This window comes from Streptomyces sp. NPDC050617, assembly GCF_040654795.1.
GTDB lineage: Bacteria > Actinomycetota > Actinomycetes > Streptomycetales > Streptomycetaceae > Streptomyces.
This window is the reverse complement of the sequence record NZ_JBFAIS010000043.1, coordinates 1-51,678: the sequence shown is the minus strand read 5'-3', so window position 1 is coordinate 51,678 and position 51,678 is coordinate 1. Positions and strand designations below refer to the sequence as shown.

Here is a 51,678-nt window from a genome sequence, read left to right as displayed (position 1 = left end):
GGGCCCCGCCGGACGCATCCGGCGGGGCCCGGCCCGTCATCGCGTGCGGTCACGGACGTACGGGCTCGCTGAGCGGCCCGTACGCAGGCGGAGGCTCGTACGGGCATATAGGCGGGCGTACGGGGCGGCCCGTACGGGCGTAAAGGCGGGTGTACGGGGCGGCTCGTACGGGCGTAAAGGCGGGTGTACGGGCGTACGGAGCGGGCCGACGGCGGCCCGGTGGTGTCAGCTGGGGCGCTCGAAGTCGACCTGGCTGTACGCGCGCAGCTTGGAGAGCCGGTGCGTGGAGTCGATCTGCCGGATCGTGCCCGACTTGGACCGCATCACCAGCGACTGGGTGGTCGCCGTCTCCGCGCGGTACCGCACACCGCGCAGCAGGTCGCCGTCGGTGATCCCGGTGGCGACGAAGAACACGTTCTCGCCGCTGACCAGGTCCTCCGTCTGGAGCACCCGGTCCAGGTCGTGGCCCGCGGCGACGGCGCGCTCCCGCTCCGCGTCGTCCTTCGGCCACAGCTTCGCCTGGATCGTGCCGCCGAGGCACTTGATGGCGCAGGCCGTGATGATGCCCTCGGGCGTGCCGCCGACGCCGAGCAGCAGGTCCACGCCGGTGCCCTCGCGCACGGCCATGATCGCTCCGGCCACGTCGCCGTCCGCGATGAACTTGATACGGGCGCCGGCCTCGCGGATCTCCTTGACGATGCCCTCGTGGCGCGGCCGGTCCAGCACCACGACCGTGACGTCCTCGGGCGAGGACCGCTTGGCCTTCGCGATCCGGCGGATGTTGACGCCGACCGGCGCGTTGATGTCGACGAAGTCGGCGGCGTCGGGGCCGGTGACGAGCTTGTCCATGTAGAAGACCGCGGACGGGTCGAACATGGTGCCGCGCTCGGCCACGGCCAGCACGGACACGGCGTTGGCCATGCCCTTGGCGGTCAGCGTCGTGCCGTCCACGGGGTCCACGGCCACGTCGCACTCGGGGCCGGTGAGGTCGCCGACGCGCTCGCCGTTGTAGAGCATGGGCGCGTTGTCCTTCTCGCCCTCTCCGATGACGACGACGCCGTTCATGGAGACGGTGCCGATGAGCGCGCGCATGGCCTTGACGGCGGCGCCGTCGGCGCCGTTCTTGTCGCCGCGGCCGACCCAGCGGCCCGAGGCCATGGCGCCCGCCTCGGTGACCCGGACGAGTTCCAGCGCGAGGTTGCGGTCCGGGGCCTCGGGGCTGACCTCAAGGGGAGACGGCAAGTGGTGTTCGGTCAACGGAGCGCACCTTTCTGTACGGCGACGGCCGTTAAGTGAGGGTGCTGATGACTTTATCGGTTGATTGCCAAAGTGAGCAGAGCACCCTGCGTATGAGCGCCACGGCGAGTGGCGTACGCGCCCGCGGCCGTGGCGCGTGTACGGACCGGCGCCCGGCCCGCGATCGGGCCCGCCTTCGGGGTGATGGTCCGCGCCGATGGTCCGGGCCGGTGTCCCGGCCGGAAGGGGTATGGGGGACGATGGGCGGGTGGCAGGAAGAAGCGCTAAGAAGCAGACGGTGCGGAACATGATTCTGTCGCTGGCGGTGATCATTCCCGTCGCGGTGGTCAGTTACGTGTTCATCCCGCACGACGAGGGCAACGACCCAGTCAAGACGGTCAGCTACCGCGTGGAACTGGACACGGCGCGGCGCGCGGCCCCCTATCCGGTGGCGGCCCCGGTCGGCCTCCCGGAGGGCTGGCGGGCCACCTCGGTCTCGTACGACGGGGGCGGCAAGGAAGGCGCGGCGTGGCACCTGGGCTTCCTCGACCCGAAGAAGCAGTACGTGGCGGTCGAGCAGAGCAACGGCCCGGCGGCCGCGTTCATCGACGACGTCACCCAGCAGGCCGCGAAGACCGGCAAGACCGAGCGCGTCGACGGCGCGACGTGGGACCGCTACGAGGGTGAGAAGTACGACGCGCTGGTGCGCAGGGAGAACGGCGTGACCACGGTGGTCACCGGTACCGCGCCGCACGAGCAGCTCACGCGGATGGCCGCCGCGCTCAAGGCCGAGAAGACGAAGCCGGACACGAATCCGGACGCGCGCAACTCGGCCTGAACACGACGGCCATCGGACTGCCGCTGGGGGGAGCGGCAGGTCTGAGGGGGGTGCCGCCCGACCGGGGCCGGGCGACCTCAGACGTCTTCCACGGACACCTCGGACGGCGTTCCGTCCTGGTGCCGCCTCTGTCGGTCCTTCTCAGACGGTCTTGACGACCTGGTCGTACTCCAGGCGCGGCGACCGCGGGAACCAGGCGTCCTCGCCCGGCTTGCCGATGTTGACGATCATCAGCGGGGTGTGGTCGTCGTCCAGGAACTCCTTCTGGACGCCCGCGAAGTCGAAGCCCGTCATCGGGCCGGCCGCGAGACCGGCGGCGCGGACGCCGAGGATGAAGTACGCGGCCTGAAGCGAGGCGTTCAGCGCGGCGGCGGACTCGCGGGAGGAGCGCTCCGCGAAGAACACGTCCTTGGCCTGCGGGAAGTGCGGGAAGAGCGCCGGCAGCTCCTCGTGGAACTCGTTGTCGGCGGCGAGGATCGCGACCAGCGGGGCCTTGCGGGTCTTGGGCTGGTTGCCCTCCGCCATGTGCGCCACGAGGCGCTCGCGGGCCTCCTCGGAGCGGACCAGCACGATGCGCAGCGGCGACTGGTTGAACGCGGTCGGCGCGTACTTGAACAGGTCGTAGACGGCCTGCATCTGCTCGTCGGTCACCGGCTCGTCGGTGAAGGTGTTGGCGGTACGTGCCTCACGGAAGAGCAGGTCCTGGGCGGCGGCGTCGAGGGCGAGAGTCATGCGGTGAACACCTTCTATTGCGTCAACGGTTCGAGCTGGCAGTCACCACTGTACCCGCATTAGATTAATGTTCAACTAAAAGGGGGTGGGTGTGCCCCGGCTCACATGGATCAGGGCACGGCGGGGTACGGGCGAGACACCCGTGACGCCCGTACCGACGCGGCCGTGCGGGCCCGCTCAGCCCTCGGAAGCGGCCGCTTCCCCGTCGTCGCCCGCGGCCCGCGACCCGTCGCCGTCGTCGTCGCCCTCATCGGACTCCTGCGCCAGGGCGGCGTCCAGCCGGGCCCGCGCCCCATCGAGCCAGCGGCGGCAGACCTTCGCCAGCTCCTCGCCGCGCTCCCACAGGGCGAGCGACTCCTCCAGCGTCGTGCCGCCCGCCTCCAGGCGCCGCACCACATCGATCAACTCGTCCCGTGCCTGCTCGTAACCGAGGGTGGAGTCGTCGGTCTTCTCGCGCGTCGTCGCCATGGGAACCAGCCTAAGCGGGGGATGTGACAACGGCCCGTACCGCGAACTCGCCATCAGCGACCCGCGCCCGCAGCTCCTCGTCCCGCGCCACGTCCTCGGGGGAGCGCACCACCGAACCGTCCGCGTGCTGGAGCACCGCGTAGCCGCGCTTGAGCGTCGCCGCGGGGGAGAGGGCCACGACCCGCGCCAGGGTGTGCGTCAGCTCGGAGTCGGCGCGGTCCAGGAGGTGCGCCATCGTGCGGCGCCCACGCTCCAGCACCGCCGCGACCTGCTCCTCGCGCTCGTCGACCATGCGGTGCGGGCGCTGTATCGCGGGCCGCGCCAGCGCCGAGGCCAGGCCGCGCTCCTCGCGGTCCAGCAGCCCGCCGACGCTGCGCAGCGCGCGCTCGCGCAACTGCTGGATACGGGCCTGCTCCTCGCCCACGTCCGGCACGACCTTCTTCGCCGCGTCGGTGGGCGTGGAGGCGCGCAGATCGGCGACCAGGTCGAGCAGCGGGGAGTCGGGCTCGTGCCCGATGGCCGACACCACGGGCGTACGGCACGCGGCCACCGCCCGTACCAGCTGCTCGTCGGAGAACGGCAGCAGGTCCTCCACGCTGCCGCCGCCGCGCGCCACGACGATCACGTCGACCTCCGGCAGCGCGTCCAGCTCCTTGACCGCCGCCATGACCTGCGGGACGGCGTGCACGCCCTGTACGGGCACATTGCGGACCTCGAAGCGCACGGCGGGCCAGCGCAGCCGGGCGTTCTCCAGCACGTCGCGCTCGGCGGCGGAGGCGCGGCCGCAGACCAGCCCTATGAGCTGCGGCAGGAACGGCAGCGGCCGCTTCCGGTCGGCCGCGAACAGCCCCTCGGCGGCCAGCGACTTCTTCAGCTGCTCCAGCCGCGCGAGCAGCTCGCCCACCCCGACCGGCTTGATCTCGGCGGCCCGCAGCGAGAGCTGGCCGCGCGGCGCGTACCACTCCGGCTTGGCGTGCACGACGACGCGCGCGCCCTCCGAGACGATGTCGGCCACCCTGTCGAAGACGGCGCGGTAGCACGTGACGGTCAGCGAGATGTCGTACGACGGGTCGCGCAGCGTCAGGAACACCACCCCGGCCCCCGGCCGCCGCGACAACTGCGTGATCTGCCCCTCGACCCATACGGCCCCGAGCCGGTCGATCCATCCGCCGATCAGCCGGGACACCTCGCCGACGGGGATCGGCGCGTCCGCGGACGTGTTGACAGCCATGCGCCAAGGCTATCGGCGCCCACTGACAATGAAAGGCTGCCGTCGGGACGCGGGAGCGGTCGCGGCCGGCGGGACCGACAGCGGAACCCTCCCCGCCCCGAATCAGCACCTATCAGCGGACGCCGATCCCTTAAACCTGCCGTCCCTGTCGTCCCTGCTGCCCCTGTCGCCGTCCTCGGTACTGGAGCGCCAGGATCACCAGCCCCACCGCCAGCCAGACGGCCCCCACCACCTGGGCCGTGGCCGACGCCTCGACGATCACCGCGACCACCACCGCGAGCCCGAGCAGCGGTACGAGCACATGGCCGACGAGGCTCGGGCGCTCCGCCCGCTTGCGGATCCAGAACCAGCCGATCACCGAGGCGTGCAGCAGACCGAAAGCGGTCAGCGCCCCGACGTTCACGATCGACGACAGGTGGTCCAGGCCGTCGTCTCGGCGGGCCGCCCACACCGCCGCGATCAGCGTCACGACGGCCGCGCCGAGCAGCGCCCGCCGCGGCACGCCGCTGCCCGCGTCCACCTTCGACATCGCGCCCGGCAGCCGTCGGTCGCGGGCCATCGCGAACAGCAGCCGCCCGGCCGCCGCCTGCCCGGCGAGCGCCGCGAAGGCCGCGCCGATCGCCTTGCTGGCCGCGACCAGGTCGTGCAGCCAGCCGCCGACCGACGCGTCGACCGTGGCGTAGAACGCGTCCCCCTGCTCGGCCGGCTTCGCCGCCAGCTCGGCCGCCGTCATGGGGGCCAGCAGACCCGCCAGATACGTCTGCACGGCGAACAGGACACCCGCGATGACCAGGCAGGTGATCACGGCCTTCGCGACCCGCGCGGAGCCGCCCGCTGCCTCCTCCGCGAACGAGGCGATCGCGTCGAAGCCCAGGTACGAGAGGACCGCGACCGAGACGGCCGCGAGGACCGCGGTCATCGAGAAGGAGCCCTCACCAGTGAGCGGCACCGCCCAGCCGCGCTGGGCGCCGTGCGCGATCAGCTCGTACAGCGCCGCGACGACGAAGACCACCAGCACCACGATCTCCAGGGCCAGCACCGCCGCGCCGACGACGGCCGCGGCCCGTACGCCCCACAGGTTCAGCAGCGTCGTGACGACCACCGCGATGGCCGTCCACACCCACTGGTGCACGGACGGCACCAGGGCGTGCATCGCGATCCCGGAGAAGAGGTAGGCGACGGCCGGGATCAGCAGGTAGTCGAGCATCGCCATCCACCCGGCGACGAAGCCGGCGCCCTCGCCGAGCCCCACGCGCGCGTACGTGAAGACGGAGCCGGCCTGCGGCGCCACGCGCACCATCTGCGCGTAGGAGTACGCGGTGAAGGCCATCGCGATCGTCGCGACGATGTAGACGGTGGCGATCGCCCCGTGCGACTTCGCCTCCAGCGTCCCGAAGATGCCGACCGGGGCCATGGGGGCGATGAACAGCAGTCCGTAGACGACGAGGTCCCGGAAGGACAGCGTCCGGCGGAGCGATCCGTCCTCGCCCGCCGGCGCGGTCGAGCCTGTCGGCATGGTGGTCATGGGGTGTGCCCCCTAGCTGGTCCGGTGTTTCGTGGTGATCGGCGTTGATCGTCCCTTGTCGGTGATGATCGTGCCTCAGCTTCGGCCACGGCGGCGCGCCGGGCACCCGGGGCGCGCCGGACACCCGGGGGCCTGCCCGCGTGGGGACGCCCGTACGGGCCGCTCCGCGACCGGCTCCCGCGACCGGCCCCCGCGACCGGCCCCCGCCACAGACCCCGCCGCGGGCCCCTGCGACACGCTTCCGCGACACGCCAGGGCGGCCCGCCTCCGGGGTTGTCCACAGGGTGATCCGCGCCATCTGCCAAGGCCCGTACGATGGATGGCATGACTGCTACGACAGCTCGCAAGGTCCTGCTCGCCGCCCCTCGTGGCTACTGCGCGGGCGTGGACCGTGCCGTCATCGCCGTCGAGAAGGCGCTGGAGCAGTACGGCGCGCCGGTGTATGTGCGCAAGGAGATCGTCCACAACAAATACGTCGTGCAGACCCTGGAGAAGAAGGGCGCGATCTTCGTCGACGAGACGGAGGAAGTGCCCGAGAACGCCATCGTGATCTTCTCCGCGCACGGCGTGGCCCCGGTCGTCCACGAGGAGGCCGCGCGGCGCAATCTGGCGACCATCGACGCCACGTGCCCGCTGGTCACCAAGGTCCACAAGGAAGCCGTCCGGTTCGCCAACGACGACTACGACATCCTGCTCATCGGCCACGAGGGCCACGAGGAGGTCGTCGGCACGAGCGGCGAGGCGCCCGAGCACATCACGCTGGTCGACGGACCGGAGGACGTGAAGAACGTGCACGTCCGCGACGAGTCCCGCGTCGTGTGGCTCTCCCAGACCACGCTCTCCGTCGACGAGACCATGGAGACGGTCGACGCGCTCAAGGAGCGCTTCCCGAAGCTGATCTCCCCGCCCAGCGACGACATCTGCTACGCCACGCAGAACCGCCAGACGGCGGTCAAGCAGATGGGCGCCGACGCCGACCTGGTGATCGTCGTCGGCTCCAAGAACTCCTCGAACTCCGTGCGCCTCGTCGAGGTGGCGCTGGGCGCCGGCGCCCGCGACGCCCACCTGGTCGACTTCGCCGCCGAGATCGACGAGGCATGGCTGGAGGGCGTCTCGACGGTCGGCGTGACCTCGGGCGCGTCCGTGCCGGAGATCCTGGTGCAGGGCGTGCTGGACTGGCTCGCGGAGCGCGGTTTCGGCGACGTGGAGATCGTGACGGCCGCGGAGGAGAGCATCACCTTCTCGCTGCCCAAGGAGCTCCGCCGCGATCTGCGCGCGGAGGCCGCGTCCCTTTCCGACGGGTCCAAGGGGTGATCACGCCCGTCCGGCCCTAGCCTCGTGTCCATGAAGGTATTCGGTGTGGACATCGGCGGGTCGGGCATCAAGGGCGCCCCGGTGGATCTGGTGCGCGGGGAGCTGGCGGACGACCGCTACAAGGTGCTCACCCCGCACCCGGCCACCCCCGAGGCAGTGATCGACGGCGTCAAGGAGGTCGTGGACCACTTCGGCTGGTCGGGTCCGGTCGGCGCGACGTTCCCGGGCGTGGTGGTCGACGGGACGACGCGGTCGGCGGCCAACGTCGACAAGAGCTGGATCGGCCTCGACGCGGCGGCGGCGCTGCGCGAGCGGCTCGGCGCCCCGGTGACGCTCCTGAACGACGCGGACGCGGCGGGCCTCGCGGAGGTGCACTTCGGCGCGGGCCGCGACCATTACGGCACGGTCATCGTGCTCACCTTCGGTACGGGCATCGGCAGCGCGGTCTTCACCGACGGCAAGCTGGTCGCCAACACCGAGCTGGGCCATCTGGAGCTCAGCGGCCGCGACGCGGAGACGCACGCCTCGACGCGCGCCAAGGACGAGGAGGACCTGAGCTGGCACCACTGGGCCCACCGGGTGCAGAAGTACCTGGCCCATGTGGAGATGCTCTTCTCGCCCGAGCTGTTCGTGATCGGCGGCGGCGTCAGCCGCAAGGCGGAGAAGTTCCTGCCGCTGATCAAGGGCGTCAAGGCCGAGATCGTGCCTGCTCAGCTGCAGAACAGTGCGGGGATCGTGGGGGCTGCGATGGCTGCCGCCGCCGCTGCCGCGGCTGACCCTGGTTCCGACGGTCCTGCTGCCGGTCCCGCTGCCGCCGGCTGACCAGCGCCGCCCTGCGCACGAAGACGATCAGCACGGCCAGCACCGTGCCCGCGTAGAGCCACCCGGCGTGCACGGCGAGCGCGGTGACCACGCTCATGATCCGGCCGCCGGCGCCGCCCGAGCCGTTGCTGATCGCGACGATCCCCACGGCGAACGCGATCGGGACGCCGACCGGCGCGATCACCAGGTCGGCCGGGCGCACCCACAGCGCGCAGGCGGCGGCGGCCAGCAGGAAGAACACCCCGTACACGGCCGGTGCGCCGTCCAACAGCACGGAGTCGAGAAAGCCGACCAGCAGCATCACGAGCGCGGCGAGCAGCCCGCTGCCGAGCGCCGTGAGGCGGGGGCCGGGCAGCCGGGACAGCGCGGCGGCGATTTTGGCGACCGGCGGCGGGGGCCGCCGGGACCGCGCGCGGTAGACGGTGGCGCTCTCGCCGCTGGGCTCCTCAGCCCCCGTCGGCCCTCCCGGCCCCGGCGCCGCGGGTGCGGCGGGGCGCGGCACGGCGGACGCGCGGCGGTCGCTGCGGTGCGGGGTACGCGTGCTGGGTTGCTCCACTTCACCAACGTAGGGCGAAAAGTGGGAAGAATCCGGCGTTGGACACGCTGTTTGGGCCACCTTGGCTATCAGTTCGACCGATAACCCGCCCGGGGCGGGGCCGCGGCGCGGGCCCGTAGACTGGTTGACCGGCCCCGCGGGGCCGGTCCCCTTACACATTCTCGCTACGGGAAGTCGCCAAGTGTCGCTCACGATCGGAATCGTCGGTCTGCCGAATGTCGGCAAGTCGACCCTTTTCAACGCCCTGACCAAGAACGACGTGCTGGCGGCCAACTACCCGTTCGCCACCATCGAGCCCAACGTCGGCGTCGTCGGCGTCCCCGACCCGCGGCTCACCAAGCTCGCCGAGATCTTCAGCTCCCAGAAGATCCTCCCCGCGACGGTCGACTTCGTCGACATCGCCGGCATCGTGCGCGGCGCCTCGGAGGGCGAGGGCCTGGGCAACAAGTTCCTCGCGAACATCCGCGAGTCCGACGCGATCTGCCAGGTCATCCGCGCCTTCAAGGACGAGAACGTCGTCCACGTGGACGGCAAGGTCTCGCCGAAGGACGACATCGAGACCATCAACACCGAGCTGATCCTCGCGGACCTCCAGACGATCGAGAAGGTCCTTCCCCGCCTCCAGAAGGAGTCGCGGATCAAGAAGGACATCGCGCCGAAGGTCAAGGCGGTCGAGGAGGCCAAGGAGATCCTGGAGAAGGGCGACACCCTCTTCTCCCAGGGCATCGTCCAGGGCTCGGAGCGCACGGAGCTCCTCCACGACCTGCACCTGCTCACGACGAAGCCCTTCCTCTACGTCTTCAACGTCGACGAGGACGAGCTGACGGACGACGCCTTCAAGGCGGAGCAGCGCGCCCTGGTCGCCCCCGCCGAAGCGATCTTCCTCAACGCCAAGCTGGAGGCGGACCTCGCCGAGCTCGACGACGAGGAGGCCCTGGAGCTCCTCCAGTCCGTAGGCCAGGAAGAACCCGGCCTCGCCACCCTCGCCCACGTAGGCTTCCGCACCCTCGGCCTCCAGACCTACCTCACCGCAGGCCCCAAGGAATCCCGCGCCTGGACCATCCCCCAGGGCGCATCGGCCCCCGAAGCCGCCGGCGTCATCCACACCGACTTCCAAAAGGGCTTCATCAAGGCCGAGGTCATCTCCTTCGACGACCTGGTGGAAACGGGCTCAGTCGCCGAGGCCCGCGCGAAGGGCAAGGCGCGCATGGAGGGCAAGGAATATGTGATGCAGGACGGGGATGTGGTGGAGTTCCGGTTCAACGTGTGAGCGGATGACGTAACACCACGTCGCTGACGTGGCAAATACGCAGGTCAGAAAGGGGCCATCTTTCCGGAGGTGGGCCCCTGGCTTTTCCCGTGTTGGATGCGTGCAGGGTTAGCTGATCGGCCATCAGTCGTTTCCCCTCTCGGATGACACCAGGAGTGGTACGTTATTAGGTACCACTTGATGGGAGGGTCGGGTCATGTCCATAACCGCGAGTGAAGCCCGCAAGGAACTGTTTCCGTTGATCAAGAAGGTCAACGAGAACCATGAGGCCATCGAGATCGTCTCCAAGCACGGCAACGCCGTGCTTGTCTCGGCCGAAGACTATGCGGCGCTGCGCGAGGGCTCCTACCTGCTGCGCTCGCCGGCGAACGCCCGGCGGCTGCTCAAGGCGTACGAGAACGCCCTGTCACATATCAACTTGTCGGAGCGTGAGCTCATCGATCCCGAGTCAGCGGACGCAGATGCGGGTGCTGCGTGAGGCTTGTCTTCGAGGGCCAGGGGTGGGAGGACTACACGTCCTGGCTCAAGAACGACCGCAAGATGCTCGCCCGGATCAACAAGCTCATCGAGGACGTCAGGCGTAACCCCTTCAGCGGCATCGGCAAGCCGGAGCCGCTGAAGTATCACCTGCCTGGGGCCTGGTCGCGACGGATCGACGACGAGCACCGCCTCGTCTATCTGGTGACGGACAAGGAGATCGTCATCCTCGCCGCCCGGTATCACTACTGATCGGTGAGTGTTCGGTGTTCTGGGGTGCCTCTTCCGCTGCGATGACCTACTTGAAACCTCGGTTTTCATAGATGGGATCCCCGTGTTCGGCATTCTGCTTCACCGTGGCTGAGTTCCTCTCCAACCTCTCATGTGACGTAATAGGGAGTAACTGAATGGCTGATGTCACCTTTCTGAGTCAGGCCGAACCGGTTGATGAGTACGGTCGTGCTCTTTACGCGGTATCGCGATCAATTCTGAGGGCCCATTTCGATGAATTGTCGCAAGCGGACCTCGAAGATCTGAATTCCGATCGGGTGGAGGTCACGTTTCGACAGCTCGCTAAGCTCGCTCGCCTCCACCGCGACAAGGGATTGCGGGGAGACGGGTTTGAGTGGGCCGTTCACGAGGCGATTGTTGGCGGCGAACCACGCGTTACCGATCTGGTTAGCGAAGCACTCAGGAAGGTGAGCCCTAGGGCATTCGCTGACTTGGACAGACCGACATCCCTGATGTTCGGGCACGAGCGTGCACGCCATCTCGGATTCACTGAGGCTGTTGTCAACAACGCGAGTGGTGATGCGGTGTTGTTGCCTGACGGGTCAGGTCGACCGTTGGCTTTTGGATCTTGGGTGCCGATCGCTGCCCGTGGTATCGCCGCCGAACCTCAGCTGCGGGAACGGATCAAGAAGGTGTGGAAGACCGACCTGTTCCTGAGTAGTACAGAGAAGGCGCGGTTTGCCGCCGCGACTATCAAGAGTAATTGGCATCAACTCGAAGACGGTAACGGGCTTCGAGTGGCGATTGTTCCACAGGCCCTAGACCTTCCGGCGGGATATCAGAGGTGGAACAGTCTCCACTTGATTGCGCTGCCAGACCCGGACGGCTTCATGGGCTTGTTCAACGATGCGTACGAGGCGGTTGCTGAAGCGATTCTAACGGTTGGCAGGCATGATCGTGCGCCCTATTACTATAAGCCGAGTGCGAAGGCGCAGAAGATCCAGGCGCAACTGGAGAAGTATGGGAAGGTGAAGGTGGTCGACATACTTGATGCCCTGAATGAAGCGGCGCAGCAGAATCTAATTACTGTTGACCGAAAACTCATGTCGGTGGAAGCGCCTACATGGCTCAATATCAATGAAAAGCGCACTCCCATCATCGCACCGAGACCGGCGTTTGAGAAGCTCGACTGATCTCGGAGGTGACAAAGCTATTGTCCAGTCGATGGCCTCGAAGATAATTTCCGACCTCATCTAGTGACCTGAGTCGCTGATGCGTCGTTTGATATGTATGGGACGTCCAGGGCCGCGGCTGGCTGAGTTGGTGTTGTCGGGGCATGAGCGTGGAGTGCTCGGTGGGTGGGTGCGGGCCCAATCCACGCCGCAGGTCCTGGCGTTGAGAGCGCGGATCATGCTGTCGTGTGCCGAGATCGAGCCGGGCGGGCTGTTGCCTCGGTCGGCCAGCTCGGTGGCCCGGCAGGTCGGGGTGACCACCGAGACGGTCTCCAAGTGGCGGGGACGGTTCGTCGCCCACCGGCTGGACGGATTGGGCGATGCGCCCCGGCCCGGCCGGATGCGTACGGTCACCGACGAGCAGGTCATCGAACTGGTGCGGCTCACCCTGGAGACGAAGCCGAAGAACGCCACCCACTGGTCGACCCGCTCGATGGCCCGGCGAGCCGGGATGTCGCAGTCGACGGTGTCGCGGGTCTGGCGGGCCTTCGGCCTCAAGCCGCACCGCACCGAGTCGTTCAAGCTGTCCACCGACCCGTTCTTCGTGGACAAGGTCCACGACGTAGTCGGGCTGTACCTCGACCCGCCGGAGCGGGCCCTGGTCTTGTGCGTGGACGAGAAATCACAGATCCAGGCACTGGACCGGTCCCAGCCGGTGCTGCCGATGATGCCCGGCGTGCCCGAGCGGCGCAGCCACGACTATCTCCGGGCCGGCACCACCACCCTGTTCGCCGCGCTGGGCGCGGCGAGCGGGAAGGTCATCGGCTCCCTCCACCGCTGCCACCGGACCGCGGAGTTCAAGAAGTTCCTGTCCAAGCTTGACCGGGAGGTCTCGGCCGACCTGGACGTGCACCTGGTCGTGGACAACTACACCACCCACAAGACCGAGCCGGTCCGCAAGTGGCTGCTGGCCCATCCCCGCTTCCATCTGCACTTCACCCCAACCGGCTCGTCCTGGCTGAACCTGGTCGAACGGTGGTTCGCCGAGCTCACCTGCAAGAAGCTCCAGCGCAGCGTCCACCGCTCCGTCCCCGCCCTCGAACGCGACATCCGCGCGTGGATCAAGGACTGGAACACCAACCCCCGCCCGTACGTATGGCACAAGACCGCCGACCGGACCCTCAACAGCCTCGCCGGTTACTGCCGACGCATCAGCGACTCAGGTCACTAGCGGCGCGTCGGTCTGGCCTCTGCTCGCGAGGAGCTGAAAAACCTCCCTGTCGCGAGGGATCTCCTGCAACTGGGCCTGTGCTTACGCTTGGAAGACGGTCCGGTACTCACCCACGGCGTACTGGCGTCTCCCTCATGGTGTCCTCGATCGGGCGGCGGTGGGCAGTTCCCTCGTCGCGGTCGCGGGTGCTGGATGCGCTGGGTGAACTTGCACCGTGCTGGATCGGTGCTGGGTGAGGACTGCGGGAATCGTGTCTCCGCAGGTGGGAGCTCTGTACTGCGGGCTCCGGTTCAACGTGTAGAGGGTGACTTAGCGCTACGTCGCTGATCTGGCAAATGTGCAGGTCAGAGAGGGGTCGGCTCCTCGGGGTCGGGCCCTTTGTTTTTCCCGTGCTGGGATGGTGCTGAGATGGGATGAGGATGCCAGTGCTGGGGTTTGTGTGAGTCGGACGCTGGCCGAGTGTGAAGGTAGTGCAGGCATGGCACTTTTCCTACTCGTTTGACACAATCGGGGTATGGCTGACGCGACGTACAGCATCGGGGAAGGGCCGGCGACGCGGGTGAGCCTGTCGTTGCCGGAAGGAACGGCGGAGGCGATCCGGGCGCGGGTGGGTAAGCGGGAGTTCTCCGCGTTTATCGCCGAGGCGGTCGAGCGCGAGCTGCGTGGACAGGCCCTTGACGAGTACCTGGCGGACTACGAGGGCCGCAAGGGGCCGGTTTCCGAGCAGGCTCGTCAGCGGGCACGGCAGGTCTTCGACGAGGTGTTCGCCGAGGAGGCCGAGTGGCACGCCGCCGGCTGAGTCACGAGGGGACGCTGGTTCTCGACAGTGAGGGACTGTCGAAGCTGCTCGCCGACGACGAACAGGTGGTGGCTCTGATCGCTGAGGCGCGCTCGCGCGGCATGGAGGTCGTGATCAGCTCGCTCACCATCATCGAGGCCGTCTACGCCGGTACGAATAAGCCACGCCTGAATTGGGTGCTCTCCGGACTGCGGGTCGTCCCGGTCGGTGACGAGGAGGCGAGGACGGCCTCCGAGCTGCTGATGGGCGTCGGCTTGCACGGGCACAAGTACGCGATCGACGCGGCGGTCGCCGAGGCCGCGTTGCGGCAGCACCGCCCTGTGGTCATGTTGACCTCCGGCATCGACGACATGGTCAAACTCTGCGGTGACCGGGTGCGGCTCGTGGGGATCTGAATGCCTCTGACCCCGGTGCTGCCTTCCGGCCGAGACCCGCGAGGATGGGATTTGGACGCCGTGCCTTGGCGGGATTGCCAGTGGTGAACGCGAGTCCGGACTGGTACCACTGATCAAGGTCCGGGCAGCGCGGTTTTAGCGGGGGAACGTGGGCTGGCAGGAAGAAGTCGTCTCGGCCCTGGATGCCTGGGCGGCACACGAGGGCGTAGCTGCTCGCGAGCCGCGGTGGCGCCCCCTGGGGCGAGCGGTGCGGGGCCGGAAACCTGGGGAGTACGTAATCGACGTGCGTGGGTCCGAAACCGGGACGGACCAGCTCCAGGGGGATAGTCTGCGACTGGCCGGACCTGATGAGAGCGACATTGACGCAGGTCACTCCGTGCTCGACGTGTACAAGGACGGCACCGCGCTTCGCGTGCGTGTTCCGGAGTTCGCAGACCCTGCGGATCCCTGTCTGTGGATGAAGCCGCAGCCCACCGGTTTCCTCGTCAAGGCGCTGCGGGAGGGCATGGCCTCGCTCGCCGATGCTCCGCTGGCCCATCTCATGGCCCGAGGCGAGGCGGGCACGGGGCGGCTTGCTGCCATTGGACTGCCGCCCGGCACGCTCTTGCCTGCCCAAGATCGCGCCTATCGGGCATGCATGGGCGAGGGCCTGTGGTTGGTGTGGGGGCCGCCGGGTACTGGCAAGACCACAGTTCTCAAACGCGCCATCAGCGATCTCGTTGCCCGGGGGAAGCGGGTCCTGTTGGTCTCGGCCACCAATATCGCTGTGGACAACGCTCTGTGGGGCGTGGTGAAAGAGCGACGGCATGGTGACGGCGAGCTCGTCCGCGTGGGGCCGCCTCACCTGAGGGAGATCGCGGAAGACGCGAGTGTCTGCCTCACGCTGATGGTGCGCCACCGATTGACCGAAACCGATGAGCGCCGCCGTGCCGTCGCCGTTCAGCTGGTTGAGGCTCGGGAGCGCGCCCGGCAGTTGGAGGAGCTGGAGCGGGGCCTCACGGACTTCGACGCTGTGGCGTACGCCGCGGACCGGGTCCGACTCGACGATCCTGCCCGAGCTTCCGCGGCTTTGGAGCGGACGCGCGATCAGGCACGCCTGGATGCCAAGGACGCGGAGGACACTGCCGTACGGCTGGAGCGGTCCCACCAAGCCGCGCTCGAAGCGGTGAGGGTGACGAAGCAGGCTCAAACTGACTGGAAGTCGTACGACGAGTATCAGGAAAGCCTGGACCGACTCCGTCGGGCAGTGACCGACTTGGAGGCGAAGGCACTCGTCGCCGACAGGGAGTGTGTGGCGGCTCAGGAGCTCCTGGACGGCCTTGAACAGCTGAAGGGCTTTGCGAGGCGCCGGGCGAAGCGGGAACGGGAAACTGCGCGCATTCGACTGGAGACAGCGCGCGCTGACGCGCACCAGGCCGGTCAGAAGGCGGTGGACGCCCGGTCGGTCCTGGCCCGGCAGGAGGACGCCGTCGCGACGCAGCTGGCGGAACTCGAGGCTCGGATTCCGTTCAGCAAGCAGGAAATCGCGCTACGGCAGCGGAGTCTGCAGAAGGTGGAGAAGGCCCTGGAACAGGCTCGGCGACACTATCTGGCGGTGGGCGCCAAGCTGGCCGTTCTCGCCAGGGAATTCGGGCTGTCCCAAGCGGCTGAAACTCGTGTCGAGGAGGCCGACCGACTCGGCCACCCCCGACGCCACGCACAGGTGGCGGACCTGAAACCTCGGGTGGCGGAGGACCAAGAGTATCGGCCGGCGCTGGAACGCCGTCATCGCGAACTCCAGGAGGAGTACGACAAGCTTGCGCGTGACGCCCAGGGCGAGATTATTCGCGGTGCCAAGGTTGTTGCCACTACCCTTGCACGGTTCCGGACCACGAAAGCGGTCTTCGAGGGTGAATACGACGTTGTCCTGGTCGACGAGGCCGGGGCCGCGACCCTGCCCGAGGTCCTCCTGGCCGTAGGAAAGGCGAAGACCACTGCGGTCCTCCTTGGGGACTTCATGCAGCTCGGTCCCGTGCTGCCGCAACTCGACGGAAGCAAGCGGCCCGACGTTGCCCGCTGGATCCTGCGCGAGGTCTATGAGCACTTCGATATCGAGTCCCCTATGGCGGCGGTGAATCACCAAGGCTGCGTCGTACTGGATGTCCAACACCGGTTCGGCCACGATGTAATGCGTCTGGCGAACTCACTCGCGTATGACGGCGTGTTGAAACCCGGCCCAGGTATTGAGCAGCGCGCAGCGCGGCGCGCCTCGGACGACCCCGAGATCGTGATCATCGACACCGACGGGCTGCTCAACCTCGCCCAGGCCCACCGCACCGGCCGTCGAAAGGGATGGTGGCCGGCTGGTTCCCTGCTCGCACGAGCCCTGATCGACCTGCACAGAGAGGACGGTGAGGAGGCCGGTGTCGTGACGCCTTATCCGGTACAGGCCGAAGCCACCTTGGAGGCGCTCCGGGACAACGAGGGCACCGGCAGTCGGCTCGCCGAAGTCGGAACGGCTCATCGATTTCAGGGCCGCGAGTTCCCCGTAGTCATCTTCGACACAGTGGAGGACGACTACGGTGACGGCCTCTGGATGTCCCGGGCGTCCCGGGCTCCTGGAGCATCCGTCTGGGAGCGCAATGGGGTACGACTCTTCAACGTCGCCGTCACCCGCGTTCAGACCAGGCTCTACGTTGTCGGAAGCCGAAGGCGCATTCTTGCTGCGGGTGAGCAGACTGCCATGGGCAGGCTTGCTGCCCTCATCGGCGACCGACGTGTCCGCACGGTTCCGGCCACTCAGCTGATCGCCCCCGGCGAGCGGCCGGACATCCCTCTCGGTCCGTTCGGCACGCGTCTCGCCGGCGTCCTCTCCCGCCATGTCGAAGTCTCCGATGTCGACGACGAGATCTCGTTCTACGAGACGTTTGCCGCACGGCTGGCCGAAGCGCGCAATTCCTTGTGGATCTGGTCTCCGTGGACTGCGAAACGTCTCATCGGGCTGCTGCCGGTGCTGGACGAGGCCGTGCGCCGCGGAGTGCGTGTGACGATCTTCGTCCGTGACCCCTACGACACTGGTCAGAAGAAACAGGCCGACTTGGTCAAGCAGCTTCGGGCAGTGGTGCAGACGGTCGTCCCCGTCAACGTAATGCACCAGAAGATCGTCGTGATCGACGAGCACACGGTTCTGCTGGGCAGCCTCAACTCCCTCTCGCAGAGCCGCTCACGTGAGGTCATGCTGACCATCAAGGGTGGCCACTTCGCACGCAAGATCCTGACTCACGAGCATGCGGAGGACTTTGCCAAACCTCCTCGGTGCGATGCATGCAAGGGGGAGGAAGTGGACCTGCGCCGCCGGGCCGACGGTTCCTGGTACTGGCGATGCTTCAACCGGATATGTCCAGCGCGGCAAGGGAGTCGGGCGTGGGAGAAGGCTGTTCGGTTCAAGTCAGGGGCGCGGCGCTAGCTGGTTCAACCTCAACGAGGGCACCGGCATTATCGATGGACAGGACAGTCTCGCCTCACGGTGTGGGACGTTGGAGACGAACAGGCGGGCATTCGTGCACCGGCGCCCACGGATGTTGGATAGTGGTCCCGGTGTCGAAGCCTCTTGTACTTCGTCGAAAATCCCGTGCTGGATGGGTGCTGGATATCCTGTCGTGTGGTCAGCGGTGGTCAGGTGTCGTAAACGGTGGATTGGCACCCCACGTGAACGACCCAGACCACCAGTTCCCCGTTGCCGATCGTGTAGACGACGCGGTAGTCGCCAACCCGTAGCCGTCGACGGTCTGGCTGGGACACGAGTGCGGTGCTGTTGAAGCCGGGCGGATCGCTTTCCGGCTCGGTCAGCTTGGCCAGGATGCGCAGCGCCATCTCACGCGGGATCTTCCGAAGCTCGGCCTGCGCCTCAGGGCGGAAGACGGTTCGGTACTCACTCACTGCGCGCCAGCGTCTCCCTCATGATGTCCTCGATCGGGATGCCTGGTGCGGGGTTGGCCATGCGCTCGTCAATGATCCGATCGATCTCGCGCTTTTCCCACTTCTGGTACTTGCGTAGTACCTCGATGGAGACGGCGGCGGCGACTTCCTTGCCGCGGCACGTGATCACGGTGGGTACGTCTTTGCGGTCGGCGCGCTCCACGACCTCCGCCAAATGCGCACGCACGTCGCGGATGGACTCTACGGGCAGCGGCTGTGTCATGCGCTCAAGCGCGCCGAGTGCCCCATGTGTACACAACGGGTGCGGGGATGGGGATGGGCATCCTTCGTTGCCGCTCCGCGTGCTGGATGAACTCGCACCGTGCTGGATCGGTGCTGGATAGCTCTTCAGCTGCTGCGGGGCGGTGTGAGCTTGTCCAGATTCAGGGTGATCTCGAAGGGTACGGGGCGCTGGAGGGCGCCACGGAAGATGCCTGCGGGCGCGTACGTCCCCGTCGGTTCGTCGAGTTCGTAGACGTGTACGGCGGGGACGGTGTTCTCGTCTTCGACGCACCAGTAGTGCCGGATGCCGGCTTCGGCGTACTTGCGGAGCTTGACGTTGCGGTCGCGGTGGGCGGACCCCGGGGAGACGACCTCGATGGCGAGTTGGACGTCCTCGGGGGCGTACCAGGTGCGGTCCGCATCGTACGGGGCCGTGGTGAGCAGCAGGTCCGGTTCGGGGCGGTTGCGGGCGTCGAGGCGGATGGTCATCTCTCGCTCGACTTCGATGCCGGCGGGGGCCTGGGCCATGAGCGCCACCGTGAGGCCGGTGACCAGCCGGCCGTGCCACGATCGCCGCGGGGACATCATGAAGACGAGGGCTCCGTCGATCAGTTCCGTGTGGCGGGGCGCCTCGGGGAGGCGGTCCAGGTCCTCCGCGAACCAGCCCTCCGCCCGCGGTGGGCGCATCCAGTCGGGCAGTGCGGTCATGGGGCAACCCTAGCGATGAAGTCTCTGCCCATGTGTGGACATCGGGGGCGGCGGGCTCCGGCGGGCTCGGGTCGCGCGGAAAAATCAGGCGCTGAGCGGGAGGAAACGTGCGAGGCTCTGGGGAGCGTCTAGTTCAGGAGGAGCTCATGGCCGCAGAGGGATCTGCTCAGGACAAGCCTGAAGATGAGATGAAGCAGAAGTTCCGGGAGGCGCTGGAGCGTAAGCGGGGGGCTCGGGGGGATGGGGCCTCGGGAGGGGCGGGGGTCAGTTCCTCCAAGATTCACGGGGCTCATGGACCCGCCAGTACTCAGCGTTCTTTCCGGCGGAAGAGCGGTGGCTGAGTTTTAAGCGGTTTCGAGCGCGGCAAATAACCCCCGCCCATTTTTCGGGCGGGGGTTTCGAGTGCGCCGAATTTTATTCGGCGCACTCTTTCACGCTGTCTGTCAGACCTTCTCGAAGATCCACTTCTGGTGCTGTTCCCCGGCCCAGGAGGGGAGGGTCAGCTGGGTGCTCTGCTGACCGGTGGCGAGGTCGACGACCCCGTCCTGATACGGGAAGTGGATCCGGTACAGGCCGCCGCCCGCGGGCTCGATCGACCACAGCACGTAGGTGAACTGGACCGCGATCGACGGCGGGTACTGCCTGGTGCTGCCCAGGTTCAGGTAGATGTCGCCCAGCTTGCTCTTGATGATGTACTCGTTGGCCTGGTTGACCGACTCAAGCTCCCACTGCTGGTTCTCCCCCTTGTGGTAGGGGTAACCGATAATGGGCGTGTTGGGACGCTTGTCGCTCCCACTCACATCGATGACCCGGTCGTCGTACGCGGCATTCTTGATGGCGTACGTTCCGGGTTCAATGATCGGTGCCACTGGGCCTCCAGTCAGAGACGGGACGATGGTCTTTCCGACCCCGCTCACCGTAGGAGGAAAGCAGTCCCCGCGAAACAGGTACTTTCAGCCGAAGGGCGCCGATCGAATTACTCGGCCCGTGGGCGTGGCCGACAATCTGTTTCGAATTCCGGCCATGAGCTGAAGTGTGGTCTCTGGTATTCCGCCTGCCTTGTGATATCGCCTATGCCGTATTGTGTTTAGGGGTTCTCGTTTGTCCTCGCGGTCCCGGTGGGGGAGGTGGGGCGTTCCTCGTCGGCGCCCGTCCTCGTCGGCCGGGGCGCCGGCCCTGCCCCGCGCGCACCCCGTCCCCGCGGATTACGCCTCTCTGAGCTGCAATTCACTACATCTAGTGAATCCTTGGCCTTACGTTGCGGCTCACAACCGACGGTTGCCAAGCTGTTGCGGACTGTCAAGCTGTTGGGAGTGGACGTGGCCTTCGGTGACCAGCCCGCATACCTCCGCGTCGCCGGGGATCTTCGGCAGAAGATCGTAGGCGGGGAGTTGCCGCCGCACACCCGGCTCCCCTCGCAGGCCCGCATTCGCGAGGAGTACGGCGTCTCCGACACCGTCGCCCTCGAAGCGCGCAAGGTGCTGATGGCCGAGGGGCTCGTCGAAGGCCGCTCCGGCTCCGGTACGTACGTACGCGAGCAGCCCGTGCCGCGCCGGCTCTCGCGCGGCGGGTACCGCGCGCTCGGCGACTCCACGCCCTTCCGCCAGGAGCAGGCCGACGAGCGCGTCAAGGGCACCTGGGAGTCGCGCAGCGGGCAGGAGGCCGCCGACGCCGGCGTCGCCGGGCGGCTGCGGATCGCGCCCGGCGAGCGCGTCATGCGCACCGACTATCTCTTCCGCGCCGTCGGCGAGCCCGCCATGCTCTCCACCTCCTGGGAGCCGCTCGCCCTCACCGGCCGTACGCCCGTGATGCTGCCCGAGGAGGGGCCGCTGGCCGGGCGCGGCGTGGTCGAGCGCATGGCCGCCATCGACCTCGTCGTCGACAACGTCGTGGAAGAGGTCGGCGCCCGGCCGGGGCTCGCCGAGGAAGCTCTCGCCCTGGGCGGCGTCCCCGGGCACTCCGTGCTCGTCGTCTCCCGTACGTACTTCGCCGGCGGCTGCCCCGTCGAGACCGCCGACGTGGTCGTCCTCGCCGAGCGCTATCGCGTCTCTTACCACCTGCCGGTCAAGTAGGGCCCCGCCCCGGTCCTCTCCGCCCGACCCGCTGTCCGCTCCTGGTGCGTCGGTTATCGGCCAACCTGTTTTCCTCTTTCCCGGCTTCGGTCGGCCGTGCCTCGTCGCAGGTCAGGTGTCCCGCCGCGCATCCTCGCGCCCTGTCGTCACAGGTCTGCACCAAGCCGCTGAAGCGCACCGTTACCGCCCCTTTTGTCCCGATATCGCGGCAGCTCCCCTCGTGTTGCAAACCTCACATACGCCCAGGTCAGGGCCCTGTCGCGGATTTCCCTCCCCGTAATCGCTCGTAGGATGGCGCGGTTTGCGTCCTGCCGTGGGGGAGAACGAAGAAAAGGAGATCCGGGGCTTGAGTACCGAGCAGGGTTCCCACTCGAATTACCGCCGCACGCTCGGACCGGTGGCCCTGACGGCCGTCGGTCTCGGGTCGATCATCGGCTCCGGCTGGCTCTTCGGCGCCGAGCGGGCCGCCGCCATCGCCGGGCCCGCCGCGATCCTGGCCTGGGTCATCGGCGCCGCGGTCGCGCTGACCATCGCGCTGACCTATACCGAGCTCGGCTCGATGTTCCCGAAGGCCGGCGGCATGGTCCGATACGGGCAGTACTCGCACGGTTCGCTGGCCGGGTACCTCGCCGCCTGGGCCAACTGGATCGCGATCGTCTCCGTCATACCCGGGGAGGCGACCGCCTCCGTCCAGTACATGAGCTCCTGGGACTTCTCCTGGGCCGCCGGTCTCTACAACGGCAAGGAGCTGACCGGCAGCGGCGTCGCGCTCGCCAGCGTCCTGCTCGTCTTCTACTTCTTCCTCAACTGGTTCGCGATCACGCTGTTCGCCAAGACGAACAACGCGATCACCGTCTTCAAGGTCGTCGTCCCGATCCTGACCGCGGGCGCGCTGATGCTGGCGCACTTCGACACCAGCAACGTCAAGGACAACGGCGGCTTCACGCCGAACGGCTGGAGCGCGGTCTTCACCGCCGTCGCCGTCTCCGGCATCGTCTGGGCGTACAACGGCTTCCAGTCCCCGCTGAACATGGCGGGCGAGGCGCGCAACCCCGGCAAGTCGCTGCCCAAGGCCGTCATCGGCTCGATCGTCATCGCGCTCGTGATCTACGTGGCGCTGCAGATCGCCTTCCTGATGGCCGTTCCCGCCGCCGACCTGAGCGACGCGGGCAGCTGGGCCCACCTCTCGTACAACTCCCCGCTCGCCGACCTCTCCCTGGCCTGGGGCCTGAACTGGCTGGCGATGCTGCTGTACGCGGACGCCTTCATCTCCCCCTCCGGTACGGGCATGATCTACGCGGCCACCACCTCGCGCATGATCCACGGCGTGCAGGAGAACGGCCACCTGCCGGGCATCTTCGGCAAGGTCGACCCCAAGACCGGCGTCCCGCGCCCGGCGCTCGTGCTCAACCTCGTCGTCGCCTTCCTCTTTCTGGCCGTTTTCCGCGGCTGGGGCTCGCTGGCCGAGATCGTGTCGGTCGCGACCGTCATCTCCTACATCACCGGCCCTGTCGCCGTGATGTCGCTGCGCCGCCTCGCGCCGGGTCTCAAGCGCCCGGTCAAGCTGCGCATCATGCCGGTCCTCGCGCCCATCGCGATGGTCTTCGGCTCGCTGGTGCTCTACTGGGGCCGCTGGCCGCTCACCGGCAAGGTCATCCTGATCATGGCCGTCGGCCTGCCCGTCTGGGCCTGGTACGAGCTGCGCAAGCCGTGGGCCGAGCTGAAGCCGCACCTCAAGGCGGGCGCCTGGATGGTGGCGTACCTCGTCGTCATGGCCTGCGTCTCGTGGGCCGGCGGCACCGACTTCGGCGGCCAGGGGTATCTGGCCGAGGGCTGGGACATCGTCACCGTCGTCCTGATCGGCCTCGCCTTCTACGTGTGGGGCGTGCGCAGCGCGTGGCGCAACCCCTCCCTCGTGGCCGTTGAGCGGGAAATGGCCGAAGCGGAGGCCGCCGAGGCCGCCGCGGCCGAGCGGGACGGCCTCGAAGACGCCGCCTCCGGTGGCCGGATGAATGCCTCTTCGTGAATTTCCGTATCCGCTGAGTAAAGGTCGGGCGTAGGCTCGGGCATATGCGGATTGCGGTTTCGTCATGAGGTGTCGAGGGGCGTACGCCGGTGTGCGCCGTGGCGGAAGGGCGGGGCGATGAGTGACGGCGATCCGAACCTGCCCTGGCTGGTCGTCCGGCAGGACGACAACGGCAACCGCTACCGCGTGGGCCGTTACGCCACCAGGTCGGAGGCTGAGCAGGTCATCGACCGGCTCGGCGTGTACGGGCAGGAGAGGCTCTACATCGTCGAGCGGGTCGGCCGCGCGGTCTCCTAGTGCGCGCGGGCCGGGGCGTGCGGACCTTCGCCGCCCCGGGTTTATAGGCTCCGTCCATGACTACGGCGCGTGTGGTGGTAGGCGGAGCGGTGCTCGACCAGGGGCGGCTGCTCGCCGCCCGGCGCAGCGCCCCGCCGGAGCTGGCGGGGCGCTGGGAGCTGCCCGGCGGGAAGGTCGAGCCCGGCGAGACGCCCCAGCAGGCGCTCGTACGCGAGCTCCGCGAGGAACTGGGCGTGGAGGTCGAGCCGCTGGAGCGGATCCCCGGCGAGTGGCCGCTGCGCCCGCCGTATGTGCTCCACGTCTGGACGGCGGGGCTCCTCGCGGGTGACCCGCGCCCGCTCCAGGACCACGACGAACTCCGCTGGCTCGGCCCCGCCGAGGTCCATGACGTCCCGTGGCTCGACCAGGACCGGCCCGCCGTCGCGGAGGCCCTCCGGCGGCTCGAAGAGCAACAGCGATAGGGGCTCGGGCGATACGCCGTCAGGTGCTTTCGCCGGATGCCCTGTCCGGGCCCCGTCGCACGGCGCCTCGCCTCACCTCGCCCCGCGATACGCCAATCGTGCCACCGAGTTCCGGCACTTCCGGTGCAGAAGGTAGCAATCGCCGCATACCGGGTATGTGCTGATTAACTTCCCCGAAGTCGGGCAAACCGGCGGGGCCTGCGAGAGGTCTGGGACGTGGTCGGCGTGAGCGAGAGCGCAGTGCCCCTGGCGTGGACGCCCGGGTTCGCGGAGTGGAGCTTCCCCGCCGAGGCCGGTGCCGTGCGCACCGCGCGCACCCTGGTGCGCGACACCCTCGCCGAATGGGGGCTGGAGTCGGTCGGCGATGTCACGGTCCTGCTGGTGAGCGAGCTGGTCACCAACTCCCTGCGGCACGCCAGCGGGCCCATCGGCGTCCGCATCCACTCCCACCGCACCAGCCCGGACGACGCCATCCTCCTCGTCGAGGTCTCCGACCCGCTGCCCGATCCGCCGCGCGAGCGCATCGCCCGGCCGGAGGACGAGGGCGGACGCGGACTCCAATTGGTGGCATGTGCTTCGCGTCGCTGGGGAACCCGGCGGGGGAAGACCGGGAAAACCGTGTGGTTCGAGCTGACCTTGCCTGGTTAGGAGTCCTACGGCGCGGGTTGAGATCGTGCTGTGATCGTGAAGGCCGTGTTCCGGATGGCCGCGGTGCTGGATACTCGGCCTTCTGATGCCGGTGCGAGCACGAGAGGCCGGAGGGGACGGGCACGTGAGCGAAATGCCAGCGGGAACCACGGGTACGCCGCAGGGAACAGACGCCGCGGTGTTGTGGCAGAGCAGCCTTCCGGGCTCGCTCTACGACTACATCCGGGTCGCCTCGTTCTCGCTAGGAGCGGACGGCCGGATCGAGCAGTGGAGCGAACGGGCGGCCGAGCTGTTCGGCGTGCCGGCGCGGGACGCCGTGGGCAAGGACCCGGGGGACGTCTTCCTGCTCCGCGAGCCGGCGCCTTCCGCGGAGGCGGAGGGACCGGAAGGAGCGGAGGGGCCGGAAGGAGCGGAGGGATCGGACGGAACGGAGGGGACGGAAGAGACGGCGAGCGCCCGAGAGGCCGCCGCGGCCCCGGGCCCGGACCCGGACCCCCGCGCACAGCCCCCCTCCCCCCTCCCCGACTTCCTCGGCGAGCGCGGCCTCCACGGCCACGAGCGGATCGCCCTCGTCCCCTACCGCGCCGCCGACGGGCAGACCGGCCTCGCCGAGATCTTCCTGATGCCCACCGAGAACGCCCGCGGCGAGCGCGCCGCGCTCTGCATCGTCGTCGACGTCCGGGCCCTGCGCGGCATCGAGACCGACCTCGCCGCCTCGCAGGCCGTTTTCGGACAATCTCCCCTCGGCTTCTTCTTCTTCGGCACCGACCTGACCCTGGTGCGCGTCAACGAATCCTTCGCGCAGGCCTTCGGCCGTCCCGCCGAGTGGCACCGCGGCCGCACCCCGCACGACTTCCTGCCGCGCGCCGAGGCCGACCGGCTCACCGCCGCGCTGCGCCAAGTCCTCGACACCGGGAAGCCGGTGTCCGACCTCCAGCTCGTCGGGGCAGTGCCCGGCCGTACGGAGCGGCGCCGCTGGTCCGTATCGCTTTACCGGCTGCACAGCGGCAGCGGCCGGCCGATCGGGGTGGCGGCGCTCGCCAGCGACGTGACCGGCCGCCGCCGCGCCGAGCGCGAGGCCGCGGGCGTACGGCGCAACCTCGCGCTCCTCAACGAGGCCGGCGCGCGGATAGGCAACTCGCTCGACCTGGAGACCACCGCCCGCGAACTCCTCGACGTCGCCGTGCCGCAGTTCTGCGACCTGGCCACCGTCGACCTCTACCAGGGGCTGCTCGTCGGCGACGAGGCGCCGCCGGGGCTCGCCGACGGCAGCGCCGAACTGCGCCGCGTCGCCTTCGCCAGCGCCGTCTCCGGCGCGCCGATCGGGTCCGACGACGGCGAGACGAAGCCCATCCAGGTGGGGGAGGTGCATCGTTTCCCCTTCCACTCACCGTGCGCGGTGGCGCTGCGCACCGCGCACCCCAAGGTGGTGCCCGGCCGGGACGCCGACGAGAGCCCCGAACTGGGCGCGGTGGTCCAGTCGACGCTGGTCGTGCCGATGGTGGCGCGCGACACCGTCGTCGGGCTCGCGCAGTTCGCCCGTACGAAGGGCAGCGAGCCGTTCGGCGAGCGGGACACCGCGCTCGCCGTGGAGCTCGCGGCGCGCGCCGCCGTCTGCATGGACAACGCCCGCCTCTACCGCCGCGAGCACGAGCGCGCGCTGATCCTCCAGCGCAGCCTGCTGCCGCCCGGCGACCCGGAGGCCGCCGGCATCGAGATCGCCTGCCGCTATCTGCCGGGCAACACCGCCACCGAGGTCGGCGGCGACTGGTTCGACGTCATAGAGCTGCCCGGCCACCGGACGGCCATCGTCGTCGGCGACGTCATGGGCCGCGGCCTGCGCGCCGCCGTCGCCATGGGCGAACTGCGGACGGCCGTACGGACGCTGGCGCTGCTCGACCTGGAGCCCGCCGAGGTGCTCTCCGCGCTCGACGAGGTCGCGCACGGCCTCGGCACGCCCGGCGGCAAGCAGTCCTCGGCGCGTTCGGCGCGCGGCAGCGGCAAGGACGCCGACCTCTCCGAGGTGTACCTGGCGACCTGCGTCTACGCCGTGTACGACCCGGTGACGCGGCGGGCCACGTTCGCCAACGCCGGGCACCTGCCGCCCGTGCTCGTCGAACCCGGCGAACCGGCCCTGCTCCTGGACGTACCGCCGGGCATGCCGCTCGGCGTCGGCGGCGAGCCGTTCGAGGAGACCGAGGTCGACCTGCCGGACGGCGCGCTGCTGGCGCTGTACACCGACGGCCTGGTCGAGTCCCGCGACCAGTCGCTCGACGACGGCCTGCGCGCCTTCCGGGAGGCGCTCACGGACCCCTCGCCCGCGCTGGAGGACGTCTGCGACCACGTGCTCGGCGCGCTCGACACCCACCACGGCGAGGACGACATCGCGCTGCTCATGGCGCGGGTGCAGGGGCTGCCCACCGAGTCGGTGGGGGACTGGCACCTGCCGCCGGAGCCGCGCTCGGTGGCCCGCGCCCGCGAGCTGGCGCGCGAGAAGCTGACGGCCTGGGGCCTGGACAACCTCGTCGACACGGCGGAGCTGCTGGTCAGCGAGTTGGTGACGAACGCCCTGCGGTACGGGGAGGGCGAGATACGGCTCCGGCTGCTGCTCGACCGCACCCTGGTCTGCGAGGTCTGGGACGGCGGGCTCGTGCAGCCCCGGCGGCGGCGGGCCCGCGACACCGACGAGGGCGGGCGCGGCCTCCAGCTCGTCGGCCTGCTCAGCGCCGCCTGGGGCAGCCGCCGCACCCCGCACGGCAAGACGGTCTGGTTCGAACTCGCCCTCCCGGACGGCGACTCCGCGGGCGTGGACGCGGTGGAGGCCCTGCTCAGCCTGTACTGACGGGGCTCAGCCTGCGCTGACGGGACTGAGTCTGTACTGACGGGGCTCGGTCTGTGCTGACGGGGCTGAGCCTGTACTGACAGGGATTCACCCCGTACTGACGGAGCTCGGCCTCTGCCGACGGGCATACCGGAGCAGGTCACTCCGCGAGTCGGCCCCGCGTGCCCCCGCCGCCGAACGTGGCGGGCAGCAGGCCGCCGAGGATGATGCCGCCCAGCATCGCCCCGCCGATCGCCCCGGCGGGGTGCGGGGACTGCGGCGCGTACGGACCGGCGTGCGCGCTCTGGTCCGCGTAGCTGCGCACGTCCCGTTCGGCCAGCTCGCGCGCCTGCCGGGCCAGCGCGTCCGCCAGCCGCGCCTCCGGCAGCAGCCGGGCGTCGGCCGCGTCGTCCGTGGCGTCGGCGGCCTCCTCCGCCCGCGCCAGATGGCGCTCGGCCTCCGCCAGGCGGGTGCGGGCCCGGCTGCCGATCGCGCCCCGGTGCGTGCACACGAAGTCCCGCGCGGCGGCCACATCGCTGCGCGCCGCGAGCAGGGCGCGCGCGCCCAGCGCCCACACGCGCCGCTCGCGCGCCCCCTCTTCCTCCAGCAGCTCGTCCAGCCCGGCCCCCGCCTCCTCGACCCGCTGGAGCGCCGCGAGCGGGTCGTACCGGCCGCCCGCCATCTCCCGCGCGGCCCCCGCGAGCGCGTGCTCCGTACGGGCGATACGGGCGCACAGCTCGCTCGCCCGCTCGGCGGCGATCGACCCCGCGCGCAGGCCGCTCCGGTCGGCCAGCAGGGCGCGGGCCCGCGCCAGGGCCGCCTCGGTCTCGGGCAGGAGCGCGCGCAGCCGCTTCCCGGCGCGGAGCACGCCGTGCGCGTGGCGCAGCACGGCGGCGGTGAGCGTACGGGCCTGGGCGAGCGCGCCCTCGGCGGCGCGGATCGCGGGGGCGGCGCCGGCGGGGTCGTTCTCGGCGAGGGACCGGCGGGCCTGCGCCAGCCCCGCCGCCGCGAAGGCGAGGCGGTCGCGGGCCTCGGCCGGGTGCTGCGCGACGGGCGCCAGCGCGGACGCGGTGCACCCCCGCGCCAGTTCGGTCAGGGCGGCCTCGGCCTCGTCGATGCGCGGCGCCAGTTCCTCGGCCGTCTCCTCGGCGCGGGCGAGCAGGTGGGGAGCGTTCTCCTTGACCGCGCGGAGCCGGTCGAAGGCGTCGGACTCCGCGTCCAGCCGCCGGTTGGCGCTGGTGCAGCGGGAGAGGATCTCGTCGAGCGTGTACCGCCGGGTGTCCGCGTCCTGGTTGGGCGCGTCGTCGAGCCGCTGCCGCAGCCGGAAGGCGCGGGCGACCTCCCCGCGCGCGTAGGCCACGGCCTCCGCGAACGGCAGCGCCGCCCGCCGGCCGAACTGGTCGATGGCGAAGTCCAGTTCCTCCTCGCTCGTACGGATGGCGTCATCCGTCTCCACGAGTATCCGCGCCGCCTCGGCGTCCAGCGCGGTCAGCGGGGTGAGCGGCTGCGCCAAACGGGCGAATCCGGCGAGGGCGGGGGGCGGGGCGGCGGCGCGGCGGTCCTTGGCACGGCGGCCGCGGCGCGCCAGGAGGTAGCCGCCGAGGGCGCAGGAGCCCATCACGAGCAGGGCGGGCAGCCAGACGCCGCGCCCGCCCGGTACGAGCGCCTCCCCGCCGGGATCGTCCGCGCCGGGGGTGAGGACGGGGGTGTGTACGGGCCGCCCCTTGAGCACCGCCTGGTAGCCGGCGGCGGCGCCGATCGCCGCGTCGGCCCAGGCGTGCGCCTTGAGCGCGGGTTCGATGGCGGCGTCGGCGACCCGGGCCAGCTGACCCGGGCGGAAGCCGGAGTCGTCGGCGGCCGAGACGGCGTAGCGGCGGTCGTGGGTGGCGATGGCCAGGACCAGGTCGCGGGGGCCGAGGCCGTTGCGGTCGGCGGTGGCGTCGGCCCAGTCGTGGCCCGCGCGGCCGGAGAAGTCCCGCACATAGGTGACGAAGAGCTGCACCCGCGCCTCGCGGCGCAGCCGTTCGAGGGCCGTGGCCACCTCCTCGCGCCGGTCGCCGAGCGCCCCGACGGTGTCGGTGATCCGGCCCGTGCGCGCCAGGTCCAGCGGGCCGTCGGCGCGCGCGGGGGCCGGGAGGAGCAGGACGCACAGCGCCAGGAGGGCGCACACCGTGGCCCAGCCGGGTGCCCCCGATCCGTACCGCCTCAGAAGCCGCGTCACATTTGGGAGCGTATGACCGTTCCGCCTGCTCCGCGACCGGTCGCGGGGACCGGGTCCGGGGCTGTGGCGGCGGTTGGGGCGGTAGTCGGGGCGGCGGTCGTGGCAGGGGCCCTGGCGGCGGTCGTGGCCGGGAGTGCGGTCGCGGCGGCGGTCGTGGCCGGGAGTGCCCGCCGGATCCGGGCAGCCGGTGCGGAAGCCCGCACCGCAGCCCCCGCGGAAGCCCGCACCGCATCATGCGGTGTACGGCTCCGCGGCCCCTGTACGGCTCCGCGGCGCGGCCGGGCCGGCGGCCCGGGCCGGGCCCCGCTCACTCCGCCCGGCGCCGGATCTTGTTTCCCAGCCACACCAGCGGGTCGTACTTGCGGTCCGCCGCCCGCTCCTTCAGCGGAATCAGCGCGTTGTCGGTGATCTTTATGTGCTCCGGACAGACCTCCGTGCAGCACTTCGTGATGTTGCAGTACCCCAGGCCGTGCTCCTCCTGCGCGCTCCGCTTGCGGTCGACGCCCATCTCGTCCGCCGCGTCCAGCGGATGCATGTCCAGCTCGGCGACGCGCATCAGGAAGCGGGGGCCCGCGAAGGCGGCCTTGTTCTCCTCGTGGTCACGCACCACGTGGCAGGTGTCCTGGCACAGGAAGCACTCGATGCACTTGCGGAACTCCTGCGAGCGCCCCACGTCCTCCTGGCGCATCCGGTACTCGCCCGCCTTCAGATCCGCGGGCGGCACGAACGCCGGGACCTCGCGCGCCTTCGCGTAGTTGAAGGACACGTCCGTCACCAGGTCCCGTACGACCGGGAAGGCCCGCAGCGGCGTCACGGTCACCGTCTCGTCCTGGGTGAACACCGACATCCGCGTCATGCACAGCAGCCGCGGCCGGCCGTTGATCTCGGCGCTGCACGAGCCGCACTTGCCCGCCTTGCAGTTCCACCGGACGGCCAGGTCCGGCGCCTGGGTGGCCTGGAGGCGGTGGATGATGTCGAGGACCACCTCGCCCTCGTTGACGGGGACCTCGAAGTCCGCCAGGCCCCCGCCGACCGCATCACCCCGCCACACCTTGAAGTGGGCCTGATAGCTCACGGCGTCAGCTCCTCGTCCGTCAGGTACTTCGCCAGTTCGTCCCGCTCGAAGAGGGCGAGCAGATCGGGCCGGATGGGCGGCGACTCGCGCCGCTCCAGGGCGATCTGGCCGACCGCCGGGTCCGCTGCCGCCAGCCCGGCCGCCTCCGCGCCCTCCTGGCCGGCGGCGAACCGGCACACCAGATTGGCCCGCCGCCACCGCCGGTCCATCTCCGGATAGTCGTCGCGGGTGTGCCCGCCCCGGCTCTCCGTGCGCTCCAGCGCCGCGCGCGCCACGCACTCGCTGACCAGCAGCATGTTCCGCAGGTCGATCGACAGGTGCCAGCCCGGATTGAACTGCCGGTGCCCCTCGACGCCCGTGCGCCGCGCCCGCCCCCGCAGATCGGCGAGCCGGTGCAGCGCCTCCCGCATCTCCGGGGCCTTGCGGATGATGCCCACCAGGTCGTTCATGGCCTGCTGGAGCTCCTGGTGCAGGGTGTACGGGTTCTCGGCCGGGCCCCCCGCGCGGGGGCCCGGGACGTCCTCCGCGCTGAACGGGCGCAGCGCCTCGGCCGCCGCCGCGTCGACGTCCGCCCCGGTGAGCACGGGCCGCTCGCCGGCGGTCAGCGAGGCCGCGTACTGCGCCGCGTACAGCCCGGCGCGGCGGCCGAAGACCAGCAGGTCGGAGAGGGAGTTGCCGCCGAGCCGGTTGGAGCCGTGCATGCCGCCCGCGACCTCGCCGGCCGCGAAGAGGCCGGGCACCCCGGCCGCGGCGGCGGTGTCGGGGTCGACGTCCACGCCGCCCATCACGTAGTGGCAGGTGGGGCCGACCTCCATCGCCTCGGCGGTGATGTCGACGTCCGCCAGCTCCTTGAACTGGTGGTGCATGGACGGCAGCCGGCGCTTGATGACCTCGGCCGGCATGCGCGTGGAGACGTCCAGGAAGACCCCGCCGTGCGGGGTGCCGCGGCCCGCCTTGACCTCGGAGTTGATAGCGCGGGCCACCTCGTCGCGCGGGAGCAGCTCGGGCGGGCGGCGGTTGTGGTCGGGGTCCTCGTACCAGCGGTCCCCTTCCTCCTCCGACTGCGCGTACTTCTCCTTGAACACGTCCGGGACGTACCCGAACATGAACCGCTCTCCCTCGCTGTTGCGCAGCACCCCGCCGTCGCCGCGCACCGACTCGGTGACGAGGATGCCCTTCACGGACGGCGGCCAGATCATGCCTGTCGGGTGGAACTGCACGAACTCCATGTTGATGAGCGGCGCCCCCGCGAGCAGCGCCAGCGCGTGCCCGTCGCCTGTGTACTCCCAGGAGTTGGACGTCACCTTGAAGGACTTGCCGATGCCGCCGGTGGCCAGCACCACCGCCGGGGACTCGATGGTGAAGAAGCGGCCCGACTCGCGCTCGTACCCGAAGACGCCCGCGACCCGCTCGCCCTCCTTGAGCACGCGGGTGACCGTGCACTCCTGGAAGACCTTCAGCCGCGCCTCGTAGTCGCCGAATTCGCGGAAGTCCTCCTGCTGCAGGCTGACGATCTTCTGCTGGAGGGTGCGGATCAGCTCCAGGCCCGTACGGTCGCCGACGTGCGCGAGGCGCGGGTACTCGTGGCCGCCGAAGTTGCGCTGCGATATCCGCCCGTCGGCCGTACGGTCGAAGAGCGCGCCCCAGGTCTCCAGCTCCCACACCCGGTCGGGCGCCTCGCGCGCGTGCAGCTCCGCCATCCGCCACTGGTTGAGGAACTTCCCGCCGCGCATCGTGTCGCGGAAGTGCACCTGCCAGTTGTCGCCCTCGTTGACGTTGCCCATGCTGGCGGCGATGCCGCCCTCGGCCATCACCGTATGGGCCTTGCCGAACAGGGACTTGCAGATCACCGCGGTCCGCATGCCCTGCTCGCGCGCCTCGATCGCGGCCCGCAGCCCGGCGCCGCCCGCGCCGACCACTACCACGTCCCAGCTCTGCCGCTCCTCGTGCGTCATCAGATGCGCCCCATCAGAAGAACCTCGGATCGTCGAATGCGCCGCTCGCCACCAGGTACACATAGAGGTCGGCCGCCATCACGCTCACCAACGACGCCCAGGCCAGCAGCATGTGACGGCTATTCAGCTTCCCGGTCCAGCTCCAGAGGCGGTAGCGCACCGGATGCCTGGAGAAGTGCTTGAGCCGGCCGCCGACGATGTGCCGGCACGAGTGGCAGGAGAGCGTGTACGCCCAGATCAGGACGATGTTGGCGAGCAGCACGAGGGTGCCCAGGCCCATATGGCCCCACTCGCCCCGCTCGTCGCGGAAGCCGAGCGCGGTGTCATAGGTCAGGATCAGCGCGACGATCACCGCGAAGTAGAAGAAGTAGCGGTGGACGTTCTGGAGGATCAGCGGGAACCGGGTCTCGCCGCCGTACTTCCGGTGCGGCTCGGCCACCGCGCAGGCGGGCGGCGACGCCCAGAAGCTGCGGTAGTACGCCTTGCGGTAGTAGTAGCAGGTCAGCCGGAAGCCCAGCGGGAAGATCAGGATCAGCAGGGCGGGGGACAGGCCCCACCACGCGCCGAAGATCTCCCAGTCCGCGCCGCCCTTCATGGGCACGCAGTTCTCCGCGACGCAGGGCGAGTAGAACGGGGAGACGTAGGGCGCCGCGTAGTAGTCGTCACCGGCGAAGGCCCGCCAGGTCGAGTAGACGACGAAGACGAGCAGCCCGGCCGCGGTGACGGCGGGCGCCAGCCACCAGCGGTCGGTACGCAGATGGCGGGCCGGGATGGCGGCGCGCGACGCGTGGTGGACGCCGCGCGCGGTCATATCGCCGGGCGTGGCTTCGGGGTCGGTACCAGTGGTCAAAGGGAACTCCGGAAGGAGTGGGGTGGAAGTCGGCGTACGCGCTCGCTGCCCGCTACGGAGCCCTGCGGTCGCGTGACCCCAGGCCCTCGTCCTCGGCGTCCGCCCACAGCGAGCTGTCGTACGGCGCGTCGGGGATCGGCACCATCACGGGCCGCGGCCGCTCCGGCGGGGCGCTCTCGCGCAGCAGGGCGACGCTCTCGCGCAGATGGTCGGCGTCGGTGCGTACCCGCCGTATCTCCAGGTCGCGGCTGCCGACCCGCTGTTCCAGCCGGACCACGGACCGTACGAGATCGTCGAGGCAGCGTTGTACAGCCGTCAACTCATCGTTCAGGGACATGACTTGCTCACACCTCCGCGCTGGCGGGTGGCGACGCTCATGCGACTGCGAGTGTTGCGCGTCACACCCCTCAAGGGGAAGAGAGCGGTCCCGATCGCGGCTTCGCACCGGCGCATTCGGGACGCCGCGCGCGGCGCCGCCCGACCGGTCCGTGCCCTGGTGGCACCGCCCGCGCGGCCGCCGGACGGCCGGCCCGGCGCGCCGTCGCGAACCGACAGCGCCTCGCGCGCCCCACCGCGCGCCTCTCGACCGCGCCCCTCCGCGCCCCCGTCCGTCCCCCCGCCGCACCCCTGTGCGCGCCCGCCCTGTTCGTCCAGCCGGGTGGCTTGCCGCCCCGCCCCGCCGTGTCGGCGCGCCTTCGCCCGGACCGTCGCCTTCAGTGGCTGGCAGTACATGTGATCAGCGGCACATTAAGCCGAATGTGCCGCATACGTCCGGGGCTCCGGGCCCAGCCGGGCCCCGGACCCCGCGCCGCAGCAGCCAGCCAGTGAACGAACCAACCCGGCCGCGTCGCAGGAGGCCGGGCGGGCGAGCCCCGGAGGTACCAGCCATGTCCCACGACGGCGTCCCGAGAGGCACCGCACCCCGCACCGGACCCGCCCGCCGGGCCGGCAGGCGGCGCCGCGCCGCACTGCTGACGGCCGGCGCGCTGCTCCCGCTGCCCGCGCTGGCCGGCTGCGGCTCGGGCGGGGACGCCGCCGCCGCGCCCCCGGCCCCGGTGGACGTGGCGCGCACCGCCCGCGCCGACGTCGCCGACCGGGGCACGGTGCGCTGGGCCGTGGACGAGCTGCCCGGCACCCTCAACGCCTTCCAGGCCGACGCCGACGCCGGGACCGAGCGCGTCGCCGGGGCCGTGCTGCCCGCCCTCTTCACCCTCGACCAGCGCGGCAGGCCCCGGCGCAACCCCGACTATCTGCGAAGCGCCGAGACCGTCGAGCGCGAGCCCAAGCAGATCGTCGTCTACAAACTCAACCCGAAGGCCGTCTGGAGCGACGGCCGCGCCCTCGGCACCGCCGACTTCGCGGCCCAGTGGAAGGCGCTGAGCGGCAAGGACCACGGCTACTGGACGGCCCGCAACGCCGGCTATGACCGGATCGAGAAGATCGAGCCGGGCGCGAAGCCGCACGAGGTCAAGGTCACCTTCGCGCGCCCGTACGCCGACTGGGCCGGGCTCTTCACACCGCTCTACCCGCGGAGCGTGATGGGCTCCCCGGACGCCTTCAACGACAGCGCCCGCAAGGACCTCAAGACCGTGGCCGGGCCCTTCGAGGTCGCGGGCCGCGACACCGGCGCGGGCACCCTCACCCTCGCCCGCAACCCGAAGTGGTGGGGCGACCGCGCCAAGCTCGACAAGCTCGTGCTGCGGGCCGTGCCCCGCGAGCGCCGCGCCGCCGCCCTGACCGCGGACACGATCGACCTCGCGGCCGTCGACCCGGCCACCGCCGGGCATATCGACGCCGCCCACAAGCCGGCCGACCGGAGCCGCAAGGGCGCCGCCGGATCGCCCGCCGACGGTACGGGCGGGCGCGCGGCGGCCGCCGCGATGCGGGCCTGGGCCGAGGCGCACGGCACGCCCGAGGGGCGCGAGAAGGCCGCCGCCGAAGCGCGGGCGCGGCGCGCGGCGGACGCCCGGACCGCGGCCCGCGCGACGGCGCTGCGCGCGTACACCGTCCGTAAGTCCCTGGAGCCCGCCTACACCCAGCTGGCGCTCAACGGGGCCTCCGGACCGCTCGCCGATGAGCGGGTCCGGCGGGCCGTCGCCCGCGCGATCGACCGCAAGGGGCTCGCCACGGCGGTCCTCGGCCCGCTGGGGCTGCCCGCGAAGCCGCTCGGCAGCCACCTGCTGATGGCAGGTCAGCAGGGGTACGAGGACCACAGCGACGCGATCGGCGGGGAGGACGCGCAGGCGGCGCAGGCGCTGCTCGCCGACGCGGGCTGGCAGTCGCACGGCGGCCCGATCCCGCAGAAGGAGGCGGGCGGGGACGCCAGGGCGGACGCGGGGACCGGCACGGACACCAAGACCGGCACGGACACCAAGGCCGACGGGTCGGGCGGCGGGAAGGAACAGCCGCACGGCCGCTCGGGGCCCGAGGGCCACCAGAACGCCAAGGACCCCCAGCACCCCCGGAACCCCAAGGCCGTCGTGCCCCCGGTCCGCATGAAGAACGGCCAGAAGCTCACCCTCCGCTTCGTCCTGCCGCGCGGCGCCGCCGCCGAGCCGCTGCGCGCCGTCGGCGACCGCATCGCCCGCAGCCTGGACGCGATCGGGGTGCGCACGGAGATCACCAAGGTCGCCGACGACAGTTACTTCAAGGACCACGTCGCCTCGGGCGGCTACGACCTGGCGCTGTACTCCTGGCCCGCCACCGCCTACCCGGCGACCGACGCCCGCCCCATCTTCGCCAAGCCGCAGCCGGCCCCGGACGGCTCGCTGCTCGTGGAGCAGAACTACACCAGGGTCGGCACCGACCAGATCGACCAGCTCTTCGACCAGGCGGCGGCCGAGCTGGACGCCGGGGCCTCGCGCGATCTCGTCGAGCGCGCGGACGCCCGTATCTGGGCGGCGGCCGGCTCGATCCCGCTCTACCAGCGCCCCGAACTGATCGCCGCGAAGTCGGAGATCGCCAACGCCGGGGCCTTCGGCTTCACCACCCCCCGGTACCAGGACATCGGCTTCCGGAAGTGAGCGGCGAGGCGCGCCAAGGGTCGCGCTGAGCGGAATCACCGCAGGTCAGACGCGGTACGTACGGGCTGGGGCGGCCGGAGTCGCCACAGCCACGTACCATGGGGTGAGGCCGTGGCGTGATCTGCCCGGCAGGCACGCGTACCGGACCGTACGCGGAGCCACCCACGATTCCGGGAGAAGCGCCGCAAGTATGCCCACGCGCCACGACATTCGTAACGTAGCCATCGTCGCCCACGTCGACCACGGCAAGACGACCCTCGTCGACGCCATGCTGAAGCAGGCCGGCGCCTTCGCGGCCCATCAGCACCTCGACGAACGCATGATGGACTCGAACGACCTTGAGCGCGAGAAGGGCATCACCATTCTCGCGAAGAACACCGCCGTGAAGTACCACCCCAAGGGCGGCGGCGATGTCATCACGATCAACATCATCGACACCCCCGGCCACGCCGACTTCGGCGGCGAGGTCGAGCGCGGCCTGTCCATGGTGGACGCGGTCGTGCTGCTGGTGGACGCCTCCGAGGGCCCGCTGCCGCAGACCCGCTTCGTGCTGCGCAAGGCGCTGGACGCCAAGCTGCCGGTCATCCTGTGCATCAACAAGACGGACCGCCCGGACTCCCGGATCGACGAGGTCGTCAACGAGACGTACGACCTCTTCCTGGACCTGGACGCGGACGAGGACCAGATCGAGTTCCCGATCGTCTACGCCTGCGCGCGCGACGGCATCGCCTCGCTGACCAAGCCGGAGAACGGCACGGTCCCGGCGGACAGCGACTCCCTGGAGCCGTTCTTCTCCACCATCCTCGGCACCGCTCCGGCCCCGGAGTACGACGAGGGCGCGCCGCTCCAGGCCCACGTCACCAACCTGGACGCCGACAACTTCCTCGGCCGCATCGCGCTCTGCCGCGTCGAGCAGGGCGAGCTGCGCAAGGGCCAGCAGGTCGCGTGGATGAAGCGGGACGGCTCGATCCAGAACGTCAAGATCACCGAGCTGCTGATGACCGAAGCGCTCACCCGCAAGCCGGCCGAGGTGGCCGGGCCGGGCGACATCTGCGCCGTCGCGGGCATCCCGGACATCATGATCGGCGAGACGCTGGCCGACCCCGAGAACCCCATCGCGCTGCCGCTCATCACGGTGGACGAGCCCGCGATCTCCATGACCATCGGCACCAACACCTCGCCGCTGGTCGGCAAGGGCGGCAAGGGCCACAAGGTCACCGCCCGCATGGTCAAGGACCGCCTCGACAAGGAGCTCATCGGCAATGTGTCGCTGAAGGTCCTGGACACCGAGCGCCCCGACGCCTGGGAGGTGCAGGGCCGCGGCGAGCTGGCGCTGGCCATCCTCGTCGAGACGATGCGCCGGGAGGGCTTCGAGCTGACCGTCGGCAAGCCGCAGGTGGTCACCCGCGAGATCAACGGCAAGGTCCACGAGCCGACCGAGCGCATGACCATCGACTGCCCCGAGGAATACCTCGGCGCGATCACGCAGCTGATGGCCACCCGCAAGGGCCGCATGGAGACCATGACGAACCACGGCTCCGGCTGGGTCCGTATGGAGTTCGTCGTCCCCGCCCGCGGTCTGATCGGCTTCCGCACGGAGTTCCTCACGGACACCCGCGGCACCGGCATCGCGCACTCCATCTTCGAGGGCCACGAGCCGTGGTTCGGCGACCTGCGGACCCGTAACAACGGCTCGCTGGTGGCGGACCGCGCGGGCGTCGTGACGCCGTTCGCGATGATCAACCTCCAGGAGCGCGGCGTGATCTTCGTCGAGCCGACCACCGAGGTCTACGAGGGCATGATCATCGGTGAGAACTCGCGCTCCGACGACATGGACGTGAACATCACCAAGGAGAAGAAGCTCACCAACATGCGCGCCGCGTCCGCGGACACCACCGAGAACGTGGTGCCGCCGCGCAAGCTCTCCCTGGAGCAGTCCCTGGAGTTCTGCCGCGAGGACGAGTGCATCGAGGTGACCCCGGAGACGGTCCGTATCCGCAAGGTCGTCCTCGACCAGAAGGAGCGCGGCCGCGCCGCTTCGCGCGCCAAGCGCTGACGTCTCCCGCCCCGAGCGCCGACGTCTCCCGCGCCGACCGCTGACGCTTCGCAGCCGGTCCGCGCCGGTACGTACCGACGGCCCGGCATTCCGCATCGCGCGGGGTGCCGGGCCGTCGGCGTGGGACCGATGTGATGTCCGATCATGAGTTCGTCGCGCAAGGGAATTATGGAGGACGCCTGTTCGGATATCGGCGATCACTGTCCGAATGGAGTGCTAACAGTCCGTTTCGCGGTTGTCTGTCTGTGATGCGTTTGTCCGGATATCGGGTCTTCGCGCGTAACTGATGTGACCAAAGCGAGACCCTTTAAGTGTGGTTTACGGGCCGCCCGTACTTAATAGTTGGCTCCATTGAGCTCGGGTCAATGGGTCACGCGCTGTGGGGAGCGCCGACTCACGAGCACACTCGGGGCTCTCGTAGCGCGGCTGTCAGGGGTGTCAGCCATTGCTTTGGGAGCCCGTTTCATAACGACAGTGGACTCCTGAGGAGGCAAACCCATGCGCGGTGCAAAGAGCGCAGCCTGGGTCGCAGGTGCGATAGCCGTGGCGCTGACCGCGACGGCTTGCGGCGGCAGCAGCAAGGACAGCAACGCCGGTGGCGCGGTGGACCCGAACGGCGTCTTCAGCTACCAGAGCAACGAACCGCAGCGCCCGTTGCAGCCCGCCAACGCCAACGAGGTCGGCGGCGGCCGCATGCTGGACAACCTCTTCCGGGGTCTCACCGAGTTCGACCCGAAGACCGGCAAGCTGAAGATGGCGGTCGCCGACAAGATCGAGACCAAGGACTCCCAGCACTTCACTGTCACGCTGAAGCCCGGCTGGACGTTCCACAACGGCGAGCCGGTCACCGCGAGCTCGTTCGTCGACGCCTGGAACTGGGGCGCGAACACCAAGAACGCCCAGATCAACAGCTCCTGGTTCGAGGACATCAAGGGCTACGACGAGGTCCACCCGGCCAGCGGCGACCCGAAGTCCGACAAGATGTCGGGTCTGCAGGTGAAGGACGACAAGACCTTCACCATCGAGCTGACGCGGCCGATCTCGTACTTCCAGTACAAGCTGGGCTACGTGGCGCTCTCCCCGCTCCCCAAGGCGTTCTTCAAGGACCCGAAGGGCTTCGGCCAGAAGCCGGTCGGCAACGGCCCGTACCAGTTCGTGAGCTGGGACCACAACGTCAAGGTCACGATGAAGCGGTACGAGAACTACAAGGGCGACGACAAGGCCAAGAACGGCGGCGTCGTCTTCAAGATCTACCCGAAGTCCGAGGCCGCCTATCAGGACATCCTGTCCGGCAACCTTGACACGCTGGACCAGGTCGACCCGACCGACCTCAGCAAGTACAAGCAGGACCTCGGTGACCGCGCGGTCGACCAGCCGATAGCCGGCACCGTCAACATCGGCTTCGCGATGTACGACGACGCCTGGAAGGGCGTCGACAAGGCCAAGGTCCGCCAGGGTCTGTCGATGGCCATCGACCGCAAGAGCATCGGCGAGAAGGTCCTCCAGGGCTCCCGCGAGCCCGCGACCGGCTTCGTCGCGCCCGGCACCGTCGGCTACCAGAAGAACGACAGCGAGATCTTCAAGTTCGACCCCGCCAAGGCCAAGCAGTACATCAAGGACGGCGGCGGCGTCCCCGGCAACAAGATCTCCGTGCTGTACAACAGCGACGGCGGCCACCAGGGCTGGGTCGACGCGGTGTGCAACTCCATCACCCAGGCCACGGGCATCGCCTGCGAGGGCAACCCGAAGCCGGACTTCAAGACCGCCCGTGACCTGATCACGGACAAGAAGCTCAAGGCCGGCGACATGTACCGCACCGGCTGGCAGGCGGACTACCCGCACATCGCGAGCTTCCTCTCGGACGTCTTCCGCACCGGAGCGGCCTCCAACGACTCCGGCTACAGCAGCAAGGAGTTCGACGCCGCGGTGGAGAAGGCCGACAAGGCCGCGACGCCCGAGGAGTCGGCGAAGCTGTACGGCGACGCCGAGAAGATCCTCGAGAAGGACATGCCGCAGATCCCGCTCTGGTACTACAAGTCCAACGCCGGTTACTCGACGCATGTCAAGAACGTGACCTACGACTGGATCGGCCAGCCGGTCTGGACGCAGGTCGAGGTTCTCAAGAAGTAAGTCCGACCGGCCAACCGCGCGGCGATGCGCGAACGCCGCCGTTAGCGGTCAGACAGATCGCGCGGCTGCCGTCGACTCTCCTGAAGGACAGACAGGGGGGTCGGCGGCAGCCGCGCCGATCGCATTGGAGGAACGATGGGGCGTTATATCCTTCGACGCCTGCTCCAGATGATCCCGGTGTTCATCGGCACCACTTTGATCATCTTCTTGATGGTGTACGCGCTGCCCGGCGACCCCGTGAAGGCGCTGTTCGGCGACAAGGCCGCGGACCCCGCCACCGTCGCCCAGCTCAAGCACCAGTTCGGCTTGGACAAGTCACTGCTGGAGCAGTACTGGACGTACCTGACCAACCTGGTCCAGGGCGACCTCGGCATGAGCTTCAGCCAGCGTGACGTGACGGACATCCTGACGGACGCCATCCCCGTCACCATCCGGCTCGCGCTCGTGGCGTTCGCCATCGAGATCGTGGTCGGCATCGGCCTCGGCATGCTCGCCGGCCTCAAGCGCGGCAAGCTCATCGACCAGCTGGTCCTCGTCGTCACCCTCGTGGTGATCGCCATTCCGGTCTTCGTGCTCGGCTATGTCGCCCAGTCGGTCCTCGGCAACGAACTGCACCTGGTCGACCCGACGGTCAACGACTCGAACGACCTGAGTCAGCTGCTGCTGCCCGGCATCGTGCTCGCGTCGGTGTCCCTCGCGTACGTATCGAGACTGACCCGGACGAGCATCGCGGAGAACATCCGCGCGGACTACATCCGCACCGCCATCGCCAAGGGCATGCCCAAGCGCCGCGTGGTCGGTATCCACCTCATGCGCAACTCGCTCATCCCCGTGGTCACCTTCCTCGGCACCGACTTGGGCGCGCTCATGGGCGGCGCCATCGTGACGGAAGGCATCTTCAACGTCCAGGGCATCGGCAATACGCTCTACAGGGCAGTCCTCCAAGCCGACGGCCCGCTCGTGGTCGGCCTCGTCACGTTCCTGGTCGTCGTCTACCTCGTCGCCAGCCTGCTGGTCGACCTGCTCTACGCCGTTCTGGACCCGAGGATTCGCTATGTCTGACACCAGTGGCATCACGAGCCCCAGCCTCGGGAACTCGTCCGGGAACTACGCCAAGGCGGACGAGGCAGCGCGCCTGAAGAGCGGCGGCCCGCAGCTGCCGGAGCCCAAGAAGGACCAGGCCAAGAGCCTGTGGGCGAACGCCTGGCAGGACCTGCGGCGGCGGCCCGTCTTCATCGTCTCCGGCATCATCATCGTGCTGCTGATCGTCATCGCGATCGCGCCGTCCCTGTTCACCAGCACGAACCCCAAGCCGGGCGACCTCGCCCACTTCATGCAGAAGCCGAAGCTCGGCCACTTCTTCGAGGCCGACTGGTTCGGCTACGACGGCCAGGGCCGCAGCATCTACGCCCGCGTGATCTACGGCGCCCGCGCCTCGATGACCGTCGGCGTGTTCGCCACGCTCTTCGTGACGATCTTCGGCGGCCTGATCGGCATCATCGCCGGCTACTTCGGCGGCTGGGTCGACGCCCTGCTCTCGCGGCTGACCGACATCTTCTTCGGCATCCCGATCCTGCTCGGCTCGCTGGTCCTGCTCCAGGCGTTCGCCGGCCGTACGGCGTGGACCGTGGCGCTGGCGCTCGGCGTGCTGGGCTGGACGCAGGTCGCGCGCGTGATGCGCGGCTCGGTGATCACGGTCAAGCAGGCGGACTACGTGCAGGCGGCGCGGGCGCTCGGCGCCGGCAGCGGCCGCATCATCTTCCGGCACGTGCTGCCGAACGCCATCGCGCCCGTCATCGTCGTCGCCACCATCGCGCTCGGCATGTACATCTCGGCCGAGGCGACGCTGTCGTACATGGGCATCGGCATCCAGAACGGCATCTCGTGGGGCGCGGACATCTCCATGGCCTCCTCGCAGATCCGCAACTCCCTGCACGTACTCCTCTTCCCGGCGGGCTTCCTGACCGTGACCGTGCTGGCGTTCATCATGCTCGGCGACGCGGTCCGCGACGCCCTCGACCCCAAGCTGCGCTGAGGGAGGCGTACGTGACCACCATCGAAACACCCGCGAACGTCCCCGAGCCCGCCACCGCCGACGGCGGCGCCCTGCTCGAAGTCCGTGACCTGCACGTGGAGTTCCACACGCGGGACGGCGTCGTCAAGGCGATCAACGGCGTCAACTACTCCGTCTCCGCCGGTGAGACGCTCGCCGTCCTCGGCGAGTCGGGCTCCGGCAAGTCGGTGACCGCGCAGGCGATCATGGGCATCCTCGACATGCCGCCCGGCAAGATCCCGCAGGGCGAGATCTTCTTCCGCGGCCAGGACATGCTCCGCATGTCCGACGAGGAGCGGCGCAAGATCCGCGGCCGCAAGCTGGCGATGATCTTCCAGGACGCGCTCTCCGCGCTCAACCCGGTGCTCAGCGTCGGCTACCAGCTCGGCGAGATGTTCCGCGTCCACCAGGGCATGTCCCGCAAGGACGCCAAGGCCAAGTCCATCGAGCTGATGGACCGGGTGCGCATCCCCGCCGCCAAGGCGCGCGTGAACGACTACCCGCACCAGTTCTCCGGCGGTATGCGTCAGCGCATCATGATCGCGATGGCGCTGGCGCTCGAACCGGACCTGATCATCGCGGACGAGCCGACCACGGCCCTCGACGTGACCGTGCAGGCGCAGATCATGGACCTGCTCGCGGAGCTCCAGCGCGAGTACAACATGGGCCTGATCCTGATCACCCACGACCTGGGCGTGGTCGCGGACGTCGCCGACAAGATCGCGGTGATGTACGCGGGCCGGATCGTGGAGACCGCGCCGGTGCACGAGCTGTACAAGCGGCCCGCGCACCCGTACACCCGCGGCCTGCTCGACTCGATCCCGCGCCTGGACCAGAAGGGCCAGGAGCTGTTCGCGATCAAGGGGCTGCCGCCCAACCTGCAGCACATCCCGACCGGCTGCGCCTTCAACCCGCGCTGCACCATGGCGCAGGACGTCTGCCGCACCGACGTGCCCGTACTGCACCAGGTGACGGAGCGGGACGGCGCCGAACTGGCCGGCCGCGGCAGCGCGTGCCACTTCTGGAAGGAGACGATCCATGGCTGAGACGAAGAAGAACGACGGGGCCGTGGACGACTCGACACCGAGCGTCTCCGACGTGGTCGAGAGCGACGCGAGCACCACCACCGAGGTGGAGGCCGCCCTCGACAAGCGGGGCGAGCGCGGCGAGCCGATCCTCCAGGTGCGGAACCTGGTCAAGCACTTCCCGCTGACCCAGGGCATCCTCTTCCGGCGGCAGGTCGGCGCGGTCAAGGCCGTCGACGGGATCTCCTTCGACCTCTACCGGGGCGAGACCCTGGGCATCGTCGGCGAGTCCGGCTGCGGCAAGTCCACAGTCGCCAAGCTCCTGATGACCCTGGAGACGGCCACCGCCGGCGAGGTCTTCTACAAGGGCCAGGACATCACCAAGTTGTCCGGCCGCGCGCTGCACGCTGTACGGCGCAATATCCAGATGGTGTTCCAGGACCCGTACACCTCGCTCAACCCGCGGATGACGGTCGGCGACATCATCGGGGAGCCGTACGAGATCCACCCGGAGGTCGCGCCCAAGGGCAGCCGCCGCAAGAAGGTGCAGGACCTGCTGGACGTGGTCGGGCTCAACCCCGAGTACATCAACCGGTACCCGCACCAGTTCTCCGGCGGCCAGCGCCAGCGCATCGGCATCGCCCGCGGCCTCGCCCTCAACCCGGAGATCATCATCTGCGACGAGCCCGTCTCGGCGCTGGACGTGTCCGTCCAGGCGCAGGTCATCAACCTGATGGGGAAGCTCCAGGAAGAGTTCGACCTCTCCTACCTCTTCATCGCGCACGACCTGTCCATCGTCCGGCACATCTCCGACCGGGTCGGCGTGATGTACCTCGGCAAGATGGCCGAGATCGGCAGCGACCAGGAGATCTACGAGCACCCGACGCACCCCTACACGCAGGCGCTGCTCTCCGCCGTGCCCGTGCCGGACCCGGACGCCCGCGAGGGCCGCGAGCGCATCATCCTGACCGGCGACGTCCCGTCCCCGGCCAACCCGCCCTCCGGCTGCCGCTTCCGCACCCGCTGCTGGAAGGCGGAGGCGCGGTGCGCCGAGGAGGAGCCGCTGCTGGCGATTCCGGAGCGCTTCGCGACGACGGACACGTTGGCCGCGCACGAATCCGCGTGCCACTTCGCGGAGGAGAAGGACGTGGTGGGCGCGGCGTAACGCGTCAGATCGCATTGGTCGTCTCATAGGCCGCTCAACGCGTGTGGGGTTTCTCGGATCTACGGTCCGGGGAGCCCCACACGCGTCTGTGCGGCGCGATACCGGGAGGCTGCCCGTAGGGCCACCGCTTAGGGTGAGGGCATGACGGAGAACGCAGCCGGCGCAGACGCGATGGCCCCGGTGGAGGCGCTGATAGTGGTGGACGCCCAGGCGGCGTTCATGTCGGGCGAGGAGGCGGTGCCGGCGGCCGCGGAACTGCTCGTACAGCTCAAGAGCCTGCTCGCCAGGGCCCGCGAGGCCGGCGCGCTGATCGTCCACCTCCAGAACGACGGGGCGCCGGGGACGGCCGACGAGCCGGGAACGCCCGGCTGGGAACTGCATCTTCCGGTGGAGACCGACCGACGGGAGACGGTGATCCGCAAGGAGGAGGACGACGGCTTCGAGGGAACGCGCCTGGGTGACCTCCTGGTGGAAGAAGGGGTGCGGTCGCTCGTCGTCTGCGGCGTCATGTCGGAGATGTGCGTCCTGGCCACGGCGCGAGCCGCCCTGGAACGCGACTACCGCGTGGTGCTTCCCCACGACGCGCACGCCACGTACGACATCCCGGCGGGCCCCGGCAGCGACGCCGTCCCCGCGGCGACGGCTTCGCGGGTGGCGGAGTGGGCGCTCGGCGACGAGATCGAGATCGTGGCGAGGGCGGCATCGGTTCCTTTCACCGGGCCGTTCACGTCGCCTACGTCTACGTCTACGTCTATGTCCGGAGAATGAACCACACCGCTTTACCGGGCGAGGCGGGGTCGCCCTCGTGGCTCTGCACGCCCCAGGCGTCCGCACACGACTGTACGAGCCCCAGCCCGCGCCCATGCTCGTCCTCCCCGGCGGGCGCGTGCCGCTGCGGGAGGCCGGTGCCGGTGTCCCAGACGGCTACGTGGAGGTCATCCGGGATCCAGTCGACGCTGACGTAGGCGTCGGTCTTGCTGTACCGGTACGCGTTGGTCGCCAGCTCCGACACCAGCAACTCGGCGGTATCCACGACGCAGTGGAGTCGTGCGGCTTTGAGGATGGCTCGGATGGTCGCCCTCACGATGCCGACGGCACGAGGGTCATGCGGGATGAACAGGCCGTAGGACCAGGGCTCGTGGGGGTTGGGGGGCTCGGGGGGCTTGAGGGGCTCATTGGGCGTGCGCATGGCAGCCTCCAGTTGAGTGCAGTCTGTGACTGAAGCCACACTCAAGGTAGCTGTGTAGGTTGTGAATCCACAACTCGATCCCCGAAAGTGGGAGTTGCGCAATACTGCTCCGTGGACCGAGGGAGGGACCCGTGGGCCTGAGAGCCAACCCCACGTATCGCCAGCGGCGCTTTGGCGCGGAGGTTCGAAAACTGCGCGAACGTGCGGGCCTGAGTGTTGGCGAGAGCGCCGCCGTGATGGGCATGCATCAGTCGCATATCAGCAACGTTGAGACGGGGCGTACGAGCCTCTCGGAGGAGAGGTTGCGTAAGCTCGCACGAGCTGCGGGCCATACAAATGCGGCGTTGGTTGATGCCTTGGCGGAACTGGGGCAGAGCTCGGGCAAGGGCTGGTGGAGCCAATATCGTGAGAGGCTGCGCCCATCCCTCATGGATGTCGCTGAGCTCGAATCGAGAGCCACGGTGATCTTCAATTACGAGCCGATGTTTGTGCCGGGCCTCCTCCAGACGATCGAGTACGCAACGGCCACCTCCAGAGGGGGCTATGCCCGGGCCTCGCACCACGAGCAGGACTTGGACGTCGAGTTCCGTGTGCGACGGCAGAGTGTTCTGCAGGGTGAGGGGGCACCGCGCCTTCACGCAGTCATCCATGAAGCCGCGCTTCACGCCTCGATAGGAGACCGAGGGGTTATGCGCGGCCAACTCCTGCGGCTGGTAGAGGCGTCCAGGCTGCCTAATGTGACCATCCAAGTCTTGCCATTCGACGGCCCGGTGGCCTTCGGCACGTCCTTCACGACGGTCGAGCCGATGGTGCCGGAACTCAGCACCGTCATCGTGGCGCACGTTGAGAAGTCCCTGTACCTGGGCGATTCCGAGGCTATTGCCAGGTACACCGACTGGTTCGCTACGCTGCGGCAAGTGGCGTTGCCCTCGCTGGACGCGGCAGTCCTGCCGGAGGCGCACGTCGCGAAAGATTCGCTGGGGCTGATTCAGCGGCTCCTGTATCCCCTGCTCTAGGAAGGCGTACATGTCTCAGCTCAATTGGCAGAAGTCCAGTTTCAGCGAGCCGGGCTCCGACACGTGCGTCGAGGTTGCCACTGGCCCGACCGGCATAGCCCACCTCCGCGAGAGCGACGATCCCGGGCGAGCGCTCGCCACCACCCCCGCCGCGTTCCGCGCGCTGCTACGGGCTGTCAAAACCGGCGCTGTGGCCCGAGCTGCTGGCTGAGTGGGCGCCGGGTACCCGCGGTACCCGGCATTGGATGGGCCGGCGCCCCCCAGCCGTTGTCAGTGGGCGCGAGTATGTTCGCTCGCAGACGCATGGCGAGAGTGGTGATGGGCGTGTTTGCGGACGCGGAGGCGGAGGCGGGCAGGGGTGGTCGGCGCGAAACGCTGGGCCGGCTTGAGCGGTATTACGACGCCGTACCTCGTTTCGGCGCGCGCGCCGAGGACTTCGGGGCGCTGGCGCTGTTCGTACGGGAGGGGCAGGGCTGGCCCTACTACGCGCGCCCGACTCTGGGGCACTCAGGGCCGGTGAGCGCCGAAGGCGTAAACGGCGTACGGGCGCGACAGCGTGAACTTGGTGTGTCGGAGAGCTTCGAGTGGGTCGCCGAAACCACGCCGGAGCTAAGGGCCGCGGCCGAACAGACTGGGCTGGTGGTGCATGAGCACCCTCTGATGGTGCTCGAACTGGACGCCACGTCGGCCCCCGTCGTACCCGAAGGCGCCGATGGGGTGCGCATACGGATCGTGGAGCCGGACGACCCGGTTCTGCCGAGCGCTCTCGCTGTTCCCCACCTGGCCTTCGCGGACCCTGGTACGGCCGTGGGGGCGGCCGGCGTGGCCGAGTTGGAGGAGCTGGTGCGGAGCCAGGCCGATGACGGTTCGGTGGAACGTATAGCGAACCGTATCCGGGCCGGACTGACCCGCGTCGCCGCGGCGTCGGTCGACGGAACGGCGCTGTGCGCCGGTCAGCACCAACCGGTCGGGAAGGTCAGCGAGATCGTCGGCGTGGGGACACTGCCGTCGGCGCGCCGCCGCGGCCTGGGGCTGAAGGTCACGGAGGCGTTGGTGGCCGATGCCGGATCGAGTGGCGTCGAGACGGTGTTCCTGTCGGCGGGCGACGACGCCGTCGCCCGGATCTATTCGCGGCTCGGCTTTCGCCGCATCGGTACGGCGCTGATCGCCGAGCCCGCCGAGTAGCTCTTATTTCGGCGCTGTTCACGAGCATTGCCCGGTTCGGCCGCCGCCGTGGTTGACTTTCCGTTGCGGAAACGCGTGGCACGGTGGCCGACATCGGCCGGCCAGGATGCCGCCGGGAGAACGGGGAGCGCGCGATGCAACAGCACAGCGGCGGCGGGGGCTCGGACCAGGTAACTCCGGCTGCTGCGGAACCCGTTCGGGAACGAGCCCGGCCCGCGAACCGCGACGTCGGCATCACGCGGCGGAATGCGCAAGGACTGCGAGCACTGGCATGAATGCTGACCCGCCCCAGTCGCCGAGCCCCGCCCTCGACGAGGCGTTCCACAACACCACCAGACTGGCGATCGCGGTGTTCCTCTCCGGCTGCGCCGAGGTGGAGTTCGGGTTGGTCCGCGACCACTGCCGGGTGTCCGACTCGGTTCTGAGCAAGGCCGCGGCGACCCTGGAAACCGCCGGATACGCCGAAATCCGCAAAGGCTACGTCGGCAAACGCCCCCGAACCTGGCTCTCCCTGACCTCCAGCGGCCAACACGCCCTGTCGCGTCACGTCACGGCCCTCCAGAACATCGTCGCCGCAGCCCGAGAAGCCAGCCTGAACAACGGGGGCCGCGTGAGCTGACGCCGGCAGCTCTGCTGGCGCTGCTGCTGGGGCGGTATTCGGGGTGGGTGGGGTGCGGGTTTCGTCTCGGGCCCTGCGGGCCCAGAGCGCCAGCAGCGGCAGGGGAGGGGGCGGGGCGGGGGTCCGTTCACTGGCTACCGGGTGGGTCGTGGCCAGGGTTAGAACGGGCTCCGCTGCGCTCCGCCGCTGGCTGCTGCCGCGATGGGGTTGCTGCCGGTTGCTCTGGCGCAGCTTTCGTCTCGGACCCTGCGGGTCCACAGCGTCTGGAGTGGAGGGTGGGGCGGTGGGGACCCTGTAGGAGGCTCCGCTGCGCTCCGCCGCTGGCTGCTGGTAGGTAGGGTGCGATTGCCGCCCGACAAAAGTTCCTTTTCGGGCACCTAATCGGGCGGTAACTGCACCCTGTTGAACGGTGGACCTGGCGCATCGGACATACCGGGCGCACTCGCCGTCAGGGCGGGGTTTCCCCACCCTTGGGTCCCTCTTCTACGGGCGGAAACCGCCCCCCGGACACGTAGCGCCCTCAGGCGCAGGGCAGCGGGGCCCCGGCCGCCCGTAGCCAGTGAACCGCGCAGTCCCCAGCCCGCTCCCGCTTCGGTTGCCGTGGGCCGCAGGCCCGAGACGCGCCCGCACCCGAAGTCCGCACCATGACCACTTCGCGGCAGCAGCCAGCGGCGGAGCGCAGCGGAGCCCGTTCTAACCCCGGCCGTGAGCCGGGCCGCAGGCAGCAAACCGACCCCCGCCCCGCCCCCTCCCATGCCGCTGCTGGCGCTCTGGGCCCGCAGGGCCCGAGACGAAACCCGCACCCCACCCACCCCCAATACCGCCCCACGCGGCAGCACCCGGCAGCAGCTGGCCCGGCGCTGTGGCGCGACCCGCGATTGGCGGTCTTGCTCAATCCGACTCCAGGGCGCTGTCCGGTTTCCGGGGTGTGGCTGATGTGGCTGTGCGTCGTGGCTCGTCGGGTGTCAGGAGTGCGGCGAGGCGGAGGGTGTCCGCGAGGTAGCGGTCGTAGGGAAAGTCGGCGTTCAGGAGGGCGGCGCGGAGTTCTTCCTCCAGGGGTTTGCCCTCGGTCAGGAAGGTGTCCTGGCCCTTCGGGGTGAGGGCGACGAGGCGTCGGCGCCGGTGGGCGGGGTCGACGTTGATCGTCACGTACCCCTCCGCCTCCAGCGGGCGCAGGGCGCGGCTGATGGCGGGGTCGGACAGGGTCAGGGCCTCGGCGAGCTGGTGCTGGGTGGCGGGTTGGATCTCCTCAAGGGTGCCCAGCAGCCGCAGTTGGCTGGGGGAGAGGCGCTGGTTCGGGCCGGAGCGGCGCCGGGCTGCCTCGCCCATCAGCATGACCACGCGGTGCAGGAGCTCTGCCAGTCCTTCGTCCATGCGTCCACCCTACCGGACACTTGCATTGTTAATATTAACCATGCAACACTCAATCCATGGACAACCTCCCTTACGCCGTTCAGACCACGTTTCCGATGCTCTTCATGCTGGTGCCCGCCCTCGGGGCGCTGCTGAGCTGCCGCCGCCGCAGTAACGGCCGGCCGGCGTTGGAGATCTGGCAGCGCTGGTGGGCCATCGGCGCCCTCGGCATCGGAAGCCTGTGGATCACGATCTCGTTCCTGGCGGTGCCGGACGCCATGGCCGACGCCATCGGCTTCGCCCACTCGCCGTTCCAGTTCGAGATCGCTTTCGCCAACCTCGGCCTCGCCCTGCTGGGCTTCCGTGGCGCGTCCGCGTCGTCCCGTGAGCGCCTCACGAGCGGGATCGCGGCCGCCGCGTTCCTGTGGGGAGCCGTGATCGGCCACGTCTACCAGTGGTTCGCCCACGGCGACCACGCCGCCGGGAACACGGGCGGCATCCTGGCCAACGACATTCTCATCCCCGCCGTCATGATCTTCCTGGCCGTCCTGGACATCCGCCGGAACCGCTCCGGCCGCAGCCACGCCGCCCGCTTGGCCGCCTGATCAGGGTGGCTCACCCACCCGCAGTTGAGTCCCGGAAAGAACGGCTCGTCCCGATCGACGGCCGTTCTTTCCGGGACTCAACTGCTGCCGTCCGACAAGGCCGTCCGACAAGCCCGCAGGCCGGCCGCCCGCAGTGGGCACCGCCGGAAACCAGTCGATTCCGGCCCGGACGGGGCCTACTGTGCGAGGCATGGCCCATTCGAAGACCTCTTACGTCTGCCTGCCCTGCCGGGCCTCGTACAAGCAGCGCTACGTCGGTGACCACGAGCGGATCTGCCCGCGTTGTGCCGGGGTGTTGATCCATGTGGGGTCCGCCTTCGCGCCGCCTCGGCGGCGCGACACCGCGGGCTGGCGGACGTTGGCGGTGCTGCTGAACGCCGGTGTCCGCTTTCATAAGAGCTGCTGCGGTGGTCCGGGGTATCGCCCGCGCACGCTCAGCGAGGTGCGGGAGCGAATGGCGTACGCGCGAACGACGGGGGAGCCGTTCGCGCGTGCGTTGGTACGTCGCGAGGTGCCGTAGGCCCCCGGGCCCGCGGCACCTCGCGCTGTGTGTGGTCAGTCGTGGGAGCTGATGACGCCGCCGGTGCTGAGGACGATGTAGACGCCGTTGGCGTCGACGCCGATGTCGTGCTGGTCGGCGGTTTCGATG

The 51,678-nt window shown here is 69.5% G+C and carries 48 protein-coding genes and 1 pseudogene; 32 read left to right on the top strand and 17 right to left on the bottom strand.

All coding sequences use genetic code 11. From position 1 onward, the window contains the following. Nucleotides 1-225 precede the first annotated feature (225 nt). Nucleotides 226-1,257: a class II fructose-bisphosphatase gene (glpX, locus tag AB0I49_RS35780; RefSeq protein ID WP_363231393.1), complete on the bottom strand. Its 1,032-nt coding sequence runs from the start codon at nucleotides 1,255-1,257 to the stop codon at nucleotides 226-228. Between the two features lie 229 nt (nucleotides 1,258-1,486). Here glpX and AB0I49_RS35775 point away from each other — a divergent pair, with 229 nt between their 5' ends. Continuing rightward, nucleotides 1,487-2,074 (top strand): DUF4245 domain-containing protein, encoded by a 588-nt coding sequence (locus AB0I49_RS35775; RefSeq protein WP_363231392.1) that lies wholly within the window; start codon nucleotides 1,487-1,489, stop codon nucleotides 2,072-2,074. 141 nt (nucleotides 2,075-2,215) lie between these two features. Here AB0I49_RS35775 and AB0I49_RS35770 read toward each other — a convergent pair whose 3' ends face one another. The 4 genes from AB0I49_RS35770 to AB0I49_RS35755 form a co-directional block, all read right to left on the bottom strand. Continuing rightward, nucleotides 2,216-2,806: a malonic semialdehyde reductase gene (locus tag AB0I49_RS35770; RefSeq protein WP_363231391.1), complete on the bottom strand. Its 591-nt coding sequence runs from the start codon at nucleotides 2,804-2,806 to the stop codon at nucleotides 2,216-2,218. 177 nt (nucleotides 2,807-2,983) lie between these two features. Next, a complete protein-coding gene (locus AB0I49_RS35765; protein ID WP_363231390.1) occupies nucleotides 2,984-3,274 on the bottom strand; it encodes an exodeoxyribonuclease VII small subunit in 291 nt (96 codons plus the stop codon). 10 nt (nucleotides 3,275-3,284) lie between these two features. Next, entirely contained in the window at nucleotides 3,285-4,505 is a 1,221-nt protein-coding gene (gene xseA, locus AB0I49_RS35760) for an exodeoxyribonuclease VII large subunit (protein WP_363231389.1), read from the bottom strand. Between the two features lie 130 nt (nucleotides 4,506-4,635). Continuing rightward, a complete protein-coding gene (locus AB0I49_RS35755; protein WP_363231388.1) occupies nucleotides 4,636-6,030 on the bottom strand; it encodes an APC family permease in 1,395 nt (464 codons plus the stop codon). Between the two features lie 324 nt (nucleotides 6,031-6,354). On the opposite strand from AB0I49_RS35755, the gene AB0I49_RS35750 reads away from it, so the two are divergent. Continuing rightward, nucleotides 6,355-7,344, top strand: coding sequence for a 4-hydroxy-3-methylbut-2-enyl diphosphate reductase (locus tag AB0I49_RS35750; RefSeq protein ID WP_363231387.1), 990 nt, complete (start codon nucleotides 6,355-6,357; stop codon nucleotides 7,342-7,344). A gap of 30 nt (nucleotides 7,345-7,374) precedes the next feature. Further along, complete coding sequence (ppgK, locus tag AB0I49_RS35745; RefSeq protein ID WP_363231386.1) at nucleotides 7,375-8,166, top strand: polyphosphate--glucose phosphotransferase; 792 nt, start codon at nucleotides 7,375-7,377, stop codon at nucleotides 8,164-8,166. Here the strand turns inward: ppgK and AB0I49_RS35740 are convergent. Next, nucleotides 8,150-8,542 (bottom strand): annotated as a pseudogene (locus tag AB0I49_RS35740) (DUF6542 domain-containing protein); the annotation flags it as partial. The gene ppgK and the pseudogene AB0I49_RS35740 sit on opposite strands and share 17 nt — an antisense overlap. A 361-nt stretch (nucleotides 8,543-8,903) precedes the next feature. On the opposite strand from AB0I49_RS35740, the gene ychF reads away from it, so the two are divergent. From ychF to AB0I49_RS35700, 8 genes are all read left to right on the top strand, one after another. Next, nucleotides 8,904-9,992: a redox-regulated ATPase YchF gene (gene ychF / locus AB0I49_RS35735; protein ID WP_363231385.1), complete on the top strand. Its 1,089-nt coding sequence runs from the start codon at nucleotides 8,904-8,906 to the stop codon at nucleotides 9,990-9,992. A 196-nt stretch (nucleotides 9,993-10,188) separates the two neighbouring features. Next, nucleotides 10,189-10,470 (top strand): type II toxin-antitoxin system prevent-host-death family antitoxin, encoded by a 282-nt coding sequence (locus tag AB0I49_RS35730; protein WP_363231384.1) that lies wholly within the window; start codon nucleotides 10,189-10,191, stop codon nucleotides 10,468-10,470. Then, nucleotides 10,467-10,721, top strand: a complete 255-nt coding sequence (locus tag AB0I49_RS35725) for a Txe/YoeB family addiction module toxin (protein ID WP_363231383.1) — start codon at nucleotides 10,467-10,469, stop codon at nucleotides 10,719-10,721. The genes AB0I49_RS35730 and AB0I49_RS35725 overlap by 4 nt, the downstream gene beginning before the upstream one ends. A 155-nt stretch (nucleotides 10,722-10,876) precedes the next feature. Further along, nucleotides 10,877-11,893 (top strand): hypothetical protein, encoded by a 1,017-nt coding sequence (locus tag AB0I49_RS35720; protein ID WP_363231382.1) that lies wholly within the window; start codon nucleotides 10,877-10,879, stop codon nucleotides 11,891-11,893. A gap of 79 nt (nucleotides 11,894-11,972) precedes the next feature. Continuing rightward, a complete protein-coding gene (locus tag AB0I49_RS35715) occupies nucleotides 11,973-13,103 on the top strand; it encodes an IS630 family transposase (protein WP_363231381.1) in 1,131 nt (376 codons plus the stop codon). A 514-nt stretch (nucleotides 13,104-13,617) separates the two neighbouring features. Further along, a complete protein-coding gene (locus AB0I49_RS35710; RefSeq protein WP_363231380.1) occupies nucleotides 13,618-13,902 on the top strand; it encodes a hypothetical protein in 285 nt (94 codons plus the stop codon). Continuing rightward, a complete protein-coding gene (locus AB0I49_RS35705; protein WP_363231379.1) occupies nucleotides 13,884-14,297 on the top strand; it encodes a DNA-binding protein in 414 nt (137 codons plus the stop codon). Before AB0I49_RS35710 ends, AB0I49_RS35705 begins: the two co-directional genes overlap by 19 nt. A gap of 376 nt (nucleotides 14,298-14,673) precedes the next feature. Further along, nucleotides 14,674-17,742 (top strand): AAA domain-containing protein, encoded by a 3,069-nt coding sequence (locus tag AB0I49_RS35700; protein ID WP_363231378.1) that lies wholly within the window; start codon nucleotides 14,674-14,676, stop codon nucleotides 17,740-17,742. A gap of 209 nt (nucleotides 17,743-17,951) precedes the next feature. On the opposite strand, the gene AB0I49_RS35695 is transcribed toward AB0I49_RS35700, so the two are convergent. From AB0I49_RS35695 to AB0I49_RS35685, 3 genes are all read right to left on the bottom strand, one after another. Beyond that, nucleotides 17,952-18,215, bottom strand: a complete 264-nt coding sequence (locus AB0I49_RS35695; RefSeq protein ID WP_363231377.1) for a type II toxin-antitoxin system RelE/ParE family toxin — start codon at nucleotides 18,213-18,215, stop codon at nucleotides 17,952-17,954. Continuing rightward, the gene (locus AB0I49_RS35690) at nucleotides 18,208-18,477 is read right to left on the bottom strand and encodes a type II toxin-antitoxin system Phd/YefM family antitoxin (RefSeq protein WP_363231376.1); all 270 of its coding nucleotides are present in this window, start codon (nucleotides 18,475-18,477) and stop codon (nucleotides 18,208-18,210) included. Before AB0I49_RS35690 ends, AB0I49_RS35695 begins: the two co-directional genes overlap by 8 nt. A gap of 125 nt (nucleotides 18,478-18,602) precedes the next feature. After that, the gene (locus tag AB0I49_RS35685) at nucleotides 18,603-19,184 is read right to left on the bottom strand and encodes a Uma2 family endonuclease (RefSeq protein WP_363231375.1); all 582 of its coding nucleotides are present in this window, start codon (nucleotides 19,182-19,184) and stop codon (nucleotides 18,603-18,605) included. Between the two features lie 146 nt (nucleotides 19,185-19,330). Here AB0I49_RS35685 and AB0I49_RS35680 point away from each other — a divergent pair, with 146 nt between their 5' ends. Next, nucleotides 19,331-19,525, top strand: a complete 195-nt coding sequence (locus AB0I49_RS35680) for a DUF5302 domain-containing protein (protein ID WP_363231374.1) — start codon at nucleotides 19,331-19,333, stop codon at nucleotides 19,523-19,525. Nucleotides 19,526-19,627: 102 nt separating this feature from the next. Here the strand turns inward: AB0I49_RS35680 and AB0I49_RS35675 are convergent, their stop codons facing one another. Beyond that, entirely contained in the window at nucleotides 19,628-20,053 is a 426-nt protein-coding gene (locus tag AB0I49_RS35675; protein WP_363231373.1) for an RICIN domain-containing protein, read from the bottom strand. Between the two features lie 450 nt (nucleotides 20,054-20,503). Between AB0I49_RS35675 and AB0I49_RS35670 the strand changes: the two genes are divergently transcribed. The 6 genes from AB0I49_RS35670 (at nucleotide 20,504) to AB0I49_RS35645 (ending at nucleotide 27,530) form a co-directional block, all read left to right on the top strand. Further along, nucleotides 20,504-21,256: a GntR family transcriptional regulator gene (locus AB0I49_RS35670; protein WP_363231372.1), complete on the top strand. Its 753-nt coding sequence runs from the start codon at nucleotides 20,504-20,506 to the stop codon at nucleotides 21,254-21,256. Between the two features lie 346 nt (nucleotides 21,257-21,602). Then, nucleotides 21,603-23,282, top strand: coding sequence for an APC family permease (locus tag AB0I49_RS35665; protein WP_363231371.1), 1,680 nt, complete (start codon nucleotides 21,603-21,605; stop codon nucleotides 23,280-23,282). Nucleotides 23,283-23,399: 117 nt separating this feature from the next. Continuing rightward, the gene (locus tag AB0I49_RS35660; RefSeq protein WP_363231370.1) at nucleotides 23,400-23,579 is read left to right on the top strand and encodes an SPOR domain-containing protein; all 180 of its coding nucleotides are present in this window, start codon (nucleotides 23,400-23,402) and stop codon (nucleotides 23,577-23,579) included. 56 nt (nucleotides 23,580-23,635) lie between these two features. Next, a complete protein-coding gene (locus AB0I49_RS35655; RefSeq protein WP_363231369.1) occupies nucleotides 23,636-24,040 on the top strand; it encodes a (deoxy)nucleoside triphosphate pyrophosphohydrolase in 405 nt (134 codons plus the stop codon). 216 nt (nucleotides 24,041-24,256) lie between these two features. Then, a complete protein-coding gene (locus tag AB0I49_RS35650; RefSeq protein ID WP_363231368.1) occupies nucleotides 24,257-24,688 on the top strand; it encodes an ATP-binding protein in 432 nt (143 codons plus the stop codon). Between the two features lie 133 nt (nucleotides 24,689-24,821). After that, entirely contained in the window at nucleotides 24,822-27,530 is a 2,709-nt protein-coding gene (locus AB0I49_RS35645; RefSeq protein ID WP_363231395.1) for a SpoIIE family protein phosphatase, read from the top strand. A gap of 139 nt (nucleotides 27,531-27,669) precedes the next feature. Here AB0I49_RS35645 and AB0I49_RS35640 read toward each other — a convergent pair whose 3' ends face one another. The 5 genes from AB0I49_RS35640 to AB0I49_RS35620 all read right to left on the bottom strand — a co-directional run bounded on the left by AB0I49_RS35640 (nucleotide 27,670) and on the right by AB0I49_RS35620 (nucleotide 33,947). After that, complete coding sequence (locus AB0I49_RS35640; RefSeq protein ID WP_363231367.1) at nucleotides 27,670-29,730, bottom strand: TPM domain-containing protein; 2,061 nt, start codon at nucleotides 29,728-29,730, stop codon at nucleotides 27,670-27,672. Between the two features lie 307 nt (nucleotides 29,731-30,037). Continuing rightward, the gene (locus AB0I49_RS35635; protein ID WP_363231366.1) at nucleotides 30,038-30,805 is read right to left on the bottom strand and encodes a succinate dehydrogenase/fumarate reductase iron-sulfur subunit; all 768 of its coding nucleotides are present in this window, start codon (nucleotides 30,803-30,805) and stop codon (nucleotides 30,038-30,040) included. Beyond that, the gene (locus AB0I49_RS35630; protein ID WP_363231365.1) at nucleotides 30,802-32,760 is read right to left on the bottom strand and encodes a fumarate reductase/succinate dehydrogenase flavoprotein subunit; all 1,959 of its coding nucleotides are present in this window, start codon (nucleotides 32,758-32,760) and stop codon (nucleotides 30,802-30,804) included. Before AB0I49_RS35630 ends, AB0I49_RS35635 begins: the two co-directional genes overlap by 4 nt. A 13-nt stretch (nucleotides 32,761-32,773) precedes the next feature. Next, complete coding sequence (locus AB0I49_RS35625; RefSeq protein WP_363231394.1) at nucleotides 32,774-33,571, bottom strand: hypothetical protein; 798 nt, start codon at nucleotides 33,569-33,571, stop codon at nucleotides 32,774-32,776. 91 nt (nucleotides 33,572-33,662) lie between these two features. Next, a complete protein-coding gene (locus tag AB0I49_RS35620; protein WP_363231364.1) occupies nucleotides 33,663-33,947 on the bottom strand; it encodes a hypothetical protein in 285 nt (94 codons plus the stop codon). Between the two features lie 550 nt (nucleotides 33,948-34,497). On the opposite strand from AB0I49_RS35620, the gene AB0I49_RS35615 reads away from it, so the two are divergent. The 8 genes from AB0I49_RS35615 to AB0I49_RS35580 all read left to right on the top strand — a co-directional run bounded on the left by AB0I49_RS35615 (nucleotide 34,498) and on the right by AB0I49_RS35580 (nucleotide 45,830). Continuing rightward, a complete protein-coding gene (locus tag AB0I49_RS35615; RefSeq protein WP_363231363.1) occupies nucleotides 34,498-36,633 on the top strand; it encodes an ABC transporter family substrate-binding protein in 2,136 nt (711 codons plus the stop codon). Nucleotides 36,634-36,823: 190 nt separating this feature from the next. Next, the gene (gene typA / locus AB0I49_RS35610) at nucleotides 36,824-38,689 is read left to right on the top strand and encodes a translational GTPase TypA (protein WP_363231362.1); all 1,866 of its coding nucleotides are present in this window, start codon (nucleotides 36,824-36,826) and stop codon (nucleotides 38,687-38,689) included. Nucleotides 38,690-39,187: 498 nt separating this feature from the next. Then, on the top strand, nucleotides 39,188-40,819 hold the full coding sequence (locus AB0I49_RS35605) for an ABC transporter substrate-binding protein (RefSeq protein ID WP_363231361.1): 1,632 nt from the start codon (nucleotides 39,188-39,190) through the stop codon (nucleotides 40,817-40,819). Between the two features lie 135 nt (nucleotides 40,820-40,954). After that, complete coding sequence (locus AB0I49_RS35600; protein ID WP_363231360.1) at nucleotides 40,955-41,881, top strand: ABC transporter permease; 927 nt, start codon at nucleotides 40,955-40,957, stop codon at nucleotides 41,879-41,881. Next, nucleotides 41,874-42,854, top strand: coding sequence for an ABC transporter permease (locus AB0I49_RS35595; RefSeq protein WP_363231359.1), 981 nt, complete (start codon nucleotides 41,874-41,876; stop codon nucleotides 42,852-42,854). The genes AB0I49_RS35600 and AB0I49_RS35595 overlap by 8 nt, the downstream gene beginning before the upstream one ends. A gap of 11 nt (nucleotides 42,855-42,865) precedes the next feature. Then, a complete protein-coding gene (locus AB0I49_RS35590; RefSeq protein WP_363231358.1) occupies nucleotides 42,866-43,918 on the top strand; it encodes an ABC transporter ATP-binding protein in 1,053 nt (350 codons plus the stop codon). Next, a complete protein-coding gene (locus AB0I49_RS35585; protein WP_363231357.1) occupies nucleotides 43,911-45,062 on the top strand; it encodes a dipeptide ABC transporter ATP-binding protein in 1,152 nt (383 codons plus the stop codon). The genes AB0I49_RS35590 and AB0I49_RS35585 overlap by 8 nt, the downstream gene beginning before the upstream one ends. A gap of 141 nt (nucleotides 45,063-45,203) precedes the next feature. Continuing rightward, nucleotides 45,204-45,830: an isochorismatase family protein gene (locus AB0I49_RS35580; RefSeq protein ID WP_363231356.1), complete on the top strand. Its 627-nt coding sequence runs from the start codon at nucleotides 45,204-45,206 to the stop codon at nucleotides 45,828-45,830. On the opposite strand, the gene AB0I49_RS35575 is transcribed toward AB0I49_RS35580, so the two are convergent. Continuing rightward, the gene (locus AB0I49_RS35575) at nucleotides 45,814-46,251 is read right to left on the bottom strand and encodes an ATP-binding protein (RefSeq protein WP_363231355.1); all 438 of its coding nucleotides are present in this window, start codon (nucleotides 46,249-46,251) and stop codon (nucleotides 45,814-45,816) included. The genes AB0I49_RS35580 and AB0I49_RS35575 overlap by 17 nt on opposite strands. A gap of 131 nt (nucleotides 46,252-46,382) precedes the next feature. On the opposite strand from AB0I49_RS35575, the gene AB0I49_RS35570 reads away from it, so the two are divergent. The 4 genes from AB0I49_RS35570 (at nucleotide 46,383) to AB0I49_RS35555 (ending at nucleotide 49,071) form a co-directional block, all read left to right on the top strand. Next, nucleotides 46,383-47,267: a helix-turn-helix transcriptional regulator gene (locus AB0I49_RS35570; RefSeq protein WP_363231354.1), complete on the top strand. Its 885-nt coding sequence runs from the start codon at nucleotides 46,383-46,385 to the stop codon at nucleotides 47,265-47,267. Nucleotides 47,268-47,277: 10 nt separating this feature from the next. Continuing rightward, entirely contained in the window at nucleotides 47,278-47,478 is a 201-nt protein-coding gene (locus AB0I49_RS35565) for a DUF397 domain-containing protein (RefSeq protein ID WP_363231353.1), read from the top strand. 92 nt (nucleotides 47,479-47,570) lie between these two features. Continuing rightward, a complete protein-coding gene (locus tag AB0I49_RS35560) occupies nucleotides 47,571-48,452 on the top strand; it encodes a GNAT family N-acetyltransferase (protein ID WP_363231352.1) in 882 nt (293 codons plus the stop codon). Nucleotides 48,453-48,723: 271 nt separating this feature from the next. After that, entirely contained in the window at nucleotides 48,724-49,071 is a 348-nt protein-coding gene (locus AB0I49_RS35555; RefSeq protein WP_363231351.1) for a transcriptional regulator, read from the top strand. A gap of 891 nt (nucleotides 49,072-49,962) precedes the next feature. Here the strand turns inward: AB0I49_RS35555 and AB0I49_RS35550 are convergent. Further along, nucleotides 49,963-50,445, bottom strand: a complete 483-nt coding sequence (locus tag AB0I49_RS35550) for a MarR family transcriptional regulator (RefSeq protein WP_363231350.1) — start codon at nucleotides 50,443-50,445, stop codon at nucleotides 49,963-49,965. Between the two features lie 56 nt (nucleotides 50,446-50,501). Between AB0I49_RS35550 and AB0I49_RS35545 the strand changes: the two genes are divergently transcribed. Together AB0I49_RS35545 and AB0I49_RS35540 are read left to right on the top strand one after the other, a co-directional pair. After that, complete coding sequence (locus AB0I49_RS35545) at nucleotides 50,502-51,029, top strand: DUF6790 family protein (RefSeq protein ID WP_363231349.1); 528 nt, start codon at nucleotides 50,502-50,504, stop codon at nucleotides 51,027-51,029. Nucleotides 51,030-51,219: 190 nt separating this feature from the next. Beyond that, complete coding sequence (locus AB0I49_RS35540) at nucleotides 51,220-51,549, top strand: deoxyxylulose-5-phosphate synthase (RefSeq protein WP_363231348.1); 330 nt, start codon at nucleotides 51,220-51,222, stop codon at nucleotides 51,547-51,549. Nucleotides 51,550-51,678 lie beyond the last annotated feature (129 nt).

Excerpts from the sequence above, each read along its gene's own strand:
- AB0I49_RS35565 (WP_363231353.1), top strand. The coding sequence starts at position 47,278 with ATGTCTCAGCTCAATTGGCAGAAGTCCAGTTTCAGCGAGCCGGGCTCC.
- AB0I49_RS35540 (WP_363231348.1), top strand. The coding sequence starts at position 51,220 with ATGGCCCATTCGAAGACCTCTTACGTCTGCCTGCCCTGCCGGGCCTCG.
- ppgK (WP_363231386.1), top strand. The coding sequence starts at position 7,375 with ATGAAGGTATTCGGTGTGGACATCGGCGGGTCGGGCATCAAGGGCGCC.
- AB0I49_RS35770 (WP_363231391.1), bottom strand. The coding sequence starts at position 2,806 with ATGACTCTCGCCCTCGACGCCGCCGCCCAGGACCTGCTCTTCCGTGAG.
- AB0I49_RS35660 (WP_363231370.1), top strand. The coding sequence starts at position 23,400 with ATGAGTGACGGCGATCCGAACCTGCCCTGGCTGGTCGTCCGGCAGGAC.
- typA (WP_363231362.1), top strand. The coding sequence starts at position 36,824 with ATGCCCACGCGCCACGACATTCGTAACGTAGCCATCGTCGCCCACGTC.
- AB0I49_RS35600 (WP_363231360.1), top strand. The coding sequence starts at position 40,955 with ATGGGGCGTTATATCCTTCGACGCCTGCTCCAGATGATCCCGGTGTTC.
- AB0I49_RS35620 (WP_363231364.1), bottom strand. The coding sequence starts at position 33,947 with ATGTCCCTGAACGATGAGTTGACGGCTGTACAACGCTGCCTCGACGAT.
- AB0I49_RS35625 (WP_363231394.1), bottom strand. The coding sequence starts at position 33,571 with ATGACCGCGCGCGGCGTCCACCACGCGTCGCGCGCCGCCATCCCGGCC.
- AB0I49_RS35615 (WP_363231363.1), top strand. The coding sequence starts at position 34,498 with ATGTCCCACGACGGCGTCCCGAGAGGCACCGCACCCCGCACCGGACCC.
- AB0I49_RS35545 (WP_363231349.1), top strand. The coding sequence starts at position 50,502 with ATGGACAACCTCCCTTACGCCGTTCAGACCACGTTTCCGATGCTCTTC.
- AB0I49_RS35585 (WP_363231357.1), top strand. The coding sequence starts at position 43,911 with ATGGCTGAGACGAAGAAGAACGACGGGGCCGTGGACGACTCGACACCG.
- AB0I49_RS35710 (WP_363231380.1), top strand. The coding sequence starts at position 13,618 with ATGGCTGACGCGACGTACAGCATCGGGGAAGGGCCGGCGACGCGGGTG.
- AB0I49_RS35690 (WP_363231376.1), bottom strand. The coding sequence starts at position 18,477 with ATGACACAGCCGCTGCCCGTAGAGTCCATCCGCGACGTGCGTGCGCAT.
- AB0I49_RS35775 (WP_363231392.1), top strand. The coding sequence starts at position 1,487 with ATGGGGGACGATGGGCGGGTGGCAGGAAGAAGCGCTAAGAAGCAGACG.
- AB0I49_RS35765 (WP_363231390.1), bottom strand. The coding sequence starts at position 3,274 with ATGGCGACGACGCGCGAGAAGACCGACGACTCCACCCTCGGTTACGAG.
- AB0I49_RS35715 (WP_363231381.1), top strand. The coding sequence starts at position 11,973 with ATGCGTCGTTTGATATGTATGGGACGTCCAGGGCCGCGGCTGGCTGAG.
- AB0I49_RS35655 (WP_363231369.1), top strand. The coding sequence starts at position 23,636 with ATGACTACGGCGCGTGTGGTGGTAGGCGGAGCGGTGCTCGACCAGGGG.
- AB0I49_RS35685 (WP_363231375.1), bottom strand. The coding sequence starts at position 19,184 with ATGACCGCACTGCCCGACTGGATGCGCCCACCGCGGGCGGAGGGCTGG.
- AB0I49_RS35720 (WP_363231382.1), top strand. The coding sequence starts at position 10,877 with ATGGCTGATGTCACCTTTCTGAGTCAGGCCGAACCGGTTGATGAGTAC.
- xseA (WP_363231389.1), bottom strand. The coding sequence starts at position 4,505 with ATGGCTGTCAACACGTCCGCGGACGCGCCGATCCCCGTCGGCGAGGTG.
- AB0I49_RS35575 (WP_363231355.1), bottom strand. The coding sequence starts at position 46,251 with ATGCGCACGCCCAATGAGCCCCTCAAGCCCCCCGAGCCCCCCAACCCC.
- AB0I49_RS35595 (WP_363231359.1), top strand. The coding sequence starts at position 41,874 with ATGTCTGACACCAGTGGCATCACGAGCCCCAGCCTCGGGAACTCGTCC.
- AB0I49_RS35755 (WP_363231388.1), bottom strand. The coding sequence starts at position 6,030 with ATGACCACCATGCCGACAGGCTCGACCGCGCCGGCGGGCGAGGACGGA.
- AB0I49_RS35730 (WP_363231384.1), top strand. The coding sequence starts at position 10,189 with ATGTCCATAACCGCGAGTGAAGCCCGCAAGGAACTGTTTCCGTTGATC.
- AB0I49_RS35580 (WP_363231356.1), top strand. The coding sequence starts at position 45,204 with ATGACGGAGAACGCAGCCGGCGCAGACGCGATGGCCCCGGTGGAGGCG.
- AB0I49_RS35605 (WP_363231361.1), top strand. The coding sequence starts at position 39,188 with ATGCGCGGTGCAAAGAGCGCAGCCTGGGTCGCAGGTGCGATAGCCGTG.
- AB0I49_RS35560 (WP_363231352.1), top strand. The coding sequence starts at position 47,571 with ATGGCGAGAGTGGTGATGGGCGTGTTTGCGGACGCGGAGGCGGAGGCG.
- AB0I49_RS35630 (WP_363231365.1), bottom strand. The coding sequence starts at position 32,760 with ATGACGCACGAGGAGCGGCAGAGCTGGGACGTGGTAGTGGTCGGCGCG.
- AB0I49_RS35750 (WP_363231387.1), top strand. The coding sequence starts at position 6,355 with ATGACTGCTACGACAGCTCGCAAGGTCCTGCTCGCCGCCCCTCGTGGC.
- AB0I49_RS35555 (WP_363231351.1), top strand. The coding sequence starts at position 48,724 with ATGAATGCTGACCCGCCCCAGTCGCCGAGCCCCGCCCTCGACGAGGCG.
- AB0I49_RS35550 (WP_363231350.1), bottom strand. The coding sequence starts at position 50,445 with ATGGACGAAGGACTGGCAGAGCTCCTGCACCGCGTGGTCATGCTGATG.
- AB0I49_RS35645 (WP_363231395.1), top strand. The coding sequence starts at position 24,822 with ATGCCAGCGGGAACCACGGGTACGCCGCAGGGAACAGACGCCGCGGTG.
- AB0I49_RS35680 (WP_363231374.1), top strand. The coding sequence starts at position 19,331 with ATGGCCGCAGAGGGATCTGCTCAGGACAAGCCTGAAGATGAGATGAAG.